The sequence below is a fragment of the Phytoactinopolyspora alkaliphila genome (genome assembly GCF_010550695.1).
Classification (GTDB): Bacteria; Actinomycetota; Actinomycetes; order Jiangellales; family Jiangellaceae; genus Phytoactinopolyspora; species Phytoactinopolyspora alkaliphila.
On sequence record NZ_JAAGOB010000008.1, the window covers coordinates 112,739 to 170,409 of the forward strand.

Sequence of the window (57,671 nt, forward strand, 5' to 3'; positions counted from 1 at the left end):
AGAGAGAAACAATGAAGAAAAATATAGACCTTTGGCCCATGTCTGAACAGAGAAAATGGAGATCGCGGCGGCATGCAGAGTCTTCGAACGCGCCGCCGTTGCCGCACGGCGGCTCTGCCCTCACATCCGGCTGAGCGCGTTCTCAAAGGCCACCAGGGTCGCGTCGACGTCGTCATCGGTGTGCGCGGCCGACAGGAACCACAGGCCTCGGGGAACCATGTTGATCCCCTCGTCCAGGAGCAGCCCGTGCAGCCGGGCCATCGCCGGTCTGCCCGCCGCGGCGAACTCCCGGTAGTTCCGCACGTCCGGCGCGTCGGTCAGATAGGTCTGGAACAGATGCCCGGTGCCCTGGACGAGCATCGGGACGCCGAGTCGTGCGGCGATTCCCGACATCCCGTCCATCAGCCGTCTGCCCAGGCGCTCCATCTCCGGATAGATATCGTCGCGTTTCTCGTCGAGGATCTCGAGCACGGCACGGGCACCGGCCATCGCCACGGGGTGGGAGTTGAAGGTGCCGGCGTGCGACACCTTCCCCGAGACGATCGACTCCATCACCTCGGCCTTACCGGCCAGTGCGGACACCTGCATCCCCCCGGCCATCGCCTTGCCGAAGACACCGATGTCTGGGGTGATGCGCAGCCGCTCCTGCGCGCCGCCGGGCGCCACCCGGAAGCCGGTGATCACCTCGTCGAAGATCAGCAGGATTCCTTCGTCGTCACAGATCTGCCGGACCGCCGCGAGGTAGGCGTCGTCCGGGGTGATGGCGCCCGAGTTACACAGCACCGGCTCCATCACCACGGCGGCGATCTCACCGCGGTGCTGGGCGATGGCGGCGGTGAACGCCTCCAGGTCGTTCCACGGCGCCAGCACCAGGTCGGCGGCCTGCTCCGGAAGCTGTCCGCCAGAACCCGGGACAAGGACCGGACGCTCCGCCGGTCCCGCCTGGTCGAGCGGCGGATGCACACTGAACAGCACGGGATCGAACCAGCCGTGGTAGTGGCCCTCGAACTTGACGACCTTGGGGCGCCCGGTGTGGCCTCGCGCTAGCCGGAGCGCCGCATGCGCGGCCTCGGACCCGACGGAGTTGAAGCGGACCAGCTCGGCACATGGGACCATCGACTGGAGCCGCTCGGCCACCTCGATCTCGGTCAGATGCTGCGCCGAGTAGGTGACGCCGCGGCGCATCTGCGCCGCCACCGCGTCTGCCAGCGCTGCTGGACTGTGTCCGAGGATGGCCGGCCCCTGACCGAGCACGTAGTCGATGTAGGAGTTGCCGTCCACGTCCCACAACCGGCTCCCGCTGGCGTGGTCGACATAGAGCGGCGTACCGGGCAGGCGACGTGCGTCGCTCGACACTCCGCCCGCGATCACCGCGCGGGCTCGCGCATACAGCGCGTCGCTGTGTTCCAAACTCCGAGCCACCTCTTGGCCTCCAACCTCTCCGCCGGGGTGCTATGTAGCGAACACTAGGCAGGCGATCTCGGTCCGCGTCAACCAATGCCGCATCAACGGTGCACCGTTCGCATCGGCATGTTCTTGCCCGTCCCGTCCTGCCGTGCTGGGCTGGTGTTCGCGTATCCCGAAGCCGTGGGCCAGGCCTGCGGCTTTCCTCCCCGATCGAGAGAAGGAATCCGCATGCACCTCGGACGCATCCGCCGATCTCCAGGCGAGCCGGTGGAGCTCGCCGCGTGGCACGCCGAGCACGGTTTGGTGTCGTTGCGGCGGCTGGCTCCGGACGTCGACGGTGATCCGCTGGCCCTGCTGAGCCGCTACGGCACCGACGCGGCCGCTGAGCTCGTGCGCGCTGCCCAGGAGCAGGCGGCCGGCGACGACGTCCTCGATGAGGACGCGGTGATCTTCGAGCCTCCGGTGGCGCGCTGCGGCAAGGTCTGCTGCATGGCGCTCAATTACCGCGCGCACGCCGAAGAGAGCGGCCTGGAGGTGCCGCCGGACCCCGTCCTGTTCTTCAAGCCGTCGTCGGCCCTGACCGGGCATCGGGCCGACATCCGGCCGCCGGCCCGCACCAAGCACGTGGAGCACGAGGTCGAGCTCGCCGTCGTGATCGGCACCCGGTGCCGGGACGTTCCCGCCGACGAGTGGCGCAGCGTCGTGGCCGGCTACACCATCGTCAACGACCTGACCGCCCGGGACCTGCAGCTGATCAATCACGAGCGCAACGTCCCCTGGGACCAGTCCAAGGGCTTCGACGGCTTCGCGCCGCTCGGCCCGTATCTGGTCACCGCCGACGCGGTGCCCGACCCGAGCCGCCTCGAGATGACCTTGACCATCGACGGTGAGGTGCGGCAGCAGGCGCACACCTCCCAGATGGTCTTCGGTCTCCCGAGGCTGATCGAGGACCTGACGGACGGCATGACGCTGGAACCGGGTGACGTCATCGCCACCGGAACGACCGCCGGTATCGCTCCGGTGGCGGACGGCGACGTGATGCACGCGACCATCACGGGCTTCGGCACGCTTTCCAACCGCGTTGTGATCGCTAGCGAGGCTTGATGCCGAGTTCAGTAAGGGCGTCTGCCAGTCGCGACGCCGGCTTCCACCAGAATGCCTGCCAGCCTTGGCTCCGGGCGACCTCGACATTCTGGGCGCTGTCGTCGATCAGGCAGTGCTCAGCAGGCTGGAGCCTTGTCCGCGACTCGACGACGCGGTAGAAGGCGGCCTCGGACTTCAGGGCGCCGACGTCCGCCGCATAGTGCATGGCAGCGAAGTGGTCCACCAGGCCGAGCGTCTCCCACAGGTAGCGCGCCCGGTGGTGTTCCTGGACGGTGGCCAGGTGCAGTTCAAGCCCACGTGCCCTTGCCTCGGCGAGGTCGGTGAGCAGTTGGTAGTCGAGTATGGCGTCCTGCCTGAACCAGTAGTCGACCAGTTCGCGCGAGGACACGTTGCCGAGCTGAGGCAGTACCGCATCGAGGCGATCGAACAGCTCGGCCCGGCCGGTCACGACCTCGTCGAAATGCACTCGGAAGAACGCCGCTTGGAGCAGGGCCGGGTCGATCCCGAGGTCGGTCGCGAGGTCCGCATGCCACGGCCGCCCGTCCGGCCGGTGGACCAACACGCCGTCGACATCGACCATCAGCACGCGCACAGCCATGGTCACAGACGCTACCCGAGACGCCGGCACCAAGATCCGTGCCCAGTCAATGGTGGTTCCTCGGTTGACGCCCCTTCAGGGGGTGAGGATGATCTTACCCCGGAGACGGCCCGCCTCCGAGTCCCGGTGCACCGATGCCAGATCCGCGAGGTCGAGGGTCGCGGCCACGTCGATGCGCACGTTGCCGGCGTCCAGGAGCCCGACAAGCTCGGCGAGCTGCGTCGTGTCGTTGCGCGCCACGAAGCGCACGGTCCGCACCGAAGGATCAGGCGACTCGATGGGGACGGTGACGGAGACCACGATGCCGCCGGCCCGGACCAGGGTTACCAGGCCGGCGGCCAGTTCAGGCTCGGTCGCCACGAGGTTGAGGACGGCGTCGACCGGTGAATCGAGCGCGTCGTCCAGGGCCGTGACGGTGTAGTCGACGATCTCATCGGCGCCGAGCCGGCGGAGAGTGGCGGCGCTGCGCCGGCTCCCGGTCGCGATGACGTGTGCTCCGGCGTGCTTCGCCAGCTGGACGGCGAATCCCCCGACGCCGCCCCCAGCGCCGTTGATGAACACGCTCTGGCCGGGCGAGATACGGGCATGCTCGAACACCGCCTGCCATGCGGTGAGACCGGCGAGCGGTATGGCGGCAGCCTGAGCGAGGGGTACGGCGACGGGCGCCCGTGTCAGGGTGTCGGTGCGGACAGTGACGTACTCGGCCGCAGCGCCGCCGGTGTCGACCCGGCCGATGACGTGGTCTCCCGCGGCGAACGCGGACACCCCGGTTCCCAGCTCGGTCACCACTCCGGAGGCGTCCCAGCCGAGCGTGTACGGGAACTCCACGGGAATGACGGAGCGCAGGAAACCGGAGCGCAATCCCACCTCCGACGGGTTGAACGAGGTGGCCGCGACGCGGATCAGTGCCTCCTCCGGACCCGGGACCGGACGTGGGACCTCTTCGAGGCGGATGACGGACGCATCGCCGTATTCGTGCATTCGGATAGCTCTCATGTGGTGAACCTATGCTTGGCATCGAAGACGAGCTATACGTGATCGTCGCTATTTTCTACGCATACGTCTCGTGGCACATACTGTGACTATGGACGTGCTCAGCGACGTGATCGCCGTCATGCGAACCGGCCAGCCCCGGTCAGCCCGGGTCACGTGGCACGCGCCTTGGGCGCAGCGGTTCGCATCCGTACCCGGATCGGCCGGCTTCCAGGTGATTCTGCAGGGACCGTGCTGGCTCCTGTCCTCCGATGCCGAGCCGGTGCCCCTGGCTGCCGGGGATGTGGTCCTGATGCCCCATGGCCGCGGACACACCCTGGCCGACAGCCCGTCCACCGCCGTGACCGCGCCGGCCTGCGACCCGACCAGCCCCGAGTTCCTGGAACATCGCACCGGAACCGGCACCGTCGGAGAACCCGGCACCGGCGCCGCGGTCACCGTCACAGTCTGTGGCGCCTATCAACTCGATCACGCCCGCGCTCACCCTCTGCTGAGCGACCTGCCCGATCTCGTCCACCTTCCCGCGCACCTGGGCAGGCATCCGGAGCTGCGTGCCACCGTGGACCTGCTCGCGACCGAATTGGAACGACCTGGCCTCGGCACGGACGCGATCGTTCCCGCACTGCTCGAGACGCTGTTGCTCTACATGCTGCGCACGTGGTTTGATGCTCAGCCGGCCGACGGGGCCGCCACCGGCTGGGCGGCGGCGCTCAAGGATCCCGCCGTCACGGCCGCGCTGCAGACGATGCACCGCGAGCCCGCGCGACCGTGGACGGTGGCGACGCTGGCAGCGCATGCGGGGCTGTCCCGGGCACCGTTCGCCCGCCGGTTCACGGCGGTGGTAGGCCAGCCCCCGCTGAGCTACCTGACATGGTGGCGGATGACCACCGCCGCACGGCTTCTCCAGGAGTCGGACGCACCATTGAACGCCATCGCCGGCCGGGTCGGATATACCTCCGAGTTCGCCTTCGCCAACGCGTTCAAACGCCAATACGGCGCTCCACCAGGACGATACCGGCGAACTGTATAGACACCATTGGACATCGCTTCGGACGTAAAATTGCGATGTTTGGGACGTCCCAAACTGGACAGAATCCGATATGCTGTCCGCATGCGTGCCGAGAGTCTCCAGGATGCCGGGCCCGGGAGTCGCGCAGCGTTTCCGGCCGTCTGTTGCCTTCTGGTCGACGTGGACGGGTTCCTCCCGCGTGCCAGCCGCGCCATGGATGGCTGGGCGGAACGGACCCGGCGCTCACTCAGCCGCATCATCGCCGGTGAGGTACAGCGGGTAAGGGGAGCACGGGTCGAACATCTCCCTCCGGACGAATGGCTGCTGACTCTTTCCTCCCCCACCGTCGACCAGTTGGAGCTGCACGCGGACCAGGTCGCCACGGCGATCCACCGCACGGCGCGCTCCAGCGGCGACATCACGGTCACGGTGGCGGTGGGCCGCGCGGTCACCGGCGCGGACGCTGTCCCCGACGCGATCTCGTCCGCGCGCCGGGTGCACCGGTCGAAACTGGCACTCGGACCGGACCGGGTGATCCAGCATGACCGTCGGGCGCCGCGCGATATCCAGGCACCGCGCGATATCCAGGCACCTCACGACGTCCACCGTGAACTGGCCCGCGCGATCGGCCGCGGCGAATCCGACCGAGCCACCCGCCTGCTCTGCGACTGGTTCGACCGCGCGACCGCCTCCGTGGACGGCGACGACGAGCTGGTGCGCCGCTGGCTGCTCGGGCAGGTCCTGGCCACCACGGCGACCCTGGACGGCCGTCTCGGCGTGGGCACGGCTTCGGACTGGATGGCCGTCTGCGAGGCGGTCCCGTATCCCGCGCTCGCCGACCTCGCCGACCTGCACGAGCCGGCCACCGTCGCCACGTGGGTTGAACGCGTGGTCGACGCGCTCGTCGCCCGCCACCGGAGGAGCTCCACCCGCCCGTCCACGCTTGAACTGGTGCGCCGCCACGTCGACGAGCACTTCACCGACCCGGCACTGCGCCTGAAGACCGTGGCGACCGCGGTGGGAGTGAGCCCTTTCCACATCTCCCACCTGTTCCGCGCCGAACTGGGCACCACGTTCCGCGACTACGTCACCCAGCGCCGGATCCGGCACGCGCAGCGGCTGCTCCGGCAGACCCGGCTCGGCATGGCTCAGGTCGCGCGCTGCAGCGGCTTCGGCACCCCGGTCCAGTTGCGCCGGGTCCTGGTCCGCGAGACCGGCGCCACCCCGTCCGCGGTCCGGCAGTCCGTCCGGGCGCGAAACTGAGAAGCCCCCCGAGGAGTTGTCCGGCGCAACGCTGGAAGGTTCCCGTCAGCAGTGGAAGAGTCCGTGGGCCAGGGGCCATACAAGCTTCCACCGCTGACGGAACCTTCCACCGTTGAGTCAGCGGGGCTCCAGTGTTATCTCGCAGGACATCGGTGACGAATCTGTGTCGGGACATCGGTGACACTTCATGTCTCAAGACATCGGTGACACTTGCGGGGATTGGTCGATGTCTGGCACGCGTCACGGACCGTCCGCTCCGCGGCATGCGCGGACGCGTTGCCCTTGCGAAAACCATTGGTGACCGACTTGCTCCGCTGATGTACTGATGGCCACCGTGAGTCTGCCGCGTGACGGAGGTAGTAGTTGTGAGTGGCTATGACGCGCTTGCCGAGGTGTACGAGTGGCTCATCTCCGATGCAAAGCTGGCTCCGGCCGAGTTCGCTGCGTCGTTCGATGACGTCCTCAGTCTCCTGCCGTCGAACGCTCACGTCCTCGATTGTTCGTGCGGGACCGGACAGTTGGCGGTTGGCCTCGCCGGTCTTGGCATGCACGTTGTCGCAACTGACGCCAGCGAAGCGATGGTTCGTCGGACTGCGGAGTTGTCTGAGGAGTTCAGGGCATCTGTCCGGACAGTGCGGGCGGACTGGCAAGAGCTGCCCGACCGCTTCGACGACGCCACTTTCGACATGGTGTTCTGCGTGGGCAACTCGCTGCACCATGCCGTGGGCGCGAGAGGCAGAGTTGTTGCTCTGGAGTCGATGTCACGGCTTCTGCGCCGTGGCGGGCGCTTGGTACTCACCTCCCGCACGTGGGAACTCGTGAGGGCCAGAGGTTCCCGGCTGGACATCAGTGATCGACTCGTCCGCCGGAACGGTCGCGCTGCCGTCGTGGTCTACCGCTGGGAGATTGCGCCGCATTGGGAGGAGGAGCACCACATCGAGATTGCGGTCGCGCAAGTTGATGCAGCTGGGTCGGTTCTTGTCCACTCGGAACTGCTGTCGTGCTGGCCCTACCGATACGACGAACTCGAAGTCGAGTTGCACCGGGTCGGACTCCAGACGGAAATGAGCACGTTCAACCTTGAGGCCGAGAACTACATGGTGGTGGCGAGCAAGGTATAGACAACGGGCTCTCAGTCCGTGGCCGGATCGCGCGGTTGCAACCAGGAGGCTTGCGCCCCTCTCATCGCCATGAGAGGACGTTCATGCGCGTCCGGACTCTCGTCCGCCAGGGCCGGGGAAGTGTCACCACGAAGTAGCCCCGACGTGTCACTGATGTCCTGAGACATGACATCAGCGGGGCTCCAGCCGCTGGACGAGCAGCCGGAAACGCTGCCGTGGCCGCCCGCCTCCGGGCGACGGGGCCGGCGGCATCGTCCATGCCAGACCGGCTGCCACCAGGCTGTTCAGAATGCGCCTCCCGCTGCGCAGCGTGATCGACAGTGCCTCGGCGACTCTCGCGGCGTCCACGATCAGCGGCTCGGGCTCCGTGTCCGGCAGCGCCATGATGATCCGCCGCAGCAGCTCACGCTCGTGCGAGTACTTGTCGTCGGCGATAACGCGCTCCCGTCGGCGCGACCGGGGCGGCAGTCCGACCACGGCTCCGTCCGCACCCACCACCTGTGCCGGGTGTCCGGCGTGACTCTGCGCCAGCCCCAGCGCCCGCTGGGCGTTCGCGTCGGCCTCCTGCACGGTGCGCCCGCTGCCGATGCCGACGAAGGCCCGGAGACCCAGGGCGGCCTGGAGCCGGTCCACGAACGGCGCCGTGTGAAGGTTGTCCGTGAGCTGGCGAAGCGCCCCCGCCGTGGCGGTGATGCCGAACGTCATGCCCTCGTAGGCGAGCAGCGCCGCGCCGGCGGCTTCCACCTCCTCCAGCAGCAACTGGTGCACGGCCAGCCGGGCGCCCTGCAACCGGTAGTTGCTCCAGCCCCAGTGCCCGGAGCCCTCCGGCGAGGTCACGTGGACGGTCATCAGGACCAGTTGAGCTTCCTCCAGCAGTGACCCGGTCCCCATCAGCGCGCTGGTCACCACCGCGTTTCGCAGGTTGGCCGTGGTCGGCGCCATCCGCACGGCCGGGATCCCCTCCGCCTCCAGCCTGTTCGCCACCGATTTGACCGTCGTGAACGCCGCCGTCGTCGCGCCCGACCAGTACAGCTCGGCGTGAAACCGGCCGAAACCGTCCACCGACGCCGGACCGTCGTACGGAGCGATGTGCAGCTCGCTGGAATCGCGGCCGATGTCGGCGTACGCCTCACGTACCTCCGCTACCGAGATGGAGTCGATGCTGATTCGTTCCATCTCGATGTCTGGCCGGGCCGTTCCGCGGATCAGCGCCGAGAACAGCGACGTACCGCTGATCGGCACGAACGTCGACGGAATCGGCAGCTGGTCGGCCGCCAGGTCGTACTGCAGCGGGCCGGTGAACAGGATGATGTCAGCCTGCTCGCTCACAGTGAGTGCCCGCGCGAGCAACTCGGAGTCGGCGTGATGGGCCGCTCCGACCAGCCGGACGTTGCCCCCGGCGGCGGTGTCCAGGCTGAGAATGCTCTGCACCACGTCCGGTGGTCCGACGACGCCGATTGTCACCGGGGCACGGACCTGGGCCAGGTGCTCGCCGGCCGAGGCGGAGCGTGCGGGGAGCTCAGCTGGCGGGGAGGCGTCGTCGTTCACGGTTGCCAGTGTGCCGGATCTTTCTCGAGACGGTCGAGGAGGGCGGCGCCCGAGTGCCCGCCGGCCAGGACGCCCGCCATGGTGCCGCCGAGCACAGCCTCCCGGTCCGCGGGGCCGAGCTCGGCGAACAGCACCCGGCCCAAGGACATGCGCAGGTCGATGAACGGGAAGTCGGAGCCGAACACCACCTGGGCCGCGCCGACCGCTCGCACCATCTCGGCGATCGCCCGGCCGTGGTTGTGCGAACCGCACAACTCCAGCAACACCCCCGGATGCCGTCGCGCCAGCTCGATCGCACGACCGAAGGAACTCGGCGCCACACCTGAGTGACCGGCCAGGATCCTGGCCCGCGGGTGATCGGTGGCGACCCGGTCGACGTGCGACAAGTCGTCGAACTGCGAACCGGCCCACGTGTGGGTGAGCACCGGTCGGCCGGTCCGTTCCGCGAACTCCCACACCGGCCGGTAGCGGAGCCCGTCGAGCGGATACTCGTGCAGGTCAGGGTGGAGCTTGACGCCCACGAAGGACTGGTGCCCGCTCCACCGCTCCAGCTCCGCTTCCGGATCCTGCCATGGATTGATCACGACGTAGCCGGCGAACCGGGACGGGTGTGCCTCGCACAGCGCCGCCGTCTCGGCGTTGCCGGCCTCGGTGTCCAGCTCGACCGCCAGCATGCTCGAGACGATCGCGCCGGAGACACCGCACCGGTCCATCACCCGCAGCATGGCCTCGCCGCTCGGATCGGCGACGAAGAACCTGTTGTACGGCCCGAGATGGGCATGGGCGTCCAGGATCGGGGCCCCGCTCCAGGGTTCGCGGCTCAGCACCGATCCGGCAGGGGCACGGCTGTTCATCCCACCTCCAGAACAGGTCGGGACGCGGCGAGCAATTGCCGCATCGTGTCTCCGCCGATGGCTCGCACGGCGTCGTCGTCGAGCTCGGACCAGAGCAGCCGGAGCACTGCCTCGCCCGGGTCGCGCACCGGCTGCCCGGTGCCGAACACCAGCCGGTGCGCTCCGAACCGGTCCACCAGAAACTCCAGCGCCAAGTGCCCGGAGAGATTGGCCGTGCAGAGCAGCACCCGCGGACGCCTCTCCAGCAGGCCGCACAGGCGCCTCAGCTCCCGGTAGCCCACCTCGGTGAGGATCAGCCAGAGCTCCGGATGAGCGGTGGCCACCTGTTCCACCGACCGCCAGTCCGTCTCGGCGGCGTCGATCAGCAACGGCAGCCCGTGCCCGGCCGCCGCTTCCAGCAGCGGCGCCATGTCAGGTCCGGCCAGCTCGAAGCCGTGCGATCCGGGCCGGGTGGTCAGCAGCCCGACACCACTGGCCCGCGCTTGCGCGACCAGCTCCGGCCCGGCCGGGAACTCGCCGCAGGTCGGTGGCAGGGCGGTCCAGCACGGCCGTAACCGAGGCTGGTCCGCGACGTCGGCGAGCAGCCGCGCATTGCCGGTCACGGGGTCGTGGTGGGTCGCCAGCGTGTGGGCGACCACGGCTTCGGAGATGCCGTAGCGATCGAGCCCGGAGACCGTGGCGCCCGGCGTACCGGTGCCGACGTCATGGGCGGGGTGCCGGCCGAGTGATGCCGAGGCGTCGAGCAACCTCAGCGGCTCGGCCGGCACGGTCGCCGAACGGTCAACCATGCGTTCCCTGCCATTCGATCTGAACCGACCAGGTGCCCGCGGACGGTAGCGTGATCCTGCTCGGACCAGCCGCCGCCTCGCCCACCACCACACCGTTGACCACGATCTGTCCGCCTCCGGGGTCGCCGAGAGGTGGGTCCACCGTGACGGTCGCATGGCGGTCCGTGACCAGCTCGGCGGTGAGAACACCGTCGCCGGTCCGGCACCACCACGCGCACAGTCCGCGGCCGCCGATGGCGGGCATCGTCTCGCCACCCTGGCGTGTCTCCGGCTCGGGTTCTTCCGGATCGAGATCCCACCGCGCCAGCTCCACCCGCCCGTCGGCGTAGGCACGTGTCCAGTGTCCGGACCCGAACTCGTCGACGGCGCCCGCGATCCGGACGACGAGCAACTCGCCGCCGGTGGCCTCGGCCTCGACCTCGGGGGCCTGGTAGCCGAACGGGACCAGCACCGTTCGCAGCCGGGCGCACTCGTAGGAGAGGTGCAGACCGTGGATGGTGCCGTACTCGTCCGGCCGGGACCGCCGCGTGCGCAGCGCCAGGTCACGCTCACCGTCACCCTCGCCGTCGGAGGCGAGCGCCACCTGACTCGCCGGCAGACGGGCGGGTCCGGTACCGTGCTCGACGCCGCTCGGGCGGTCCACCGGCACCACGACGAGCCCCGGCGCGGCCTCGGAGACGAAACGGCGCCGGCCGTCGTCGTTCCACGGCGAGCGCCCGTGAATCGTCCAGGTGGATTCGACCGGCTCGTCCCCGAAGTCGTCGACCACCAGCCAGTACGCCGGATCGGAGCGCACGAAGACCATCCGTCGCCGGTGCCTTCGGACGAACGCGTCATGCCGTCCGGCCACCACGTCGACACCGTGCCGCTGATGCCGAGGTGAATTGCCTCCCAGCGTCCAGAACGAGTCCACCACGGTGTTCCGCTCGGACGAGTTCGGTTCGCCGTCGAGCACGACGCTGTTGTGCCCGCGACCGGCCTGGTACCACGTGTAGTAGCCGGGGTCGTCGTAGCTGGGTGGTCCGCCGGCCTCCCAGGCAAGCGCCTCCCCCCAGCCGGAGATGACGAAGTCCAGGGCGGCGTGGTGCGAATGCGGCTCCAGCTCATGCCCGATGTACGGGCCCGCGTTCACGACCGCCGTGAGATCGTCCACCGCCCAGCCTTGCCGGAGCATCGCGTATCCGCTCGGCCGGAGGAGCTCGCTTCGGCCGCTCGGCTCGATGCTCGGTGCGTTGAGGAAGAACTCGACCGGGTCGGTGCCGTCGGGGCGCGGCCCCAGCCAATCCAGCCGGTCGACGATGTGATCGGGGTCCATCCAGCGCTCGACCAGCCACTTCCACTCCGGCACGCCGTAGAGATGGTGACCGATCAGCAGCATCTCCGCCGGTCGGACGAGGTGCGAATCTTGCAGGTGAGGCAGCCAGCCGGCCGGATGCGCCATGTCGGCCAGCCACGCGTGGGCGGCGCGCAGCCGTGGGTGGTCGGCCAGCGGCCACTGTTCCGGGTCCGCCGAGAGCGCCGCGACGTGCAGCGCCTCCATGCACATCGTGTGGTAGGACGGCGAGCGCTCGTAGTGGCAGCCGTCGGCGTAGAAATCCAGCTCCAGGTGGTCCTCGATCCGGCGCCGGGCGACCTCGTTCCAGGTTCCGTGCTCCGCGAACTCCGGATACAGCGAGGCGACGTGTGCCAACTCGCAGACCGACACCAGCTGCCAGTTGCCGTTGCGGAACGTCACGTGCTCCTCAGCGGCCCAGCGAGCGCCACCGAGCAGGGACTTCATGGTCCGCCGCCACTGCTCGTCGGTGAACGCCGGCTCCGCGGAGAGCAGCGAGATCGCCTGGTTGTACATGCCGCTGCGGGCTCTGAGCCCGAGCGAGTACCAGACGACGTCCAGCCCCGGCCAGTCGCCTATCACCTGATCCCGGGCGTCGTACCACTGCGAGAACAGCTCACCGTAACGGGCGGCGTACCGCGCGTCCCCGGTCAGCGCATAAGCCTCGAGCAACGGCCGCATCCAGTACAGGTAGTGGAATCCGTAGAAACTGGACCGGCCGCGGCTGGAATCGACGAAATCGACGTCCTCGTTGAGCAACACCTCGGCGGCCTCGAGAAACCCGACTCGTCCGCCGCGGATGCCGAAGACGTGCCGGACCACTCGAGCGCTGCGCAGCGCGTCGTCGGCCGGCGGCGCCGACGGCCGCGACCGGCGCCTCTGTACCCAGCGCCGGATGTCGGCCACCGGGGACGGCGCCGCGCCACTCGCGCGATAGGCACGCCACTCGCGCAGCGCGCGGTCCGTGTCGTCCGCGGCCCTGGCTACCGTCTCCAGGCCCGGAAGCGTCAGATCGAGCGAGTCCACCAGGTGCCGGTCGGTGATGTGCCGCATCCGGGTCTCGTCGATGTGCGGAGGGCTCTCTACCCATCGGGTCATCCCGCCACCTGTTCCGCCACCGCTACCGGCGCTCCCGTCGCGATCGACGTGTGGGCGGCCGCCAGGACGGCAGTCACGTGACGTGAGCTCTCCACCGTGATCAGCGGCTCCACTCCGCGTATCGTGCAATCGACGAAGTGCGCGATCGCGTCCCGGTACGCGCCCGCGTGCACGCCGTGGACAGTGCGCTGCAACATGTTCCGTGGAAAGGCGACGCCCTCAGCCGTCGCCATCACGATGTTCTCCTTCTGGCGGTCCAGCTGGATCACGCCGTCGTCACAGATCAGCGAGACGTAACTGTCGACCATGGTCGGGAAGGTATTGGGGTAGATCCAGGCCGACTCGAATGTCGCTACCGCGCCGCGGGTGAACCGAGCCTGGATCTGGACGCCGTCCGGGGTGTCGATGCCCATCGAGCGAAGCTTGCCGTAGCGGGCGGTCGCGTACACCTGCTCGACTTCGTCGTCGAAGAGCCAGGTGATCAGGTCGATGTCGTGGCTGGAGAGGAACCAGGCGCAGGTGGTGTCCTGCGCCCAGCTGAGCATTTCGGTCGGCACATAGATGGTGTCGTCCTTGCGGGCGTACCCGACGGCCGGACTTCCCAGCCCGGCGATCAGGTCCTTGGCTTGCGCATACGCCGGCACCCAGCGGTGATTGAAGATGCACATCGCGGTCACGCCGGCCGCACGGACCGCGCGGACACACCGGTCGGCATCCTCCACCGACGTGGTGAACGGCTTCTCCACGAGGACGTGCAACCCTGCCGCGGCGGCCTTCACGACCACGTCGGCATGCAGATGGTCGGGTGTGGCCACCACCACCGCGTTCACGGTGCCGGATTCGATCAACTGGTCGTAGTCGTCGAACACGGCGGGCCGGCCGCCGAACTCGCCGGCGAGTTTCTCCGCTCCTTCACGGGTCCCACTGGCGATAGCCGTCACCTCGGACTCCGCCAGGGAGTCGATCACCCTGGCGTTGCCCGTCCCCATGATTCCAGCGCCGACGATGCCGACTCTGAGTTGCTCTGGCATTACTGAAGCTCCGCATTCCATTGCTGCTCGGCATTGTCAAGGGCGGTCTGAGCGTCGATGTCGCCTTGCAGGAAGGCCCGGATCTGCTCGCTGAAGAGTTCACCGAGCTGGGTGTCCTTGGACGTTCCCAACGCTCCGTCTTCCAGGTCCGGCAGCGTCTCGACGATGATGTTGCGAGCCACGTCGGTGGGCTCGTCGCCCTCGCTCTCGAAGAACGGGTCCTCGAGGGTCGCCTTGGTGGACGGGAAGATCGCCACGATCTTGCAGAACTCCAGCTGGTTCTCCGCGTTCGTGACGAACTTGAGCCAATCCGCGGCCGTCCCCTTGTTGTCCGAGCCCGACGGGATCGCGAACGTCTGCTGACCTTGCAGGCGCAGCTTCCCGTCCGGGGTGCGCACGCCCGGGGTCACCACGAGGTCCTCGTACACCTCCGGCGCGTTGTTCTCCGTATTGACAAGCTGGGCGGCCGGTACATTGACGACCATGCCGACGCGGCGGTTCTCCAGGTTCTCCGGCAGGTTCCGGGTGTCCTTGGAGATGGCGCCCGGGGCGATGGCCCCGGAGTCGTAGGCCGCCTTCCATTCCTCAAGGATCTCGAGAGTCTCCGGCGTGTTGAAGGCGGCCTGCGTCCGGTCCTCGTTCAGCATCTCCACGCCATAATGCGGCAGCACCAGGTGGTTCGGGATCGAGTTCATGCCGAAGACTCCGGCGTCCTCCTCCACCTCGGCGGCGAGGTCGAGGACCTCGTCGAACGTGGCCGGCGGAGCGTCGGGGTCGAAGCTCGTGCCTTCTATGGCCTCCTGCCGGTAGATGGCCACCGGCGACCCGCCGTTGTACCAGGGCAACGCGGTCTGTGCGCCGTCCCTCTGCAACGGTTCGTACAGCGACTCCTGGTACGCACCGAGTTCCTCGGCGGAGAAGTAGGCGTTCAGGTCGGTCAGCGACTCCTGGAACTGCCCGAGATCCGGGGAGCCGATATTGACTAGATCCGGTGGATCCCCTGCGGCCATAGCGGCCAGCAGTTTCGTGGCGAGGTCCGCGCCTGGGACATCCACCCAGTCGATGGTGGTGCCGGGGTTCTGCTCCTCATAGGCGTCGATCATGCCCTGGATGTAGTCGGCATAGTTGGCCTGAAGGTTGATGGTCCACCATTCGACCTCCCCGCCGAGTTCGGTCTCTTCGGCTTGCTCAGGCTCTTCTTCCGTGTCGGCGCCGCCGCTGATGCAGCCCGACGTAAGCAACGCCAGCGCGATCGCGGGCGCGGCCAGCGCGGCCAGCGCGGCCCGTCGTCGTATCGGCCGGACGGATGTGGGATCGGTTCGCATGGTCTCTCCTGAACGCAAAGGGTGGAATGGAAGCCATGGCGCGGCGCCGTTCGATGATGCGGACCAGTTTCGGACACGACGACACACAAGTCAATAGGCAAAGACTGAACACGTCGGCACTGCTGGCCATTCGCTTGCCCTCGGATCACGAAGTGCCTTGTCACATGGTTGACACAATTCTCGAGGGTTCAGGGGTAGACGGCATGGGGAGGCTCTGCTTATAGTCGCTGCGATGTTTAGGACGCATGATGAACCATTTCTCTACGACCTAATCTGAACTCAGGTCACAGCCGGAGGTGAGATGCCACAGCAGCCCGGAAGCGACGTACCAGAGCTGACGCCGGTGGTCGATCCGACCAGTCCGCATCCACCTTCTCAACGGGTGGACGCGCGGCTGTCACGACGCCGCCGAGCCAGCGCCCGGCCGCCGGGAGCATCGCGCTGGCGCGCACAGTCGAACCACCCCGCCATATGGACCCCGTGGCTGTACATGCTGCCCGGGCTGGCACTGTTCGCCATCTTCTTCGTCTGGCCGGCCGCGCAGGCCATGCAGCTCGCCTTCTACAAGTACAACGGCATCTCCGCCCCGGTCATGATCGGCACGGAGAACTTCGAGCGGATGTTCAACGATCCGCGCTTCTCCGAAGCCCTCGTCAACTCGTTCCTGTTCCTGGCCGGGATGATCCCGCTCGCGGTCGCCGTGCCCCTGCTGCTCGCCGTCCTGGTCAACCAGAAGATCCCCGGCATCCAGGCCTTCCGCCTCGCCATCGTGATGCCCGTGGTCGTCTCCATGGTCGCTGTCGCGGTCACCTGGAAATACGTTCTCGATGCCCAGGGCATTCTGAGCTGGATCGTCACCAGCGTCGGCATCGCGGACGAGCCGACCGCGTGGCTGCTGAGCAGTGACTGGGCGCTTCCCTGCCTGATCATCATCGAGGGCTGGAAGAGCATGGGGATCTACATGATGATCTACCTGGCCGGCCTGCAGGCGATCCCCGCCGACCTCTATGAGGCAGCGCAGATCGACGGCGCCGGCATCCGGCACCGGCTGATGAAGATCACCGTGCCGCTGATGATCCCGTACGTGGCCGTCACCTCCACCATGGCCATGCTCGACGCCATGCAGGTATTCACTTCGGTCTACGTGATGACCAGGGGTGGGCCGCAGGACAGCACGATGACCCTTGGCTATTACGTCTGGTCCAAGGCGTTCGAGGACTACGAGTTCGGCTACGCCAACGCGATCGCGCTGGTTCTCTGGGCCATCATGATCATCCTGGCCGTGGTCAACTACCAGATCACGAAGGAGCGCCGATGACGGTCGGAACCCGCCGACGCCGCGCGTCGACCCTCGCGGGCAACTATGTCTTGCTGCTCATCCTGGCGGCTATCTTCGTCGGTCCGTTCATCGTGCTGCTGGCGTCGTCGCTGAAGCCCGCCACGCAGGACGTCTTCTCCTTCCCGCCGGACCTCATCCCGCGTCCGCCGGTCGCGGATTGGTTCGTCCGGGCGTGGACGGTGATCGACTTCCCCCGCTACCTCCTCAATTCGGCGATCTACGTCGGGGTGATGGTTCCGGCATATCTGGCGATCTCAGCCTTGACGGCCTACCCGCTGGCGAGGATGAGGTTCCCGTTCCGCACGGTGATCTTCTTCCTCTTCCTGTCCACGATGTTCCTACCGGGCGAGCTGATGCTGATCCCGCGCTTCCTGGTGATCTCCGAGCTCGGGCTGGCCGATACCTACGCCGGTGTCATGTTGCCCGGCCTGCTCTCCGCGATCGGCATCTTCCTGCTGCGCCAGACCTTCGCCGGCGTCCCGCAGGAGCTCGACGACGCCGCACGCATCGACGGGTGCAAGGAGTGGGGGGTCTTCTGGCACGTCATGCTGCCCGCGGCCAAGCCGGCGCTCGCTGTCCTGGCCATCTTCGGCTTCATCTCGGTATGGAACAGCTTCATCTGGCCGCTGGTGGTCCTCAAGGACACCAGCAAGTACCCGATCGCGCTCGGAATCTCCTACCTCACCGGTGTGACCGGTACCGACGTCCGTTCGCTCGCGGCCGGCACGGTGATCTCGCTGATCCCGGTCCTGGTCTTCTTCATCATCATGCAGCGCCACATCCTCGAAGGCATGAAGGGCGCGGTGAAGGGCTGAGCGGCACCCCGCGCTCTCCCTTCCCGCACTCCACTCCCCTGAGCATTTCCTACCGTCCCCCTTCCCCTCACCCCCGGAGGAACGACGATGACCAGCTATCCCACCATCGGACGCCGACGGCTGCTCCAGGCCGGTGCTGCGCTCGGACTCGGCGTCGCAGGCGGCCTGGCGGGCGCCGTACCCGCCCGTGCCGCAACCCGCGACTACGCACTCAGGGCCACCTACGACTGGGCGGAGGCGTATTTCACCGAGCACGGCGAGGCTCAGCCCGACGTTCCCAACGAGAACCGCGGCTCGCTCGCCTGGGGCCAGTCGTACATTCTGCGCTCTTATCTCGCGATGTACGACGCCTTCGGTGACACCCGGTATCTGGACCTGATGTGCCGGAACGTGGACGCCATCATGGAGATCCGAGACAGCGAACGCGGCGTGACCGACTGGCGCGGCGAGTCACTCCCGGTGTGGCGAGGAGGGGCACCCTATACCGGCGGCGAGGTCGACGTCCCAGGTGCGAACGGCACTCCGGTGCTGCGCCTGCGCACCGCACAGGCCTACGCCGACGGCGTCACCGCGGAGGTGAGCCACGAGTCCGCCGACCGGTTCACCGTGGTCATCACCGACACCAGGATCGATCGGTCTGACACGTTCACCAACCTGACCATGGACGCCACCAGCCCGGACTTCGCCGTGTCCCGGATCCGGGCCGCCAGCCCCTCAGTGACCCGCGCCACCGCGGTAGACCTGCGATCGGACAACTCGCCGGCCATGCCGCAGGGCGGGACGTACACCATGACGTCCCACTACGTGACGTTCTCCGTGCACACCGGCATGGTCGTCGCCCCCATCGCCGAGTTCTGCCGGCTCGTCCGGAAGAACCCGAAGCTGATGCCTCGCTACGGCTCCAAGGCCGCCAAGTACCTACGCGCGATCCGTGCCGCCGTCGCATGCCACGATCACGAGTGGCGACAGAACAGCGAGGGCGAAGGCTGGTACGTCTGGGAGAAGGGCACGCCCCTCGCTTTCGACGGCTGCGAGATGCCGCACAACCAGTTCCTGGCGCTGGCCACGGCACAGGCCCACCTGGCCACTTTGGTCGACGACGGTCCCTACCACGACCGGGCGGTCCGGATGCTCACCGCGTTCCGCAACGACCTCGAGGTCCGCGGCAACAGTTACGTGTGGAAGTACTGGTGGACCAAGGGGCACGTCTACAACGGCTATACCCAGGCGGACGACGTCTCGGAGTGGACACCGGCGTACAACGGCGCTCGCCAGGTCGAGGATGGCTCGCACGCCGCGATCAGCGTCGAGGCAGTGCTCGCCGGTTTCCGGACCGGAATGGTGTTCGACGAGACCGACGTCCGCCGCATGGCCGCCACGTACACGGACGGACTCATGCACTACGACGAGGACGGCGAGGCACACGTGTGGTACCGGGTCGACGGCACCGCGAACCTCGGCCTGCAGGACCTGCAGGCCCCGCGCTGGGTCAACCTGGCCGCCTGGGACGAGCGGATCTTCACCCACGCCCGGGAGATCTTCAACCGGGAGCAGCCCGAGCCGGTCTTAGGCTCCTACCTGCTGAGCACGGCCTTCCTGGCGGCGCACAACGGTAGATAGATCATGACGCCGGTCGTCTGACGAGTGGATCAGATGGCGAAGAGGCATTCGCAGGCGCCGTTGTGTCACCTGATCGATTCGCGTCCACAATCTGAGATGTGATCAGGTGACACAAACGGGCCTCAACCACGGTGTTGGGCTCCTGATCAGCACCACAGTGGTGAATCAGACGACATATCGACGATCAGGTGACACAAACGGTGGGCGAAAACGGGTCTTGACCGCTCGAATGTTATCGCTCACAATGGTCGCCACGTACGCGAGCTCGCTCTGACGAAAATCCCCAGTGAAAACGGCCGGGCACTGTAGCCGGTTGTCGAACCGGTTCGACAACCCGCGCACACGACCGGCAACCGGAGAGGAGAAGCACGCCACCACCGTGGGAACGAAGCGTCAGACCAACGCCAGCGACAAGTCAGGAGCAGCAACGATGTTGCCAAACAAGCCAGGACGACTACGGGTGGGGACTGTGTCAGCAGTGGTGGCCGCCGCGCTCAGCGCCAGCTTGGTGTCCGCGGGATCTGCCCAGCCGGCACCCGAGGCGGCCGAGCCCCCACAGCCTGCCGTGCACTACGAGTTCGACGACGATGACGCCACCAGCAGCACCATCACCGATACGTCCGGACACGGGCGCCACGGCGCGCTCGTCAACGGCTCCACTGCCTCGTTCGTGGACGGCGCCGACGCAGGGCGCGCCCTGAAACTGCCTGGCGGCGCCCAGAGCTCCGGTGGCGCCTATGTCGACCTGCCTCGGGACGTCCTGAGCGGCGCCTCCGATCTGACCGTCTCTACCCGGATCAGGTGGGACGGCGGCAACGCGCCCTGGCAATGGATCTATGCGCTGGGCACCAACACCACCCGTTACCTGTTCAGCACGCCGTCGAACAACGACGGCCGGCTGCGCACCGCCGTCACCGTGTCCGGCGGTGGCGGCGAGGCACAGGTCACCGGTTCCGCGGCGCTCCCCGCCGACGCGTGGAAGACGCTCACCGTAACGCTCGATTCGAACGCGGGCCTCGTCACCACCTATCTCGACGGTGCGGCCGTCGGCACCGCCACGACCTCGATCAGCGCCGGCGAGCTCCTCACGGGTTCGGCGAGCCGGGCCGGCTACATCGGCCGCTCTTTCTACCCCGATCCCCTGTTCGCCGGAGCCATCGACGACTTCCGGGTCTATCACTCCGCGCTGTCGGCTGAGCAGGTGGCCGGTATCGTCGGCGAGGTGCCCGAGCCCGTCGCCCTCGAGCAGGACAGCTTCGACGTCCGGACAGAGGTCGGCGTCGCGCCGCCCCTGCCCGAGGCCGCACCGGCCACCTACTCCGACGGCTACGATCGCCCGCTCGCCATCTCGTGGCCGGACGTCGACCCCGGCGATTACGCACAGCCAGGGGCGTTCAGCGTGGCCGGCAGCGCGGGCGAATGGCCGGTGACCGCGGAGGTCACCGTGGTTCGTCCCGGGCAGATCAGCATCGACCTGGCCACGAACACCGGAGACTTCCACGGCGGTGCATCAGGCAGCCTCTACGGCCTGTACGGACCCGGGCTGCCTACGGACAACGTCATCGAAGGCATGAATGTCCGCACGGTGGCGACCAAGGCGCAGGACGGCGCGCAGCATCCCGGCTCCGACGCCCTCGAGGTGGTCAGATCCCTGGCCGACACCACCGGGGGCGACATCTACGTCCGCACTACCGACTACTACCGCGGCTTCCCGTATCAGTGGCCGGGTGACACACCCGAAGCGAAGCTCTCCGGCTATATGGAGCTAATGGAACGGCAGCTCGACCAGATCGCACAGCTCGACCCCGAGTACCTGGATCACATCGTCATCGAGCCGTTCAACGAGCCCGAGGGCAACATGTTCGGCACCGGTCAGTGGAGCTACAACCGGATCAGCTGGCTCAACGACCCCACCGACTACTTCCGCGCCTGGGACGACGCCTACGCGCTGATCAAGGAGAAGCTGCCTGACGTCAGGATCTCCGGCCCGAACACCAGCATCCTCTACAGCCAGGTCAAAGGATTCATGGAGCACGCGGTGGAATCCGGGACGGTGCCGGACATCATCACCTGGCACGAGCTCAGCCATCCGGAGCAGATCCGCGGCTCCGTGCGCACGTACCGGCAGTGGGAGCGGGAGGTCTTCGCCGGAACCGTGCACGAGGGCACCGAGCTGCCGATCAACATCAACGAGTACGCGTTCAACTACCACACGTCGGTACCCGGCCAGATGATCCAGTGGATCTCAGCGATCGAGGAGTCGAAGGTCGACGCGATGATCGCCTTCTGGAACATGAACGGCAACCTGTCCGACACGGCTGTGCAGGCCAACCGCGGCAACGGCCAGTGGTGGCTGTTCAACGCCTACGGCCGCATGACCGGGCACACGGTCGAGGTGGTTTCGCCGTTCCCCGGACAGAACTACACGCTTCAGGGCGTCGCCACCCTCGACGAGGAGAAGGCGCGGGCGACGACCATCTTCGGCGGCTCGGACGGGCCGGCGTGGGTCGAGTTCCAGAACGTTCCGGACGACGTGTTCGGTGACGCCGTGCGGGCGTGGATCAGGGAGATCCCGTGGACCGGCCAGATCGGTGACTCCGCGCCGCCCGCGCTCATCGCCGAGCAGGTCGTCGAGGTCAAGGACGGCGCGGTGGTGTTCAATCTTGGCGGTGACGGCCTGCCGGAGCTCAAAGAGTCGTCGGCCTACGAGATCGTGTTCACACCTGCCGGTGATGCCGAGCCGACCGCCACACCGCCGAAGCTCTGGGAAGGGTCATTCGAGGCCGAGGACGCCGCGTACACGGGCAGCGGCTACAGCCGCAACGGACCGGAAGGCTCACCGTCGGACGTGTCGAAGTTCTACACCTCCGGCCGCTACAACGTCGGCGGTCTGCGCACCGGCTCGGACGGCGTGCTCGATTTCACCGTCGACGTGCCCCAGAGCGGAACCTACGATCTGCGGGTCTTCGCAAACTCGCTCAACACGTACAGTCTGGTTCAGGAGCAGGGCCCGACCAACGTGTTCCTGCGGGTCAACGGCGAAGCCGAGCAGGAGATCTTCCTGCCCCTCGGCTACAAGTGGGTGGTCTGGGACTACACGGAGACGACGGTCGAGCTGACCGAAGGCGAGAACGTCATCTCTCTCGCGGCGCAGAGCCTGGACGGATCCGGGGTCACCAAGGGCGACGCGCTCGTCGACCGCATCACCCTGTCGCTGCCGAACCCGGACGCCTCCACCGCGGTCTACGAGGCGGAGCTGGCACAGCTGGACGGCGCCCAGCCGGTCTACGATCATGCGGAGATCCGCCGCCGGGGGGCGTCCGGCTCGGGCGTCGTGGAGCTCGGCAAGGGTGATTCCGCGACCTTCTGGGTGTATTCAGCCCGGGACGCGGAGTCGACCGTCCGGGCGTCGACACTGGGCGGAGGCCAGGCACAGCTGACCGTGAACGGCGTCGACGTGGCGCGAGCCGGCCCCGCGTCGTCGGCGGTGGCCGTGTCCCTGTCCGGCGGCATCAACAAGATCACGGTCACCGGCCACTCTCGGTCCACCCTGCTCGACCGGATCGAGGTGGCGGAGTCGACCGGGAATCTTCCCGAAGCGGTGTACCCGGCCGAGGATGCACGTATCAGTGGAACAGCCGCCGTTCAGGCTCTCCCTCGCGCCAGCGGCGGGTCGGCCGTCGGCGGCATCGGCGGGGAGCCCGGCAACGCGAACACCCTCACGTTCGAGGTGCAGGCGGAGAAGAAGGGCCTGCATGCCGTCCGAATCCGCTACTCCAACCTGGAGCAGTCGCCGGCGACACACTACAACCCGAACCCGATGGCCCGCCGCGCCGACATCTCGATCAACGGCGCGGCACCCGTGGAGGTGCTGTTCCCCAGCACGTTCCACGAGAACAACTTCTGGGTGCTCACCGTGCCCATGGAGTTGAAGAAGGGCTCGAACACCATCGAGTTCTCGTCCGAGGAGAAGCCGAACATCGACGGCGAGAGCTATGCGTCGGACACCTGGCCGGGCATCCTGCTCCGGTCCCAGTTCGCACCGGTGATCGACGAACTCACCGTCACTCCGTACAGCAGCGCCCGACTGGGCCGGTGACGGTGGCTGCCTGACGGCGAGGGAGTTCGGTGTGCCGGGCACGAGTTTCCGGCACACCGAGCACCTCCCGGCTAGGCTCCGTGTCGAATCGGTTCGATCCAGACAGATGGAGGACACGTGGTTACCATCGGCGACGTCGCCCGGGCAGCGGGCGTGTCCCGCAGCACCGCGTCGTACGCGCTCTCGGGCAAGCGGACGATCTCCATGGAGGTCCGCGAACGGGTGAACGACGCCGTGCGCGAGCTGGGCTATACGCCCAACGCGGGCGCCCGGGCCCTGGCCACGTCGCAGACGATGGTCATCGGCCTTCTCGCCCAGTTCCTGGAAGACGAGTTCGCCCCGGCCATGCTGCAGTACATGCTCGGAGTCTCGGACACCGCTCGTGAGCTCGGCTATGACATTCTGCTGGTCACCGAGGCAGACGGTGCCCGTGCGCTACGGCGGATCACCGATTCGCAGATGGTGGACGGCGTCGTACTCCTCAACGTGGCTCAGGATGACGTCAGGCTGCCGATCCTGCGTGCCGCCCCCCAGCCCGGCGCGCTGGTGGGCCTTCCCGGCGACTGCTCCGGCCTGGACGTCTTCGATCTGGACTTCGAAGAGGCTGGCCGAATCATGGTCAATCACATGCACCGTCTGGGGCACCGGGAACTCATCCTGGTCTCGCAGCCGGAGCACGTGGTGGAACGGGGCGGCGCGTACGTGTGGCGTCTTCAGGACGCCGCGCTGCAGCAGGCCCGCGTCCGCGGCATCCGCCTGCACACCGCGTTCGGAGAGTCCCGCCAGCCCGCGGTCGGCCGGACGCTGCACGCCTTGCTGGATTCGCATCCGTCGGCAACCGGGCTCCTGCTCAACAACGAAGCCGCGGCGGCGGCCCTCCCCACGGTCCTCCACGAGCGCGGGCTCACCGTTCCAGCGGATCTGTCGGTGATCGGCCGGTACTCCGACGAGTTCGCCCGGACATTCTCGCTGTCGTTCTCGTCCATCGAGAGCGCGCCCGACCGCCTGGGCCGGATGGCAGTGCGCCAGCTCGTACGTCGCATCGAGTCATCGGATACGGCGGCCGAACCGTACGTCGTGCGGTTCATCTCACCTGAACTGGTCGACCGGGGTAGCACGGCGGCGCCAGGAAGCCGCCGTGACGGCTCGCACTCCCGGCGTCCGCAATGAACGTCACGGAACATACCGCCGATGCCCACAGCCGTGGGCCCGCGCTTGCCAACAAGAGAGGAATGCCATGAAGCGTCCAGAGAGTCCACTGCGTACGGCAGCCACGTTCGCCGCGGTTGCCGTCTGCGCCGCCACCGCCGCATGTTCGTCGTCGTCCGACGACGCCGGCACTACCGAATCGAGCGACACCTACACCTGGTGGGACCCCTACCCCCAGCACGACGACACCTCCGAATGGGCCCAACGGGTCGCGGCATGCGGCGACGAGGCGGGGGTCACGATCGAGCGCACCGCGTACGACACCACGGCGCTGACGAACCAGGCGCTGCTGTCCGCCCAGGAAGGCACCGCACCTGACATCATCCTGCTGGACAATCCCGCTGTCTCCACGCTGGCCGACACCGGGATGCTCACCACGATGGACGAGTTCGGCCTCGACACGACGGCAATGGACGAGAACCTGCTCGCGGCCGGCGTCGTCGACGGCGAGGCGTACGGGGTTCCGATCGGCGCGAACACCCTGGCGATCTACTACAACCAGGACATCCTCGCCGACGCCGGGGTGGACCCAGCCGCGATCACCGACTGGGCGTCTTTGACGGCAGCGTTGGAATCCGTCACTGCCGCCGGCCACAAGGGCATCACCTTCGCCGGGATCGGCACCGAGGAGGGGTCCTTCCAGTTCCTGCCCTGGTTCTGGGGCGCCGGCGCGGACCTGCGTCAGCTCGACTCGCCCGAGGCGGTCGAGGCATTGGAGCTGTGGACCGGCTGGCTGGATGAGGAGTACGCGCCCAACTCGGTGATCACCAACTCGCAGAACACCGTCTGGGAGGAGTTCCTCACCGGAACCTTCGCCTTCGCGGAGAACGGCACCTGGCAGGTGAACAGCGCCGCGGAGGCCGACTTCCCCACCGGCGTCATCGCCTTGCCTGCCCGGGACGGCGGCGTCGCTCCGACACCCACGGGTGGTGAGTTCATCACGGCGCCCGTCCAGAACGACACGGGCCGCTACGAGGTCACCACGCAGATCGTCGAGTGCATGACGACGCCCGAAGGCCTCGTCGAAACCGCCACCACGTTCGCGTACTACATTCCGCCCACCCAGGAAGGACAGGAGGCGCTCGTCGCGGATCAGGCCGAGCTCGAGCCCTGGGTCGACGCTGTCCGCAATGCCAAGGGCCGCACCAGCGACGACCTCGGCACCGACTATCCCCTGATCTCCGAAGCTCTCTGGACCGCGGTGCAGAACGCGCTCAGCGGCGCCATGAGCGCCGACGAGGCGCTACAGCAGGCTCAGGCCGACGCCGACGCGGCGACGAGCTGAGCCCTCCGAACACCCGGGCACGACGTCACAAGGACAGCACGTCATGAGACCGACGCTTCAGAACGCCGGGTCGCCGGCCGGCACATCAGTGCCGGCCACGACCGCGTCTCCCCGCGGCCCGCGGGGGGACGCGGTGTCCCGGAGACCTTCGACCGCACATCGCTGGGCCGCGCTGGCGTTCATCGCTCCCCTGCTCGCCTACCTGGTCATCTTCTACGCGTATCCCCTCTACCGGAACGTCGAGCTGAGTTTGCACGACTACACGCCGCGCGCGTTCGTGCAAGGCAACGCGGACTTCGTCGGGTTCACCAACTTCCTCGACGTCGTCTCGTCGCAGGCGTTCGGTCTGGCGATCCGGAACACCCTCGTCTTCACCCTTGTCTCGATCCTCGCGCAGTACACCATCGGGCTGGCGCTCGCGGTGTTCTTCTACCGGAACTTCCGGTTGTCCGGGGTACTTCGGGCGATGTTCCTCATTCCCTGGTTGCTGCCGCTGATCGTCTCGGCGTCCACCTGGTCGTGGATGCTCAACAGCGACAGCGGCATCGTCAACTCGGTGCTGGGTGCTTTCGGGATCGGCCAGATCAACTGGCTGACGTCGCCGCAGTGGGCGCTGACCTCCGTGATCATCGCCAACATCTGGCTGGGCATCCCGTTCAACCTGGTGATCCTCTACGCCGGGCTGCAGAACATCCCCGCCGAGCTTTACGAGGCGGCCTCCCTGGACGGCGCGGATGCCTGGCAGCAGTTCCGGCGTATTACCCTCCCGCTGCTCCGGCCGGTCTCGGCCATCACGATTCTGCTGGGGCTGATCTACACGCTGAAGGTCGTGGACGTCGTCTGGATCATGACGTCCGGCGGACCCGGCAACGCCTCGACCACACTGGCGATCTGGTCCTATCGCCGCGCCTTCGGCACCGGCCAGCCGGACTTCTCGCAAGCGGCAGCGGTGGGCAACCTGCTCATCGTGATTGCGCTGGTCTTCGGCTTCGTGTACCTCCATCTCCAACGACGCCAGGAGCGGTCATGACCCGACGTCGTCGCACCTGGTGGAAGACCGCGCTGGGAGTGTTCCTGACCGCGGTGATGCTCTTCCCCGTCTACTGGATGTTCAACGTCTCGCTGACCAAGACCAGCGACATGCGGGCCGACCCGCCACATTGGTTCCCGTGGGACCCGACGTTCGATGGCTACCTCGACGTGTTCCGGCAGCAGCTGCCGAACCTGATCACCAGCTTGCTCGTCGGCCTCGGCTGCGTGGCGCTCACCCTGGTGATCTCAGCCCCCGCGGGGTACGCCCTGGCCAAGCTGCGCACGCCGGGACGCGGGACGATCGGATTCCTCCTGCTGGTGGCACAGATGATCCCGAGCGTGGTGATGGCGATGGGGTTCTACGCCATCTACGTCCGCCTCGGCTGGCTCAACACGGTGTGGGGTCTGATCATCGCCGATTCGACCATCGCAGTCCCGTTCGGCGTCCTGCTGTTCACCGCGTTCATGTCCGGCATTCCGCGTGAGCTCATGCAGGCGGCCACGGTGGACGGCGCGAACGTGTGGCGCACGTTCCGTTCCGTGGTGTTGCCGGTGAGCCGCAACTCGATACTCACGGTTTCGCTGTTCGCCTTCCTCTGGGCGTGGTCGGACTTCATTTTCGCCTCGACGCTGAGCCGCAACGGCGACATGATCCCGATCACGCTGGGCATCTACGCGTACATCGGCAACAACACCACGCAGTGGAACTCCATCATGGCGACCGCCGTCGTCGCCTCGATACCCGCGGCGATCCTGTTGATCGTCGCGCAACGCTACGTCGCCGGCGGAGTCACCGCCGGCGCGGTCAAGGACTGAGCCCGGCACCGCCGCCGTGGCCACGGCCTCGATCGAAAGAACCGAACCACCGAACCTGATCACGAGGAGCACGTGTGACCGTCCACGAGGTACCGACCACGACCGACCCGAAAGGCGGACGGCCGGTCATTCCCTCCCGGAGCCAGGTGCGCCCTCTCGGACTCCACGAGATCACCCTGGCACGCGGCTTCTGGGCGCGGCTGCAGGCCACGAACGCCTCGGGCACGCTGGAGCACTGCGAGCACTGGATGGAACGGCTGGGCTGGCTGGCCAACTTCGACCGGGTGGCCGAGGGGCGCACCGGCCCTGACCGGCCCGGATGGTGCTTCTCCGACTCCGAGGCGTACAAACTCCTGGAGGCGCTCGCCTGGGAGTACGGCCGCACCGGGGAGCCGGAGGTGGACGCCGCCGTGCGTCGCCTGACGGCACGCATTGCGCGCGCGCAGGACGACGACGGGTACCTCAACACCTGTTACGGGCACCCGAACCAGCCCCCGCGCTACAGCGACCTCGAAGCCGGCCACGAGCTCTACTGCACGGGGCATCTGCTCCAGGCGGCCGTCGCCCGTCTGCGCACGAGCGGCCAGGACGAGCTGACCGAGATTGCCCGGCGGGCCGCCGACCACGTCTGCGACACCTTCGGGCCGGACGGGTCGCACGGCATCTGCGGCCATCCGGAGATCGAGCTCGGTTTGGTCGAGCTGGGACGCGCGCTCGGTGAGGACCGGTACATCGAGCAGGCGAAGCTGTTCCTCGACCGCCGCGGCCACGGGTCGTTGAAGGACATCCCGCTGGGCCGTGCCTATTTCCAAGATGACATCCCGATTCGAGAGGCCCTCGTGTGGCGCGGACACGCGGTGCGGGCCCTGTACCTGTCCGCCGCAGCCGTGGACGTGGCGGTCGAGCGCGACGACGACGACCTGCTCGCTGCGATCCAGCGGCAGTGGGCGCATTCGGTGGCCCGGCGCACCTACATCACCGGCGGCATGGGCTCGCGTCACCAGGACGAGGGTTTCGGCGAGGACTGGGAGCTGCCCGCGGATCGCGCCTACTGTGAGACCTGCGCCGGGGTCGCATCGATCATGGTGTCCTGGCGGCTCTATCTGGCCACCGGGGATCCCCGCTATGCGGACCTGATCGAGCGCACGTTCTTCAATGTGGTGGCGACCTCGCCGAGCAGCGACGGGCAGGCATTCTTCTACGCCAATCCGCTGCACCAGCGGGTCGCCGACTCGGTGCCGTCCGACGACGCCGTCAGCCTGCGCGCCGAGAGCACGGCGCGGGCACCGTGGTTCGACGTTTCGTGCTGCCCGACGAACGTCGCACGCACGCTCGCCAGCTGGCAGACCTACGCGGCCAGCGCCGCGGAGGGCGAACTCACCGTTCTCCAGTACGCGGGTATGCGGATCGCCGCCGACGTGGGAGGCGGGCGCACTCTCGGCCTCGATGTCGAGACCGGTTATCCACGCGACGGCCGCGTGACCGTGCGAGTGACCGAGGCACCCGGCGGGGTGGCGACACTGCGCCTGCGCGTGCCGGACTGGGCCGACGGAGCGGTGCTCGAGGAAGGGGGCCGGCAGCGGAGCGTCGAGCCAGGACTGGCCGTCGTCGAACGCGAGTTCCACGCGGGCGAGGCGATCACCCTTCACCTGCCGATGGCGGCGCGCTTTACGCGCCCCGACGCCCGGATCGACGCCGTACGCGGCTGCGTCGCCGTGGAACGGGGTCCGCTGGTGTACTGCGCGGAATCGGTGGATCTTCCGGCAGGCGTCGCACTGGACGGCATCGCGATCGATCCCGGCGTGGTGCCCACGGAGTTCGGCGAGCTTCCGCACCTTCGGTGCGCGGCGATCGTCGTCACGCCTCATTCGCAGCAGAGCTGGCCGTACCTGTCAGCCGCGACCACCGGCTCCCCCGCCGCGGACCGCGACACCCCAGCCCGACCCAACAGCGAGACCCCAGCCCCGGCGCGGACAGTCCAGCTGGTCCTCAGCCCCTATCACCAGTGGGCCGAGCGCGGTCCCACCACCATGCGCGTCTGGTTACCCACAGTCACGTCCCCCTGACCATTCTCAACCCCTGGCATGGGTTGAGGTCGTAATCGTGCCCGAAATGTCTGATTCTAGCGACCCTAACCCATGCCAGGGGTTGGAACAGGGCGGAGGGTGGTAACGGAGGGTGAGGGCGGACAGGGTCACGGGGTGGGGTCGTCGCCGTGCACGGCGGCATACGTCTGGCGCAGCGCATCGATCGACTGGCCGTACGAGGCCTGAGCCACCCCGGTGAACAAGCAGTCGATCACCATCAGCTGGGCGATCCGGCTGCCGAGCGCGCCGGGTCGCAGGCGGGTCTCCCGGGCGGCCGTGGTGAGGGCGATGTCGGCGGCCTCCGCCACCGGCGCGCCGGCGTGGTTGGAGATCGCGACGGTGGTCGCGCCCGCCGCCGCGGCGAGTGAAAGGAACCGGAGGGTGTCGGCGGTCTGCCCGGTGTGCGAGATTCCGATCGCCACACAGCCCGAGTCCAGCAGCGTGGCCGACGTCCACGCCGAGTGCGAATCCGGCCAGGTCAGCGCCGTGCGACCGATCCGGATCAGCTTCTGCTGCAGGTCCAGGCCGACGAATGCGCTGGCCCCGACGCCGAACACGTCGATCCGGCGAGCGGCCGATACCGCGGCGACCGCCCGCCCCAGAGCGTCCACGTCGAGGGCTGAAGCTGTGTCGGAGATGGCCAGGGCCTCGTTGCGAGCCACCTTGGCGACGATGTCGGTGAGCGTGTCCTCCTGGTCGATGTCGCCGGACACCGCGGACGGGGCAGCGCTCACTAGTGTCTCGCGCGCGCTCTCCCTGGTGAGGTCGAGGCGAAGGTCCTGGTGGCGGGTGTAGCCGAGCCGGCGGCAGAGCCGGACGACGGAGGTCGTGGACGTATCGCAGAATGCGGCGAGCCGAGTGACCGGCCATCCGGCCACGGCCACCGGGTCGGCGAGAATCGCCTGCGCGATGCGTCGCTCCGCGGGCGGAAGTGACGGCAGCACAGACCTGATGTGGACCAGCACCATGCGCGCGGTGGGGCGGGCGCCGTCGTCTGTCGTCACCCGGACATGGTAGCTTCCTTTGCGTACATAAATTACGCCAAGATCGCCCAACGCGTACCTTTCATACCTAGCGCCGGGCAACGCCCTTGCCCCGAGGACCACACGTCTTCGCCCACCCACCATCCAGGAGGAACCCGACATGTCGGATCGTCTCCGCCGCACGCGTTCCGGGCCGGCGCTCGTCGGCGCCGTCGCGGCCGCTGCCCTCGTCCTCGCCGCGTGCTCCGACGCGAACACCGGCGACGGTGACACCAGCAACACCGAGCCCGGCTCGGCCGATCTCCAGCCGGGTGGCGACCTCGTCATCGGCGTCACCTCGGACCCGGACACCCTGTTCCCGTGGCGCGCCACGCAGTTCCAGGCCGTGCACATGCTGGGCAACGTCTACGGCACCCTCACCGAGCTGGACCAGAACCTCGACGTCGTCCCCGGGCTCGCCGAAACCTGGGACGTGTCCGAGGACGGGCTCACGGTCACGTTCACTCTCCGTGACGGCGTCACCTTCGCCGACGGCAGCTCATTCGGCTCCGAGGACGTGGTGCACTCGCTGGAGAGTATCCGCGACGAGGAGACGGCAGCGGTCGCCAGCAGCTCGCTGGCCCGGGTGGACGAGGTCACGGCACCCGACGAGAGCACCGTGGTGCTGACTCTCGCCTCCCCCGACGCGGGCCTGTTCGCCAACCTGGCCAGCGTCAACCTGGCCATGCTGTCCTCCGACGACACCGAGGACGCCCTCAACACCACGCCCAACGGCACCGGCCCGTTCACCTTCGAGACGCGGGTGCCCAACCAGTCCGTCACTCTGGCCAGGAACGACGCCTACTGGGGCGAGCCGGCACTACTGGACACCGTCGAGTTCCGCGTGATCCCCGACGAGTCGTCGATCGTGTCGTCGCTGCAGTCCGGCAACGTGCAGATGGCCGTCTTCGACGACCCGCTCGTCGCCGACACCGCCACCGGCTCGAACGTGAACGTCACGGAGACCCCGCAGCTGAGCTACCACGTCCTCCAGCTCAACGCCCGCCGCGGGCCGCTCGCCGACCTCAACGTCCGGCTGGCGATCCAGTGCGGCATCGACCGGCAGCAAGTACTCGACACGGCGGCTCTCGGCGAGGGCGAGGTCACCGGCCCCATCACCTCGCCGGCCTACCGTTCCGACCCGAACGCCCGGCCCTGCCCAGAGCGCGACGTCGAGCGGGCGAAGGACTATCTCGCCGAGGCCGACGTCGACGGTCCCGTGGTCCTGGAGACCATCGTCTCGCAGGGTGAGTACGCCACGTCGGTCAACGAGGCGCAAAACCTGAAGGCGCAGCTCGACGAGGTGGGCATCGAGCTGAAGATCGAGCCGCTGGAGTCCGGCGCCTACGTGGACCGCTGGGTCGCGGCAGACTTCGACGCCGCGGTGGCGCTCAACGGCGGCCGCCCCGAGCCCGACGGCATGTACGGCCGGTACTTCACCAGCGACGGCAACCTCAACGAGGTCGCCGGCTACAGCTCCCCGGAGCTGGACGAGCTGTTCGCGCAGGGTCTGCTCGCCACGGACGACGACGAGCGCAAGCAGATCTACGACGACGTCTCCCGCCACCTGGAGGACAACGCCGTCTGGGTCTGGCTGTTCACCAGCTACACCTACACGGTCACGGACAGCTCGCTGCAGGGCTTCGTGCCGATGGCCAACGGTTCACTGCAGTATCTGCGGACCGCGGGCTTCGCCGGCTGACGATGCTCGACACCTTCCTTCACAACGGCGTCGTCCAACGCGTTGGGCAGGCCGTCTTCACCCTGTTCGGGGTGGCCGTGTTCGTCTTCGTCATGCTCCGGGCCATCCCGGGTGACCAGATCACGGCCAACCTCGGCACAGAGGCGGCCGCCCTCACGCCGGACCAGCGGGCGTCGCTGGAGGCGTACTACGGGATCGACCAGCCTCTGATCGGTCAGTTCTTCAGCTGGCTGGGCAATGTCATGACCGGCAACCTCGGGTTCTCCTCGCGGGCGCAGACCAGCGTCGCCGATCTGACGCTGCAGGCGCTGCCCATCACCTTCGAGCTCGCGGTGCTGTCGATCGTGCTGGCGCTGGCCATCGGCATCCCGCTGGGCATGCTGTCCGCGTCGCGGCCGAACTCGCCGCGCGACGCGGCGGGTCAGGCCGTGGGGCTGGCCGGCCTGTCGATCCCGGCCTTCCTGCTGGCGACGACGCTCATGTCCGTGCTGGCCGCGCAGTTCGGCTTCAACCCCAACGGCGAGCCGTTCGCGCGGCTGTTCGACGACCCGTTGCTGAACATGCAGCAGATGCTCTTGCCTGCGCTGGTTCTCGGCTTCGGCGTCGCGGCACCGATCATGCGGACCACCCGCACGGCCGTCCTCGAGGTCACCTCCGACGACTTCGTGCGCACCGCGCGGGCCAAGGGTGTGCCGCCGCGTCGGCTGCAGATCCGGCACATCCTGCGCAACGCGCTCGTGCCGATCGCGACGATGACGGGTCTGCAGTTCGGGTATCTGCTCGGCGGTGCCGTGGTGGTGGAGCAGATCTTCTCCATCCCGGGCATCGGGCGGCAGGTCCTGCTGGGCATCCAGCAGAACGAGTACGCCCTGGTCCAGAGCACGGTGCTGGTGATCGCGCTGGCCTTCGTCCTGGTGAACCTTCTGACCGACCTTCTGTATCGGCTCATCGACCCCCGGGTGCGTGCGGCATGACCACAACCGACCAGATTCCCGACGTCGCCCCGCGCCGGGTCAGCGGCCGGGCTCTGATCCGCGCGGTCACCCGTAACCGGAGCACCCTCGTCGGGCTCGGCATCACCGCACTGCTGGCGACGGTGGCGGTCCTGGCGCTGCTCGGCGCGCTCCCGTCGGACCCGCTGGCGCAAGATCCGCCGTCGCGGCTGCTGGCGCCGTCACCCGACCATTGGTTCGGGACCGACCAGTTCGGCCGCGACGTGTTCTCCCGGGTGGCGGCCGGTGTAGCCAACTCGGTGCTGATCGCCGTGGTGGCGGTCGCTTTCGCCACCGTCGTCGGCACCGCCGCCGGCTTGGTGGCGGGGTTCTACCGCGGCTTCTCCGACACGGCCATCGGCGGGGTCACCAACATCCTCTTCGCCTTCCCGCCGCTGCTCCTCGCGCTCGCCATCGCATCGGTGTTCACGCGCACCTGGTTCACCGTCGCGATCGCCATCGCCGTCGTCTACACGCCCATCTTCGTCCGGGTCACCCGCGGCCCCGTGCTCTCACTACGCGAGATCGAGTACGTCAAGGCTGCGGTCAGCACTGGCCAGCACCGATTCATGGTGATGCTCAAGCATGTGCTGCCCAACATCACCTCGATCATCATCGTCCAGGTCACGCTCTCACTGTCGTGGGCGGTGCTCACGGAGGCGTCGCTGAGCTTCCTCGGCCTGGGCACTCCCCCACCGGCCCCGTCACTGGGGTCGATGATCTACGAGGCACGCACCCTCGTCACGGTGGCGCCGTGGACGATGATCGCCCCTGGCGTCGTCGTCGTGCTGCTCGTGGTGGGGCTCAACCTGCTCGGCGACGGGCTCCGCGATACGTACGACCCACGAAAAAGGGGAAGTAGATGACGGGCGTGAACGAGCGGCCCTCGCCGCACCAACCGGTCACCGAGCTGGCCGATCCGAGGTTCGCCCACATCGAGGACGCGCCGGTCGCCGAGCTCACCCGGCTGATGAACGAGGCCGACACCAGCGTGCCCGCAGCGGTGCAGCGCGAGCTTCCCCGCATCAGCACCGCGATCGAGGCGATCACCGCCCGGATGTCACGCGGCGGACGCCTGATCTACATCGGTGCCGGCACCTCCGGCCGGCTCGGTGTCCTTGACGCCTCCGAGTGCGGCCCCACGTTCGACGTCGGACCGGACGAGGTGTTCGCGATCGTCGCCGGCGGGCCGAGCGCACTGGTCAGCCCCTCCGAAGGGGCGGAGGACGACGCGCAGGCCGGCGATCATGCCGTGGTAGAGGCGAATATCGGTGCTGACGACGCCGTCGTCGGGCTCGCATCCAGCGGCCGCACTCCGTTCGTGCTTGGGGCCGTGCGCCGGGCGCGCGAGCGCGGTGCCCTCACGGTGGGCATCTCGTGCAACGCCGGCACCGAACTCAGCGCCCTGGTGGAATGCCCCGTCGAGGTCGTGGTCGGCCCCGAGGTGATCAGCGGCTCCACCCGGCTCAAGGCCGGAACGGCACAGAAGCTGGTGCTGAACATGATCTCCACCATCTCGATGGTGAAGCTCGGCAAGACCTACAACGGCCTGATGGTCGACGTGCGGCCGACGAACGAGAAGCTGCGGGCCCGGGCGGCGCGGATCGTGAGCACGCTCACCGGCGCGCCCGAGACGGAAGCCACCGCCGTGCTGGCCGATTCCGCGTTCGACGTGCGCACGGCCGTGCTACGCATCCAGCTGGGCCTGGATCACGCGGCGGCCACCGCCCGGCTACGGGCCGCCAACGGCCGGCTGCGAGTGGCGCTGGAGGCCGGCGAGTGAGAGTTCTCGGCCTGATCTCCGGCACGTCCCACGACGGTATCGACGCGGCCGTCGTGGAGTTCACCGTGGACGGCGACACCCTGCACGGCACCGTGACCCACACATCGGCGACGCCGTATCCACAAGAGCTGCGCGCCCGCCTCGTCGCCGCCCTGCCGCCGGCCCCGGTCACACTCGCCGAGGTGACGGTGCTCGACACGCTCATCGGCCAGGCCTTCGCCGGCGTGGCGGCACAGGCGATCGAGCAGGACGGCCCGGTGGACCTGATCACCTCGCACGGCCAGACGGTCTTTCACTGGGTCGAGGGGACGACGGCCCGGGGCACCCTTCAGATCGGACAGCCGGCATGGATCGCCGAGCGCACTGGCGCTCCGGTGCTGTCCGACGTCCGCATCCGCGACATCACCGCCGGCGGGCACGGCGCGCCGCTGGTGTCCTTCCTGGACGCACTGCTGCTCGACGGCTTGGGCTCCGTACCCGCGGCACTGAATCTCGGTGGGATCTCCAACGTCACCGTGCTCGCCCCGGACGGACTGCGCGCCTACGACATCGGTCCCGCCAACGCACTGATCGACGCCGTGGTGAGTGAGCATCGGCTGCATCCGTCCGGGTACGACGACGACGGCCGCATCGCGGCGTCCGGAACGGTCGAACCGGGACTCCTCGGCGTCCTACTCGACGAGGACTACTACCGCCTGCCACCGCCGAAGAGCACGGGCAAGGAGCTGTTCCATCCGGGTTACGTGCGCCAGGCCGTCGCGCGCGCCGGCGTCGAGCCGGAGCCCGCCGACCTCGTCGCGACGCTGACGGAGCTCACCGTGCGCACGGTCGCGGATGCGCTGCGCGCCGAGGGAGTCGACGCCATCGTCGTCTCCGGCGGGGGCAGCCGCAACCCGCTGATGCTGGGCGGAATCCGGGACGCCCTCCCGGGCGCGCGCGTGGTCCTGTCCGACGAGCTCGGCGCGCCGGCCGCGGACAAGGAGGCCATCGCGTTCGCCCTGATCGGCTGGTGCAGCGCACATGGCCTGCCCGGGACGGTGCCGGGCGGCACCGGTGCGGCGCAGGCGCGGATACTCGGCACCTTCACCCCGGGCAGTGGGCCGTTGCGACTTCCCGAGCCACGCCCGCACATGCCTGCGGCGCTGCGTCTGCGCACCCGGGACGGTGGGCAGGGATGATCGCGCGGCCGTCTGTCCGTCCGGCAGCGCCGGCACACTGCCGGACCTTAACGAAGGCCGTACCGTGACCGAGGCTAAGACGCCCGGCAGGCGGATCATTTTCCTGGTGTTCGCCGGAATGGGACTGAGCGCGGCGCTCGTGCCGGCGTCACTGCCCCTGGTGGCGGACGAGCTCGGCGTCGCCGTGCCCGACGTGCTCGGCGCCGTTCCCGCCCTGTTCGGCGGTCTGCTCACCGGAGTGATGGGAGCGCCGCTGCTCGTCCGGTCGCGTCCGGTCACGTGGGTCCTATGCGCCGGAGTCCTGGCGCAGGGTACGGGGCTGGCGTGTTTCGCGCTGGCGCCCTCGGCACCCCTGGTCGTCGTCGCCGCCGGCCTGGTAGGGCTCGGTTTCGGCGCCACCGAGGTCACCGCTTCCGCAAGCGCCCGTGCGCTGGCGCGGACCGCCACCACCGCCCTGCTCGGCCGGCTCATGCTGGTGGTCGCCCTCACGGCAGCGAGCGCGCCCCTGGCGGTCCTGGCCGCCGGACACGCGGGAGCCGGACGGCTGGCGCTGCTCGCGGCCACCGGATACCACCTGGCGTGCGCATGGCGTCTCATCCACGACGCCTCGTTCCGCGGCTCGGCCACCCCCGTGCCCACGCCGCACCGGAGCGCGCTGCGCCGTCTGCCCGCCGGTGTCGTCGTCGCGCTTTTCCTCTACGTCGGCGTCGAATCGATACTCGCGGGCTGGTCGGCGGTGACCGTGGAGACCACGCTGGGACTCGACCCGTCGACAGCCGCGATCGGCACCTCGGCGTTCTGGGTGCTCATCAGCATAGGCCGGCTCGCCTCACCGTGGGTTCAAAGACACCTCCGCCCCGCCCGGGCCGTCCAGGTGTGCGCGGCGGTGCAGACCGTCACGCTCGGTGCCGCGATCGTCGCCGGCCCCTCCGGAGTGACCGTCGCCGTCGTGCTGGCGCTCGCCGTCGTCGCCTGCGGACCGTGCTACGCGATCCTGCTGGGCCACGCGCTCACAGTGGTCAGCGACCGCGCCGCGCCTTCCGCCACCGCCGTCCTGATCGGCGTCGGAGCAGCTGGCGGGGCGCTCATCCCACTGGCCGCGACGCTCGCCGCCAGGGCATCCGGCACCCGCGATGCCGGCGCGGAGGGATCGGCCGCCGCCTGGATCGCCCTGGGCGCGGCCGCCCTGCTGCTCGTGGCGTTGGCTCGCACGCGCGAACACGCCGGCCCTCCGGAACCCTCCGAACCAGTCCTGTCCCCACGCCCCGACCCGACGACGGTCTCCCCGACCACGACGAGGCACCCATGACACCCACGCCGCTGTTGTCCATCCGCGACCTTTCGGTCTCCTTCTCCACCCCGGCCGGCCAGGTCACGGCCGTGAACCGGGTCAGCATCGAGCTCGCGGCCGGGCAGACGCTGGCCGTCGTCGGTGAATCCGGGTCCGGCAAGTCCACCACTGCGGCCGCCATCAACCGGTTGCTGCCAGCCAACGGCTCCATCACCTCCGGTTCGATCGTCTTCGCCGGACGTGACCTGGCGACTGCGGACGAGCGCGAGCTCATCCGCATTCGCGGTTCCCAGGTGGGCCTGATTCCGCAGGATCCGATGTCGAACCTCAATCCGATGCAGCGGATAGGAACCCAGATCGCCGAGGCTCTGGAGGTGCACGGCCGCACGTCCGGCAAGGAGACGGACCGCCGCGTCGTCGAACTGCTCGAGATGGTGGGCATCCCGGAGCCGGAGCGACGAGCCACCCAGCACCCGCACGAGTTCTCCGGCGGCATGCGCCAACGGGCGCTGATCGCGATGGGACTGGCCTGCGAGCCCGCGTTGCTCATCGCCGACGAGCCGACCTCCGCGCTGGACGTGACCGTGCAGCGCAAGATCCTCGATCAGCTGGAGCGCCTGACCGCCCGCATGGGTACCGCCGTCTTCCTCATCACCCACGACCTCGGGCTCGCCGCGGAGCGGGCGGACACCGTGGTGGTGATGTACCGGGGCGAGATCGTCGAATCGGGCGAGGCGCGCGAGATCCTGGAGAATCCCCAGCACGAATACACACGGGCGCTGATCGCCGCCGCCCCGAGCCTCACGTCACGCCGCCTGGCCGCGCCCCTGGCGTCGGTCACGGGCGTCGCCGAGGCGCACGCCGGCGCAGGCCCATCGGGATCCGGCCCCGCGCCCCTCGTCGAGGTCGAGAACCTGACCAAGGAGTTCGACGTGCGTGCGGGCCGGAGCGGAAAGCGCAGCCGTTTCACCGCCGTCGACGCTGTCAGTTTCGGCATTCCACGGCAGCAGACCGTGTCGATCGTCGGGGAATCCGGGTCTGGGAAGTCCACGACCGCCAACATGCTGCTCGGCCTCGAACAGGCGACCTCAGGTTCGATCCGCTTCGATGGGGACCAGCTCATCGGGATGCGCCGGCGGCAGCTGCTCGCCTTCAGGCGACGCGTGCAGCCGGTCTTCCAGAACCCGTATTCTTCGCTCGATCCCCGCTACACCGTACGTCGTTCCATCGCGGAGCCCTTGCAGGTCCACGGCATCGGCGACGCGCGGAGCCGCCGGGCCAGGGTGAACGAGCTCCTGGAGCAGGTGGCCCTGCCCCCGGCGATGGCCGAGCGGCTTCCCCATGAGCTCAGCGGGGGCCAGCGGCAGCGGGTGGCGATCGCTCGTGCCCTCGCGCTCTCCCCGGAGCTGGTCATCCTGGACGAGGCGGTTTCCGCGCTGGACGTCATCGTCCAGAACCAGATCCTCGAACTGCTGGCGGGTCTGCAGGAGCGACTCGGCCTGAGCTACCTGCTCATCAGCCACGACCTCGCCGTGGTTCGCATGCTCTCGCACCAGGTCCACGTGATGCAGCGCGGCCGGATCGTGGAGAGCGGGACACCGGACGAGATCTTCGACCGGCCGCAGGAGGATTACACCCGCGAACTGCTCGCCGCCATCCCCGGTGAGCGCCGAGTTGCCTAAGCCCGCGGTTTGTCAAGAGCGAATGCTCGTTTTAACGTGTGGGCATGCCTCGTGTGTCACAGGAGCATCGCGACCAGCGTCGCCAGCAGATCCTCACGGCCGCACGCCGGTGCTTCGTCCGCGAGGGTTTCCACCAGACCTCCATGGCCGACATCCTCGCCGAAGCACACCTCTCAGCAGGCGCTGTGTACGGCCATTTCAACAGCAAGAACGACATCATCGCGGCCATCGCCGAGGACGTCATCGGGCAGATCTCGCAGCTCCTGGAGCCGATCGTCACCCAGGAGCCGACGCCTTCCATCGAGGAGGCCGTCCTCCAGGTGCTGACCGCGACGAACGAGATGGCCTTCGGCGAGGATGCCTTCGCCTCGCTGGCCCCACAGGTCTGGGCGGAGGCGCTGCGCAACGACGCGCTGGGCGAGGTGTTCCGCAGGAAGTACGTCGGCATCCAGCAGTTGATCGCCCAGCTCGTGACCGCCGAACAGAACAACGGCCGAGTAGCCCCCACTGTCGCGCCGGACGAGATCGCCAAGGTGCTCCTCAGCGTGATCATGGGGTATATCCTGCAGCGACTGCTGGTCGGCAATGTGGAACCGGAGTCCTACGCGGCCGGTCTAGCCGCGATAGGCCGACCCGGTTAATGTTGCGCTTGCAGTGGACATATGACAGGTTACGAGAACGAAGGTTCGTTTTGCCTCTAGCCGGGGGCTGACGGGAGTGATCACGTGCGGGTAGTCGCGGACTCGAAGGCCGGCCACCGGCGTTTCACTTCGAAGATCATCGCCGTTCTGCGCTTCGTCGTCCAGAGAATGATGCTCAAGCCGCTGGTGTGGTCCCTCGCCCGCGTCCACGTGCGAACCCACGAGGACGTCAGCCGGATGCCGAAGACGTTCATCGTGGTGTCCAATCACGCGAGCCACCTTGACGCTCCCCTCATCCTCGGCGCGCTCCCCCGCCGCCTCTCCCGCTACCTGGCCGCCGGCGCGGCGGCCGACTACTTCTTCGAAGTCAGATGGCGCAAGTGGATCACCGCGCTGGTCTTCAACGCGTTCCCCGTCGACCGCACCAGGTCCGGCTCGCATTCCGGGGTGTCGAAGAAGCTCCTCCAGCGCGGCGTGCCGCTGCTGATCTTCCCCGAGGGCGGCCGCTCCTCGAACGGCCGGGTCGGCCGGTTCAAGCCCGGAGCCGCCGCCCTGTCGATCGCCTGCGACGTCCCCTGTCTCCCGGTCGCCATCGCCGGAGCTCACGAAGCGATGCCCCGGGGCCAGTGGTGGCCCTCGCGCGGGCGGCCCCGGGTGGCCGTGTCCATCGGCGCGCCCATCTATCCCAAGCCCGCGGAAACCTCTGCCGAGTTCACCGAGCGGCTGTCCCAGGCGGTCCGCCGGCTGCACGACGAGATCGGCGCCGGCCAGCACGTCCAGACCTCAGCCCAGAGGAGGGCCGCATGACCGGCGTGAAGCACATGAAGTGGTGGGGATGGGGAGACGAGGGCATCGCCTTCGACCACCGCGACAAGCCCGAGTTCGCTCCGTTCGTCGAGCGCGCCATCGGTCTGGACGTCTCGACGGCCACCGTCCCAGTCCCGGCCTTCGACGAACTCGACCTGCCGGCCTCCCGGGCCGACGAGGCGTTCCACGCCCAGCTCACCGATATCGTCGGCGGTGAGCACGTGCACACCGACGCGATGGCCAGAGTGGTGCACACGTTCGGCAAGAGCATCCGCGACCTGCTTCGGGTCCGCTCCGGCACACTGAGCCGCACGCCCGACGTCGTCGTCTACCCGGCTGACGAGCAGCAGGTCCAGCGCATCGTCGAGCTGGCCGTCTCCGCCGACGCCGTCGTGATCCCGTTCGGCGGCGGGACCAACATCTCCGGCAGCCTCGAGCCCGCCGTCGACGAGGAGCGCGTCGTCATTTCGCTCGACCTCGGCCGCCTGAACCGCGTCCTGGAGATCGACGAGGTCTCCGGGCTCGCCCGGGTTCAGGCCGGCATCCAGGGCCCCGACCTGGAGCGGGAGCTCAGCCGGCGCGGCTGGACCCTCGGGCATTTCCCGGACAGCTTCACCCACTCGACCCTCGGCGGCTGGATCGCCACCCGCTCGTCGGGAATGCAATCCGACAAGTACGGGGACATCGCCGACATCGTGCGCGGCCTGCGCATGGTGCGCCCGAACGGCGTCGTCGTGGTCCGTCCGGTGCCCAGCGCGTCCACCGGACCCAGCATCAGGGAGATGATCCTCGGCAGCGAGGGCCGGCTCGGCGTCATCACCGAGGCCACGGTGCATGTGCACCGGGTGCCGCCGGTGCGCGTCGTGCTCGGCTACCTGTTTCCCACGTGGGACGCCGGCCTCGCCGCGATGCGGGAGATCGCCGAGAGCGACGCGAGCCCGTCGGTCACCCGGGTCTCCGACGCCCGGGAGACGGCGTTCTCCTTCGCCACCCGCACCCGGAGCAAGGGCATCCAGTCCGTCGGAACCAGCGTCTTGATGAAGGTGCTGCAGCGGCGCGGCTGGGATCTGGACGAGATCTGCCTGTCCTTCATCGGCTACGAGGGCGAAGCCTCACACGTCCGCTACGAGAAGAAGCTCGTCCGGCGCATCGTCCGCCGGCACGGAGGCATCCTCGTCGGCAAGGGGCCGGGTGCGCTCTACGATCGCAAGAAGTTCGACACCCCGTACATTCGCGACTTCCTTCTGGACCGGGGCGCCGCGGGGGACGTGTCGGAGACCGCCGCGCCGTGGTCACGCCTGCGGCAGCTGTACGACACGACGATGGCGGCGGCAGGCAAGGCGTACGAGGACATCGGCGTGCAGGGCTGGATCATGTGCCACCTGTCGCATTCCTACCATTCCGGCGCGTGCCTGTACTTCACCTTCGCCTTCGTCCACGACGATCAGCCGGTGAAGCAGTACGACCAGGTGAAGTCGGCGATCCAACAGGCCTTCGTCGATTCCGGGGGCACCTTGTCCCACCACCACGCCGTCGGCGTCGAGCACTCCGCGTGGCTGGCCCAGGATGTCTCGCCCGAAGGCGTCGAGCTGGTCCGCGCCCTGTTCGACGGCGCCGACCCGAACCGGAACTTCAACCCGGACAAGATCATCCCACCTGCCTAGCGCCGTGCACGGGACGTCTGTCGCCGGATCTGTCGCCCAGGTGATCACCGGGACGATGAAGGTTCGCTGACGCGACGCGCGCTCACACAGGGAGCCTAGGTGACCGGCACGCCGCGGTTGCGCATCGCGTCTTCGACGATGGTCAGACCCTCGAGCCCGGGCATCCGCGCAACGTGGCCGTCGATCTTGCGGATCTCCCGGATGCCGTCCGGGCCGGCGAAGAGGTGGTTCATCACGTGGACGACCTCCTCGTCGGGCAGGACGCCGGAGCCGACCGGCGCCCAGAATTTGCGCAGGGCGAACCGGGCGAACTTCTGTGCCTTCGTACTGCGCTGCAGCCGGTGGCGCGCCTGGCTGGCATAGAAGGCGACATGCTTGGCCTCCTGCTTGGCGATCCGGCGCAGAAGCTCCGCGAGGACCGGGTGCCCCTGCAGTTCAGCGAGTCGTGTGTAGGCCGCGATGGCCGACCACTCATTCACCGCGCCCCAGATCATGTGGACGGCGATGAAGTCCTTCCCCACGAGATTGCCGAGCACCGACTGCTTGACCGGGTCGATGCGGTCCTTCCAGCCGACTTTGAGGCGTCGCGCCTTGAGCCCGTCGAAGTCCACCGTGATGCCGTGCCAGCCGAGGACGTCGGCCAGCGCCTCACCGTGCCAGAACTCCTCGCGGTTCCACATCGTCATGAACGCGGCGACGTCGTCGTCCTTGTGCGACGGCGTGACCAGCATGTCGCGCAGATAGCACACGGTGTGGTACTCGATGTCGCACATGTACCGGAGGCTGCGCAGCGTCTCTGGCGGCAGCGGGTCCGTGCGGAAGTCCTCGAAGGCGAGGTCCTTCCACTGCACGCCCGCGGAGGTCTCGGTGTAGCGGTCGATGTCAAAGGCCACGGGAGCTGCCTTCACCCGGCTCCGGCCGGTTGCCGGTCCACGGCCGCGCCAGCCGGGACAGTCCCGGTAGGCTCGGCCGGCCGGGGCCGGGATCGGCGGTGGGGGTACGCCCCCAGTCCACGATGGTCCACCGGTGCTTGCGCGCATGCCGGTAGAGCCGGTTGTCCGGGTTGACCGCGGCCGGATGCCCGAGCGTCTGCAGCCAGGCGACGTCGGCGTGGCTGTCCCCGTAGCCGTAGGAATGCCGCAGGTCCGCTCCGTGCTCCTCCGCGTACTTGGCCAGCCAGGCCGCGCGCGCCTCGTCGACCAGGGGCGGCGCGTCGAGATATCCGGTCAGCGCGCCGCCGGCCTCGTGCATGCGGCCGGCCACCACGTCGTCGAACATGGGCGCGAGCGGCTCCACCAGCATGTCGATGGAGCCGGTGACCAGAACGGTGCGATGCCCGGCGTTGCGGTGTGCCTGGACACGGGCGATGGCGTCCGGGAGGAGCCGCTGGCGGACCGCGCGCCCGAAGCCGTTGAGAGCGTGCCGGCGGATCTCGTCCGGCGGGAAGCCCTGATAGCGGCGGGCGAACGCACGGATGAACTCACCACGGTCCCGGAGTTCGCTGCGGACGTACCCCGGCATCGACACGGCAAGGCTGCCGATCTCCTTCGGCCACCGAGCCGCCGGCATCACGGCACGGCACAGCCAGAGATACTGCTCGATGAGGTTCCAGTCCAGGACGGTTCCCTCGAGGTCGAACACGGCGAGAGCATCGCCGCGCACCGGGAGCATCCGGTCCGGCCGGGAGGCCGCGGGACGCGACGTGGAGGTCCGGTTCAGGGCGACGATCGCCGGGAAGTGCACCTCTTGCAGGTACTCACTCCAGTCGATCGAGCGGACGTCGAATCCGCGCTCGTCGCGAAGTTCCGGCGGGATGGACTCGAGGAGCTCTCGCGTGCAGGAGTCGTCGAAGACGATCTCCGTTTGCACATAGGGGCGGTACAGATCCGTGAGCTTGCGCAACGACGTGAGGCCCCGCTGGAGCCGGTGTACGCGATCCGCCCATCCGCGCGAGCGGGCCGTCATTGGCAACCGGGTCAGCACCCAGTCGGCGCTGCTCACCATCGCCACCCGTTGCCGGACGGTACGTTCCACCCGCCGGTCGCCGGCCAGCGTCCACTCCGGCACGTCGACCCGGCGGCCGTCGCTGACCAGTGGCGTGCGGACGAAGTACTCGTGCACGTTGCGGTACATCTCGTGGAAGGCGAGCGGGTTGCTCGCACCAGAGCCGACCTGGAGGTAGCGCGTGCTCCGGGCTTCCGGCGGCGTGGCAGCGGCGGCAAGGATGGCGTTGACGACGAAGTCCACCGGAATGATGTCGAGAATGCTGTCCGGAAGGGCGGGGAAGTCTGGGAGCTGCCCGCGCCCGTAGGCCAGGATCAGCGGGTCGGCCACCTTGAACCCGTCGATCCAGCCCGGGTACGGGTGCCGCAGGGCACTCTCGATGATGGTGGGCCGCAGCACCGAGAGGCGCTGCCCCGCAGCGGGCCAGAGGTCTTCCGCGGCCCGCTCGGCGAGCGCCTTGGTGAACGTGTAGACGTCCGTCCAGCCCACGCTCTGCGCACGAAGCCGGCCCTGGTCGACTAGGCGCTCGGTGATCCACTCCTGTCGAGCCAGCTCAGCGGCCCGGGCCACCGCGAGCGGCCCGGCCTTGCCGTGTTCGGCTCGCGCCTTCTCCAGGACCCTCCGCAGGACGTCAGGCTGCCGGGACGCCGACTCGATGCTCTGCCTTGCCTGCCGCGCCGCCTCGTCCTCCGCACGCCAGTCGACGTCGTGGGTCAGCGAGGCCTCGGGCGTGATGCCCTTGCGCAACCCGCCGACATACGCCGTCGACACGTGGATCACGTGGGGCGTGGCACCGGCCTCTTGCAGCGCCCGGTACAGGCCGCGGGCACCACCGACGTTCGTCCCGAACGCCACGTCGATGGGCGAGTCGAACGTGACCGCCGAGGCGCCGTGGATGACCGTGTCGAGGTCTGCCGGAAGGGCGGGTGGAGACTCCAGGTCACCGGAGATCACCGTGACCCGCTCGCTGACGATCCGGTCCGCCTCGGACGCTCCGACGGCATGCCGCCACGGCCGGAAGGCGGGCTTGCGCAGCAGCCGGGTCAGCCGGTCTTCGGCGCTCAGGCTGCCGCGGGGCCGGATGATCAGCGAGATCCTGCAGTCCGGGTGGGTGGAGAGCAGCCGTTCGAGAACGGCTTGCCCCACGAAGCCCGTTGCCCCGGTGAGCAGGATGTGCGTACCGGACAGGCTGCCCCAAGGGGTCGTCATGGTGTCACTCCGGAAGTGGATCGGTGGTGGATTCGACCGGCAGTATCTGGTCGTTCGGGGTGAGCGCCCGGCCGGTCAGGGCGCACGCTTGCCGGACGTGCTCGCGAAGCTGTTCGCCCAGCGCTCCCGTCCGCTCGCGGACCACATGCTGTCGGCGGGGCCACGGAACCGGGTCGGTGGCGATGGGCTCGCCGAAGACGATGTCGATGGAGCTGCGCACCCTCGGCAGGCTCCCGTGGGAGGCAGCCGGGGCGCGGACTCCGAGTGCGGCCACCGGCACGATCGGCGCGCCCGTGCACAACGCCATGTACGCCGCGCCCGGCTTCACCAGAGCGAAGTCTCCGAGCCCGCGGGTTCCCTCGGGATAGACCGCGATCACGCCTCCGCGGTGCAGCACCGCCAGACAGTTCTTTACCGCACGCACGTCGCAGGTGGACCGGTCGACCGGGATCTGGCCGATCCAGCGCAGCGCCGACCCGACCAGTCCGGCGAACATCTCCCGCTTCACCAAGGCGTGGACCGGCCGGCTGGTCACCGAGTACAGCAGCGGACCGTCGAGGATGCCGGTGTGGTTCGACGCGAGAATCACCGGGTCCTCCCGCGGAACCAGGTGGGCGTGATGAACCCGGACGTTCCAGACAGCGCGCATCAGAATCGCACCCACGGGCCGCATCACCCTGGCCCCCACCGACGACGGCCCCGGGACGTCTCGCCAATACGTCGACGCCACGCTGAGTTCCATCAGGTTCCTCTCCGCTGAGGCACGCCCGCCGCGACCGCGGCTGCGGCCAGCGTGATGCCGGCCATGCCGGGAAGCGCCTGGATCCGCCTGTCGAGCTGCTCGACGAGCGCCGGCACCGGGGAGAAGACACGGCCGAAGAAGAACGCGCTCTCGTGCGACGCGTCTCCGGGCGGATTCATCGGCCACAGCGAGCGCCGCAGCCGCCTCCGGGCGAGGAAGCACGCCAAGCTGGAGCGTCGCAACCGCGCACGTGCCTGCGCCTCGAAGAAGCGCAGGTGGCGGGCCTTCACCCCGACGAGAGTCGTGATCATGCGGGTCAGCTCCGGGTGATCCTCGAGCCGGGCGATGCGCAGGTAGGCGGCGCGAGTGATCCACTCGTCCACAGTACCGGCCGCCATGTGGGTGGCGATGACGTCGTCGCCGAGCGTGTTGTCGACCAGCGCGCGCCTGATCGGTGCGAACCGGTCGTGTACACCTCGCCAGATAGCCGCATCGCCGCCTCGGCCGGACCCGGGGCCAGGCGCCTCACGCGCATGGTGCGCGAGCGTGACGTCGAGGGCATCGGCGATCCAGTACTTCTCAAACGCCCACGTGGTGAGGAACGCGGTGATCCGTGCGTCCTTGTGGGTGGGTGTCACCAGCACGTGCCGGAGGTAGCGCATGGTCGAGCGCTCCACGTCTCGCACGAAGCTCAGGCACCGCAGGGTGCCGGGCTCCAACGGCCGCCGCTGGTACTCGTCGAGCCTAAGCTCGTCGCGGTGGCTTCCGACCGCGGTGCGGGCGAATTCGTGAAGGTCGAACTCTGGCGCCTCGTGCTCGTGACGTTCCACCTTGGGAACCGGTCCGCCGAGATCGGTCACCATCACTCTCCACGCCCGTCCAGAGTTAAAACGAATCTTCGTTCTCTTAACTTGCCATAGTAGCGGTTTCCTCCGCAACGACATATACGGCCCGGCGCTTCCCCTCGGCGGCACCGGTATGGTGCTGCCAGTGACGACAGCTCTCATCACCGGCGGAACCTCGGGCATCGGACTTGCTTTCGCGCACCGGCTCGCCCGCGAGGGATACGACCTGGTCCTCGTGGCGCGCGACGCCGAACGCCTGGAGCGGACCGCGCAGCAGCTCCGTGCCGACTCGGGGGTCAGCGTCGAGACCCTGCAGGCGGACCTCGCCGACCGATCCGACGTGGCACGCGTCGCCGAACGCGTCTCGTCCGACGACGACCCGGTGGACATGCTGGTCAACAATGCCGGATTCGGCCTACACGCTCCCCTGGCGTCCACCAACACCTCCGTCCACGAAGTAGCTATCGACGTCATGTGCCGGGCCGTCCTGGTACTGGGTGGGGCGGCGGCGCAAGCCATGGCGTCCCGGCGACACGGGACCATTATCAACCTCTCCAGCACAGCCGGTTACGTCACCTTGGGCGGCTACTCCGCCATCAAGGCGTGGGTCACCGTGTACTCCGAAGGGCTGGCCGTGGAACTGCGTGACACCGGCGTCCAGGTCACCGCACTCTGCCCAGGCTGGGTTCACACCGAATTCCATCAGCGGGCCGGGCTGAGCACGTCGTCGATCCCCTCGCTGCTCTGGACCAACGCCGATCACGTCGTCGACATCTGCCTGCGCGACGTCCGCCGCGGCAAGGTGATCTCGATACCGACGAGGCGATTCCGTTTCCTCATGTGGTGGGCGCGCCATCTGCCGCGCAGCGCTATCCGTGCGGTGTCCGCGCGGCTGGTGTCTCGCCGCCGCTCGCCTCTCCCATGATCACATCGTCAGCCACGCGCCCGGACCGGCGCCAGGTGGTCGCATGGGCGCTATGGGACTGGGGCTCCGCGGCGTTCAACGCGATCATCGTCACCTTCGTGTTCACCGTGTACTTGACCGACGCCGTCGCCGTCGACGCGGACAGCGGTTCTCAAGCGCTCGGCGTCGCGCTCACCATCGCGGGAGTGATCGTCGCGCTCACGGCGCCGGTGACTGGGCTGCGCAGCGACGCCGGCGGGCGGCGCAAGCTGTGGCTCGGAGTGCACACCGCGCTGGTGGTGGCATGCACCGCTGGCCTGTTCTTCGTGCGAGAAGACCCGTCGTACCTCGCGCTGGGTCTCGTGCTGATCGCCGTCGGCACAGTCTTCTCCGAGTTCGCGGGTGTCAACTACAACGCGTTGCTGGTGCGCATCTCCACCAGGGAGACCATCGGCCGAGTCTCCGGGTTCGGCTGGGGCATGGGCTATTTCGGCGGGCTGGTCGCCCTGACGTTCGTGCTGTTCGCGTTCATCCAGCCTGAGATCGGCCTGTTCGGCGTAACCAGCGACGACGGACTGAACATCCGTGTCGTGGCAATCTTCTCCGCCGTGTGGTTCGCGGTGTTCGCCTTGCCGCTGTTCTTCATCGTCCCGGAACCACCTCCGTCCGGAGAGGCTGTTGCCCGGCAGAGCCTCCGGACCAGCTACGCCGTCCTCGGCAGGCGAATCGCGCGCATGTGGCGTGCCGAGCGACGCACGCTGTGGTTCCTCGCCGCGAGCGCCGTCTACCGAGACGGACTGACCGCCGTGTTCACCTTCGGCGGAGTGATCGCCGCAGGCACGTTCGGCTTCAGCAACACCCAAGTCGTGATCTTCGCCATCGCCGCGAACCTCACTGCCGGCATCGGCGCCGTCCTCGGCGGACGGCTGGATGATCGTCTCGGCCCCAAGACCGTGATCATCGTTTCACTGGCCGCGCTCGTCGTCGTCGGGACGGCCATCACGATGTTCAGCGGCGCCGCGACGTTCTGGGTGTGTGGGCTCGTTCTGGCGTGCTTCGTCGGGCCTGCTCAGTCAGCCAGCCGAACATTCCTCGCGCGCATCGTCACACCGGAGCGAGAAGCCGAGGCTTTTGGCCTCTACGCGACGACGGGCCGTGCGGTCAGCTTCCTGGGACCCCTGGCATTCAGCGGCTTCATCGCGATCTTCGGCAGCCAGCGCGCCGGCATGGCCGGCATCGTCCTGGTTCTCCTTCTTGGCTTGCTCGCGATCCTCCCGGTCAGAGCGCCGGAAAAGCAGCCGTGAGGTCACCCTCAGCGGCGCCCGCGAGGAGCTCGAGCTGGATGGTCGAGAACGAGTGAGGGAAGATCGACGACGAGCGAGTCCCCATCACGGTGGAAATCCCCGAAACTCGCGGGGCACGACGGCGGCCGGATCCTCGACCGTGTTGTGACTCAATATACGGCCGCTCACCAACCCCGTGATGATGTGGCGCCGCATAGTGAAGACGATCACCACGGGATAAGGACGATCACACGGTCAGGAAGCCAGACATCCCCGGGCACCACCGGGCGCCCGGGCAGGTAAGGTTGTGTCGCTGCCGGGGCGGTAGCTCAGCCGGTTAGAGCAGGGGACTCATAATCCCTTGGCCGTGGGTTCGAGTCCCACCCGCCCCACCATAGCTGAACTGCTCGAATGGCCGAGGAGTTATCCACGGGCGACCGTTCGTGGCATGGCCCATGGCATGAGTTGCGCGCTACTGTTCGTTCATGGCACGAGCGGACGGCCGCACTCGCGGCAACATCGAAGAGCTGCCGAGCGGCGGCTACCGCGTGCGGGTCTACGCCGGATTAGACCCCTTGACCAAGCGGCCTCACTATCTCCGCGAGACAGTGCCGGCCGGCCCCCGAGCCCGCCGAGAAGCGGAAAGGTCTCGGACACGATTACTTGCCCAGATCGACGAACGCAAGAACCCCCGCACCAATGCCACCATCAACCAGCTGATGGATCACTGGTTGGATGTGCTTGACGTAGACACGTCGACCAAACGCGGCTACGTCAACAAGATCAACAAGCACATCCGGCCAAACCTCGGCAACATTGCCGTCGGCAAGGTCGATGTCGAACTGCTGGACTTGTTCTACGCGCAGCTCAAGAAATGCCGCGACCATTGCCACGGGCGACGCTATGTTCAACATCGCACGGCGCACAACCACGTGTGCGACGAACATGTGGACTCACGTTGTGAACCGCCGCAACCGGGCAGATGCCGTGCCTGCAAGAGAGCCTGTCGCGAGCACCGATGCAAGGGCCTGGCGGATTCGACTGTTCGGCAGATCCATTGGATCCTCAGTGGAGCACTCAGTCGAGCGGTTCGCTGGGGCTGGATCGGCGTCAACCCGGCCGACCATGCTGAGCCGCCATCTTTGCCTCACCCCGATCCGCAGCCGCCGTCGCCCACCGAAGCCGCGAGAATCGTCAACGACTCTTGGGCGCACGACCCCGAATGGGGCGCACTGATCTGGATCACCATGACCAGCGGTGCCCGACGAGCCGAGATGTGCGCTCTACGGATACGGCACTTTGACGACGAGAACGGAGTCTTGACCCTTGGGCGCGCCATCTACAAGGACGACAACGGCGAACTCCAAGAGAAGGACACCAAGACTCATCAGCAGCGCCGTGTCGTGCTGGACCCGGAGAGCTGCGATGTTCTCCGCGAGCACATCAACCGCCTTCGAGCGCGCGTGAAGAAGCTAGACATCGACCTATCTCCCGACGCCTACCTCTTCTCGCCCGCACCAGATTGCCGCGTGGCGCGAAACCCCGACGCCATCACCCGGCGGTACGACCGGATGGCCGAGCGCCTCGGCATTAAGACCACGTTCCACCGTCTCCGCCACTACTCGGCGACCGAACTCATCCTCGCAGGCGTCAATGTCAGAGCCGTTGCTGGCCGCCTCGGCCACGGGGGCGGCGGAGCCACAACGCTCCGTGTCTACGCCGCATGGACCTCTGAAGCCGATCAACGCGCGGCAGCAGCGCTTTCGGCCCGCATGCCTCCGCGTCCGGATTCGAAGAGCGGGAAGCCGCCCGAAACTATCGACAAGTCGAACGCTGAGCCGGCGGATTAAAGGCCGCAGAACCACACCTCAAACAGCTTCTACCACCAACAACAGTAACGCTAAGGCCCACACCACGCACCAAAAACCACACCCGTTGACTCCATTTGGCACCACGAATGACACCACGCAGCGCCGACCAGACGAGCCGTGATCAAGCTGAGCCACTTGCCATCCTGCGGGCAAGGCTCATGGTCCAGACCGGCCCGCTGCCCGACCCGGTCCCGCCCCCCGCCTACAGCAGGCGCGTGGCTGTGGAGTGACGGATCGGGTGTGGGGTGACGATGGTCTTGTGAAGCTCTGCCCGCTCGGCCTCCTTGCTTGCCACACTCATTGCGACATTCTCCCATCATGTGCCGACGAAATCCCGAATTCTCGGGCCGCGCGCCGGGTCGATCAACTCGCCGAGGCGTCGGTGGATTCGATGCTGGCGGCTCCAACTGCCTCGAGCACGCGCACGGAGCGCCATGCCGCGGCGGTGTCCGGCGTCATCCGGTAGTGCCAGCGGCCGTCGTACTCGATGAACTCGATCGGCGGGTTCGATCGCTCGAAGTCGTTGTAGATCTTGCTGGCCATCGCGCCAGTTACCTCGGCGACCTGTTCAGGGCTCAAGCCGACGACCGCGAAGTCTGGCCCGGTGAGCAGTTCGTCGGGTCGTTCGGCGGCCACGTGGTCGAGCAGCCGCAGGGTGAGTTCAGCCGTGCCGGCGGCATAGTCGGCGAGATCTTCCTCGTTCCACTCGATTCGAGGCAGCGCAGCCGTCCAGTGCGCGTCTTTGGGCTTCTCGCCGCGGAAGGCCGCACGAACATCGATCAACCGACGGCCGTCAGGAAGGCTCCAGAAGGTCCAACCGTTCGTCACGCTGCCCTTGACGTGACGGCCAGCCCCAGATGGTGACCCGAACAGCTGCCCGTCTACCTCGAGCATGCCGTCGTCACGCACCAGGGCTTGCTTCGACGTCCAACTTCCCTGCCGCGGGGTGAGCAGTGTGCCGGGTTCGAGGAGTCCGGCCGCCACGAGGTCCTTGACCTCGACCCAGTCGTGGCCCTTGTCCCGCGGATCGACAACGTGGCCGGTGTGCCCCTCTGGCACCGGCCACACGCTCAAGAGCACGTCGATGAGCTGGCCACTCCGGGCGTCGATCGTGTCCTCGGTCCACCCGCCGTCGGCCGCCTGGCTGAGCAACCGGCTGTTCAACAGCAATGTGTCGTGATCGCGCAGCGCCTCCCGCTTCACGTTCCAGGCCGAATTCGACACTTTCGAGTTCAACGAGCTCGTCAGCAGGGTCAGGTTGCCGAGGCGATGGACGTGGGCACCGCGCTCGATCTCGGCCTCGAGCCCGTCAACGGGCCAGTTGTCCTGCCACTTCTGCGGGAGAACGTGCTCGATCGGGTAGCCACGTCGGGGGACCTGCGGCTGATTTGTGCCGCGGCGGAACTCGTTCTCTACCGCCTCAAGGAAGAGCCGGAGTCGCGCCACCTTGAACCGTCGATAGGCGGCCTCGTCGGTGAGCGCGGCGCGGATCTCGTCGTCACCCGGCCAGTAGGTGCTGGACACGTTGAGTCGGGCGAGATGACCGCGGACCCGATCAACCAACTCCGACGCGGGAGCGTCCCCATGGATCCTGATGATCTCGGCAACGACGCGGCCCAGGTCCGACGTCGTCAGCCGGAGGAACATCCGGCGCATGATCCAGCTCTCTGCCACCGCCACCACGTCGTTGATGACGTCGCTGGGGAGGGTGCGCTCTGGCTCGTGAAGCCAGATCAGCAAGGGCTTCAGCAGCTCCAGCTCGCTGGCCTTCATCCGGTAGATGGACATTTCGACGCCAGTAAGCTGCCGATCCTTGTCGTCGGCAGCCACAGTCCACGACTCGTAGAGGTCGGCCTGTCGCTTGATCGTCGGGAGCAGATCACCCATCTTCTGTCCGGCGTCGAGCTCGACGTAGGCCTTGAACCGAGTGAAGGTCTGTTGCGGGCTGATCTCCTCGCCAAGACGCGAGGCAAGCCACTGGTTGAGGAAGAGCGAGCTACGGCTTACGCGGTAGCGACCAACGCTGACTTCCGTCTCCCAGAACTTCGTGTCGAATGGCCAGTCCTCGGCGTATGCGCGACGAGTGTCGGCACCGTCTGCGGCCAGACGCTGGAAGACGAAGTTCTTGATCAGGTCGGCCGCGGTGAGAGGCGTGCCGCGAGCGTTGAGCGTCTCGAAGATCTCTTGCGAGTTCTCAGTAGCTGTCAGGTTGATCGCGACCAGCTGCAGCCCGCTCGTGAGCACGGCAACAAGCGCGTTGGCTCGGGCGGGGTAGGCGTCATCTTCCAAGTCACCTAGCCACGTAGCGACGGCGTCGGTGAAGTATGCATGAGCTCGAGCGATCCTCGAGGACGCGTGCTTCAGCTCGTCGTGATCGACAGGCGGTTGAGCATCCATCACCTCGTCGAATGCCGCGTGGTCGCGGTTGGTGTGGCGGATCTTGAGGCGTGACTCGCCACGGGGCACGAAGGTGGCCTGGTTGTGCGTCAGGCTTTCGAGCTGGCCAGCGAGCGTGTCGAGCCCTGCCGACTCGAGAACGGATGCTGCGGCATCCATCACAACCTGCAGAGTGGTGAGCCGCTGCTGCCCGTCGATGATGTTGCTGGCCTGCATGTTGCCGAGCTGCCCGTCGTGGGCCTGGACGACCACCGCCCCGAGGAAATGAGTCGCCGACGAGAAGGGTTCGCGGAGCCGCACTTCAGTCAGACGCCGGATGTCGCTCCATAGTGGTGCCCACTGCTCCTCTTGCTCCCACACGTATGGCCGCTGGAAGAGCGGCACGACGAGTTGTTGCGGAAGGCTGAAGATCTGCATCGGCGTACGGACATTGGTCTCCACGGATGCCATCCTGCCCTACGGCCCCGACAATTGGGCTGTGGAATGACTATCGGTGGACCCGTCGAGCAGTCACGAATAGGTATGCGGCCTCACGCCGGACGTTACCCACACTCCGAGGAACGGAGTGACGCTCGGTGTTGTCCGCAAGACCTAGCCCGAACGGCTTGCTGTCAAGCTGCACGTGCGTACTGCCCTCAACCGCGACAGACCCCCTTCAGCGTCTCTTGCCAAGGCCAAGCAACCACCTCCGTCTCCGTCTAGGCAGTCCGAGTCTCGGGGCTCATCCGACTCAGCGGGCGCTGTCGAGGGCGGTAGCTGAGTCGTGGAAACCGGATGCCGAGATCGAATGTACGCCCGGCCGACACGGCGCACCATCCTGCCGCGAAAGCTCCCCGGCAACAGTCCTGAACTGCGACGAAACACGAACCGTCGCACTTGTTTGAACTCACAAGTCCGCGATACGAGGCGTTTGGCGGGTTAGAACCGCGCGGCGTTGTCAGGACCTCGCATCGTGCTCATTGAGCCAGTGCACACGCCCACGTCGGTACAGACGCTGAGCTATGATCACTTCGTCTGATGATCATCACACGGGCTCTGGGTGGCGGCGTGGTTACGGTGGCGACATTCAACGTAGAGAACCTGTTCGCGCGGCCGAAGGCCTTCGACCCGCTCGACTGGTCGGCCGGCGAGCCTATCCTCCGCGCGTACGGCGAGTTCAACACCCTGATAGCCAACAACACCTACACGGATGCTGATCGCGAGCGGATGCGCGACCTGCTCGTCGAGCTCGGCGTGTACTACCGCAACACGCACGGCGCGATCCGGCGCCGCCCGAGCCAGACTCCGGCGTGGGCGTGGTTGCGTAAGAACCGAGGCTCGTTCGACCGGGAACCACGCGACGCCACCGAGAGTGTCGAGATTATCGCGGCTGGGCGTGATGACTGGATTGGCTGGCTTGAGTTGGCGACCGAGCCGACCGATGAGATCGGCACCCGAATGACCGCCAACGTCATTAGCGACGTGGACGCGGACATCATCGCCGTGATCGAGGCCGAAGACCGCCCAGCCCTCGCGCGGTTCAACCACGAGATGCTCGACAGGACGTACCGGCATGTCATGCTCGTGGACGGCAACGATGAACGCGGCATCGACGTCGGCGTCATGACCAAGCCAGGCTTCCCCATCGGTGCGATCCGGTCCAACGTCGACACCGAAGACGCCACCGGAACGGTCTTCAGCCGTGACTGCCCGCAGTACGAGATCACCACGCCAGCCGGGACCGTCATCCACGTGCTGATCAACCACTTCAAATCCCAGTCCGGCGGAGGAGGAGAGAAACGCAAACGCCAGGCCGATGCGGTTCGCGGCATCGTCGACGAGCTTGTCGGCGACGGCGAGCACGTGATCGTGCTCGGTGACCTGAACGAGGGACAACCCAAGATCGACGAGCCGCCAATCAACCTCGCGAACCTCTTCGACTCCGACGGGCCGCTGATCTCCTGCTACGACCTTGACGGCTTCGACACCGGTGACCGGCCCGGCACCTTCGACACCTGCAGCATTCGTAGCCGGCTGGACTACATCCTCATCTCCCACAGTCTCCAACCGGCCTTCCGCTCCGGGCACGTGTTCCGCAAAGGACTCTGGGGCATCCGCAAGACCCGCCCCACCGCGTGGGACACCTACCCCGAGATGACCGCGGCGATCCATCAGGCATCCGACCACGCCGCCGTCGTCATCGACCTCGATACCTGACCCGGCTAGCGCCGCCGAGCACACACCAGATGTGCCTCATCACGCAAGCAAGGCTGATCGTTGGCATTTCAAAAGCACCGGTGGCGCCATCGCAGGGACCGACCACGACGCCCGAGGACGCGATCAGCCGGTCGGTAGCGGCCGGACACGGATGTCAGCCGTTGAGAAGACCACGATGGCGCCCAAGCCAGGTCAGATTGAAGTCGCGACCTGGCGATCAAGGGAACTATTGTTCTATCTTCGCCTTATGGTCAGCACAGAGATCCACGCGCCACTCAATGAGCACTGGCCTGCCGACCCGAGCCGAGTCCCCGGTCACGAGCCAGCCCTACCGGTACGAGTGCGCCTTATGTGCGAGCGGCACGGCCAAGAGTTCGTAGACGGCACCGCCAAGCGCTGGGACACCCAGCACGTACACGTCACCTTGGACGGCGGACAAACGTGCTGGCTAAAGCCAGTGGACGTATATCGGCGCTCACCAACCCCGTCACCGAGGACCTGACGTGATCCCGGGCCACCACCGGAGCTAGGCCCCTCTTCTCCTACCGGATTAGTCGAAGGTGTCCCGTTGGCCGCGAGATCCGGCACGTGGGCCGCCTTGTTGCTGGCTGGGCCGGTTCTTGTGCCACGCACGGATGGTGTCGGCGTGCCAGACGGATCCGCCGGCTAGCCGCATGTCAGGGGGAGGCATCTCACCGCGACTGACGTAGGTGCGCACCGTGGACCTGGCGACGCCCAGGTACTCCGCCACCGTGCGGGTATCCCATAGCTCGTCTGGCACAGGAGCAAAACTACAGTGCAGCGCATACGCCACGCGGCGTTTGCACTACGTAGCGCACGCGTTGTACCGTCAAATCAAACGGCCCCGCCCAGAGCTTGCACCTCCGGACGGGGCCTACGACGAGACCTACAGGGAGGTCTAGCCGATGGTGTCCAATTTACCGATCGCTGAGCGAGCTGTGCTGCTCCAGAGAGCGTCATCTCTGCCGAATGGGCAGATGTGGCACCTCAAGTTCCTCGACGGCAGCGGCGGTGAGACCAGCACACCGGTCATCAGCATCACTGAAGACACGGACGCGCTCGATGTCGCGGCCTTGCCGAGTGCGCTGCGCGGCCTCGCGGAAAACGACCGGCCCGCCTGCGTCGGGTCGCTTGGGGGTAGAGCGTCGTGAACGACATCTTGCTTCCCTTGTTCTTCGAGGTGGAGAAGACGCTCGAGCGTGTGTCCCGGCCTCTCACCGGGTGGGAGCATGGCCCTGACCCCGACGTTGCCAAAGCCCTCATCGGCCATATCGATGACGCTGCTGCCGGTCTTGCTTTGATCCGCGAACGACTCCTCGCTGGAAGCGACGCCGCCGCGCGAGTCCGGCTCTTGCACCGCCGGGCAGATCAGTGGCTGTTCGCTCACTGCTGTGACTGCGAGGACAAGACCGTCCATCGCACCGCCATGGATCGCTGGGAGAACCCGGTCTGCGTCGAGCCACAGTCACACCAAGGTGTGGCGTGCACGCACTGCCGTGACTTCGACGAACCCGAAGACTGGCCGTGCGCCACCATCCGCGCCCTCAACGGTGACAATGGCGAACCTGCCGCGTCGGCCATCGCCGGTGGTGATCAGCGGTGAACCGAACCGAGGCAAATCGTCGCAGTGTACGAACCGCTCCAGGCCCCGTGGATCGCCCCA

At 67.7% G+C, this 57,671-nt stretch carries 45 protein-coding genes and 1 tRNA gene; 30 read left to right on the forward strand and 16 right to left on the reverse strand.

Translation table 11 applies throughout. The annotated features are described in order from the left end of the window. Positions 1–120 precede the first annotated feature (120 nt). Positions 121–1,410 carry an aspartate aminotransferase family protein gene (locus tag G1H11_RS15825; protein WP_163819556.1) on the reverse strand — a complete coding sequence of 430 codons (1,290 nt, stop codon included), beginning with the start codon at positions 1,408–1,410 and terminating at the stop codon, positions 121–123. Positions 1,411–1,635: 225 nt separating this feature from the next. Between G1H11_RS15825 and G1H11_RS15830 the strand changes: the two genes are divergently transcribed. After that, on the forward strand, positions 1,636–2,511 hold the full coding sequence (locus G1H11_RS15830; protein WP_216843807.1) for a fumarylacetoacetate hydrolase family protein: 876 nt from the start codon (positions 1,636–1,638) through the stop codon (positions 2,509–2,511). On the opposite strand, the gene G1H11_RS15835 is transcribed toward G1H11_RS15830, so the two are convergent. Together G1H11_RS15835 and G1H11_RS15840 are read right to left on the reverse strand one after the other, a co-directional pair. Further along, a complete protein-coding gene (locus G1H11_RS15835) occupies positions 2,498–3,109 on the reverse strand; it encodes an HAD family hydrolase (RefSeq protein WP_163819557.1) in 612 nt (203 codons plus the stop codon). The genes G1H11_RS15830 and G1H11_RS15835 overlap by 14 nt on opposite strands. A 75-nt stretch (positions 3,110–3,184) precedes the next feature. Continuing rightward, positions 3,185–4,105, reverse strand: coding sequence for an NADP-dependent oxidoreductase (locus G1H11_RS15840; RefSeq protein ID WP_163819558.1), 921 nt, complete (start codon positions 4,103–4,105; stop codon positions 3,185–3,187). A gap of 88 nt (positions 4,106–4,193) precedes the next feature. Between G1H11_RS15840 and G1H11_RS15845 the strand changes: the two genes are divergently transcribed. The 3 genes from G1H11_RS15845 to G1H11_RS15855 all read left to right on the forward strand — a co-directional run bounded on the left by G1H11_RS15845 (position 4,194) and on the right by G1H11_RS15855 (position 7,495). After that, entirely contained in the window at positions 4,194–5,132 is a 939-nt protein-coding gene (locus tag G1H11_RS15845) for an AraC family transcriptional regulator (RefSeq protein ID WP_163819559.1), read from the forward strand. An 81-nt stretch (positions 5,133–5,213) separates the two neighbouring features. After that, the gene (locus tag G1H11_RS15850) at positions 5,214–6,374 is read left to right on the forward strand and encodes a helix-turn-helix domain-containing protein (protein WP_163819560.1); all 1,161 of its coding nucleotides are present in this window, start codon (positions 5,214–5,216) and stop codon (positions 6,372–6,374) included. Between the two features lie 365 nt (positions 6,375–6,739). After that, the gene (locus G1H11_RS15855; RefSeq protein ID WP_163819715.1) at positions 6,740–7,495 is read left to right on the forward strand and encodes a methyltransferase domain-containing protein; all 756 of its coding nucleotides are present in this window, start codon (positions 6,740–6,742) and stop codon (positions 7,493–7,495) included. Between the two features lie 171 nt (positions 7,496–7,666). Here G1H11_RS15855 and G1H11_RS15860 read toward each other — a convergent pair whose 3' ends face one another. From G1H11_RS15860 to G1H11_RS15885, 6 genes are read right to left on the reverse strand one after another with little or no spacing between them, the layout of a single operon-like run. Further along, positions 7,667–9,043, reverse strand: coding sequence for a hypothetical protein (locus G1H11_RS15860; protein WP_163819562.1), 1,377 nt, complete (start codon positions 9,041–9,043; stop codon positions 7,667–7,669). Next, positions 9,040–9,897, reverse strand: a complete 858-nt coding sequence (locus tag G1H11_RS15865; RefSeq protein WP_163819564.1) for an amidohydrolase family protein — start codon at positions 9,895–9,897, stop codon at positions 9,040–9,042. The genes G1H11_RS15860 and G1H11_RS15865 overlap by 4 nt, the downstream gene beginning before the upstream one ends. Then, on the reverse strand, positions 9,894–10,685 hold the full coding sequence (locus G1H11_RS15870; protein WP_163819565.1) for an amidohydrolase family protein: 792 nt from the start codon (positions 10,683–10,685) through the stop codon (positions 9,894–9,896). The genes G1H11_RS15865 and G1H11_RS15870 overlap by 4 nt, the downstream gene beginning before the upstream one ends. Then, positions 10,678–13,116, reverse strand: a complete 2,439-nt coding sequence (locus tag G1H11_RS15875; RefSeq protein WP_163819566.1) for a heparinase II/III family protein — start codon at positions 13,114–13,116, stop codon at positions 10,678–10,680. Before G1H11_RS15875 ends, G1H11_RS15870 begins: the two co-directional genes overlap by 8 nt. Beyond that, entirely contained in the window at positions 13,113–14,147 is a 1,035-nt protein-coding gene (locus G1H11_RS15880) for a Gfo/Idh/MocA family protein (protein ID WP_163819567.1), read from the reverse strand. The genes G1H11_RS15875 and G1H11_RS15880 overlap by 4 nt, the downstream gene beginning before the upstream one ends. Beyond that, on the reverse strand, positions 14,147–15,472 hold the full coding sequence (locus G1H11_RS15885) for an ABC transporter substrate-binding protein (RefSeq protein ID WP_163819568.1): 1,326 nt from the start codon (positions 15,470–15,472) through the stop codon (positions 14,147–14,149). Before G1H11_RS15885 ends, G1H11_RS15880 begins: the two co-directional genes overlap by 1 nt. A 301-nt stretch (positions 15,473–15,773) precedes the next feature. On the opposite strand from G1H11_RS15885, the gene G1H11_RS15890 reads away from it, so the two are divergent. The 9 genes from G1H11_RS15890 (at position 15,774) to G1H11_RS15930 (ending at position 29,753) form a co-directional block, all read left to right on the forward strand. After that, positions 15,774–16,790 (forward strand): carbohydrate ABC transporter permease, encoded by a 1,017-nt coding sequence (locus G1H11_RS15890; RefSeq protein WP_163819569.1) that lies wholly within the window; start codon positions 15,774–15,776, stop codon positions 16,788–16,790. Next, positions 16,787–17,626: a carbohydrate ABC transporter permease gene (locus G1H11_RS15895; RefSeq protein WP_163819570.1), complete on the forward strand. Its 840-nt coding sequence runs from the start codon at positions 16,787–16,789 to the stop codon at positions 17,624–17,626. The genes G1H11_RS15890 and G1H11_RS15895 overlap by 4 nt, the downstream gene beginning before the upstream one ends. An 87-nt stretch (positions 17,627–17,713) precedes the next feature. Further along, positions 17,714–19,246: a hypothetical protein gene (locus G1H11_RS15900; RefSeq protein WP_163819571.1), complete on the forward strand. Its 1,533-nt coding sequence runs from the start codon at positions 17,714–17,716 to the stop codon at positions 19,244–19,246. A 460-nt stretch (positions 19,247–19,706) separates the two neighbouring features. Then, positions 19,707–23,345, forward strand: coding sequence for a LamG-like jellyroll fold domain-containing protein (locus G1H11_RS15905; RefSeq protein ID WP_216843810.1), 3,639 nt, complete (start codon positions 19,707–19,709; stop codon positions 23,343–23,345). A 117-nt stretch (positions 23,346–23,462) separates the two neighbouring features. Next, positions 23,463–24,515, forward strand: coding sequence for a substrate-binding domain-containing protein (locus G1H11_RS27115; RefSeq protein ID WP_163819573.1), 1,053 nt, complete (start codon positions 23,463–23,465; stop codon positions 24,513–24,515). Between the two features lie 67 nt (positions 24,516–24,582). Next, the gene (locus tag G1H11_RS15915; RefSeq protein ID WP_163819574.1) at positions 24,583–25,839 is read left to right on the forward strand and encodes a sugar ABC transporter substrate-binding protein; all 1,257 of its coding nucleotides are present in this window, start codon (positions 24,583–24,585) and stop codon (positions 25,837–25,839) included. 43 nt (positions 25,840–25,882) lie between these two features. After that, a complete protein-coding gene (locus G1H11_RS15920) occupies positions 25,883–26,869 on the forward strand; it encodes a carbohydrate ABC transporter permease (RefSeq protein ID WP_163819575.1) in 987 nt (328 codons plus the stop codon). Beyond that, entirely contained in the window at positions 26,866–27,687 is an 822-nt protein-coding gene (locus G1H11_RS15925; protein WP_163819576.1) for a carbohydrate ABC transporter permease, read from the forward strand. Before G1H11_RS15920 ends, G1H11_RS15925 begins: the two co-directional genes overlap by 4 nt. Positions 27,688–27,761: 74 nt before the next feature. Then, positions 27,762–29,753 carry a beta-L-arabinofuranosidase domain-containing protein gene (locus G1H11_RS15930; protein ID WP_163819577.1) on the forward strand — a complete coding sequence of 664 codons (1,992 nt, stop codon included), beginning with the start codon at positions 27,762–27,764 and terminating at the stop codon, positions 29,751–29,753. 128 nt (positions 29,754–29,881) lie between these two features. Here G1H11_RS15930 and G1H11_RS15935 read toward each other — a convergent pair whose 3' ends face one another. Then, on the reverse strand, positions 29,882–30,778 hold the full coding sequence (locus G1H11_RS15935; protein ID WP_216843811.1) for a MurR/RpiR family transcriptional regulator: 897 nt from the start codon (positions 30,776–30,778) through the stop codon (positions 29,882–29,884). Positions 30,779–30,917: 139 nt separating this feature from the next. Here G1H11_RS15935 and G1H11_RS15940 point away from each other — a divergent pair, with 139 nt between their 5' ends. The 10 genes from G1H11_RS15940 (at position 30,918) to G1H11_RS15985 (ending at position 42,536) form a co-directional block, all read left to right on the forward strand. Then, positions 30,918–32,498 (forward strand): ABC transporter substrate-binding protein, encoded by a 1,581-nt coding sequence (locus tag G1H11_RS15940; protein WP_163819578.1) that lies wholly within the window; start codon positions 30,918–30,920, stop codon positions 32,496–32,498. Between the two features lie 2 nt (positions 32,499–32,500). Continuing rightward, positions 32,501–33,472: an ABC transporter permease gene (locus G1H11_RS15945; RefSeq protein WP_163819579.1), complete on the forward strand. Its 972-nt coding sequence runs from the start codon at positions 32,501–32,503 to the stop codon at positions 33,470–33,472. Further along, positions 33,469–34,356, forward strand: a complete 888-nt coding sequence (locus G1H11_RS15950; RefSeq protein ID WP_163819580.1) for an ABC transporter permease — start codon at positions 33,469–33,471, stop codon at positions 34,354–34,356. Before G1H11_RS15945 ends, G1H11_RS15950 begins: the two co-directional genes overlap by 4 nt. Continuing rightward, positions 34,353–35,273, forward strand: coding sequence for an N-acetylmuramic acid 6-phosphate etherase (murQ, locus tag G1H11_RS15955; RefSeq protein ID WP_163819581.1), 921 nt, complete (start codon positions 34,353–34,355; stop codon positions 35,271–35,273). Before G1H11_RS15950 ends, murQ begins: the two co-directional genes overlap by 4 nt. Continuing rightward, complete coding sequence (locus G1H11_RS15960) at positions 35,270–36,451, forward strand: anhydro-N-acetylmuramic acid kinase (RefSeq protein WP_163819582.1); 1,182 nt, start codon at positions 35,270–35,272, stop codon at positions 36,449–36,451. The genes murQ and G1H11_RS15960 overlap by 4 nt, the downstream gene beginning before the upstream one ends. A gap of 64 nt (positions 36,452–36,515) precedes the next feature. Continuing rightward, positions 36,516–37,760, forward strand: coding sequence for an MFS transporter (locus G1H11_RS15965; protein ID WP_163819583.1), 1,245 nt, complete (start codon positions 36,516–36,518; stop codon positions 37,758–37,760). Beyond that, positions 37,757–39,424, forward strand: coding sequence for an ABC transporter ATP-binding protein (locus G1H11_RS15970; RefSeq protein WP_163819584.1), 1,668 nt, complete (start codon positions 37,757–37,759; stop codon positions 39,422–39,424). The genes G1H11_RS15965 and G1H11_RS15970 overlap by 4 nt, the downstream gene beginning before the upstream one ends. Before the next feature lie 44 nt (positions 39,425–39,468). Next, entirely contained in the window at positions 39,469–40,065 is a 597-nt protein-coding gene (locus G1H11_RS15975; RefSeq protein WP_163819585.1) for a TetR/AcrR family transcriptional regulator, read from the forward strand. An 84-nt stretch (positions 40,066–40,149) separates the two neighbouring features. Then, positions 40,150–40,872 (forward strand): lysophospholipid acyltransferase family protein, encoded by a 723-nt coding sequence (locus tag G1H11_RS15980; protein WP_216843812.1) that lies wholly within the window; start codon positions 40,150–40,152, stop codon positions 40,870–40,872. After that, on the forward strand, positions 40,869–42,536 hold the full coding sequence (locus tag G1H11_RS15985) for an FAD-binding oxidoreductase (RefSeq protein ID WP_163819586.1): 1,668 nt from the start codon (positions 40,869–40,871) through the stop codon (positions 42,534–42,536). Before G1H11_RS15980 ends, G1H11_RS15985 begins: the two co-directional genes overlap by 4 nt. A 95-nt stretch (positions 42,537–42,631) precedes the next feature. On the opposite strand, the gene G1H11_RS15990 is transcribed toward G1H11_RS15985, so the two are convergent. Genes G1H11_RS15990 through G1H11_RS16005 form a run of 4 tightly spaced genes read right to left on the reverse strand, consistent with a single transcriptional unit; the run spans position 42,632 to position 47,354 of the window. Further along, positions 42,632–43,429 (reverse strand): ferritin family protein, encoded by a 798-nt coding sequence (locus G1H11_RS15990; protein ID WP_163819587.1) that lies wholly within the window; start codon positions 43,427–43,429, stop codon positions 42,632–42,634. After that, positions 43,419–45,749 (reverse strand): SDR family oxidoreductase, encoded by a 2,331-nt coding sequence (locus G1H11_RS15995; RefSeq protein WP_163819588.1) that lies wholly within the window; start codon positions 45,747–45,749, stop codon positions 43,419–43,421. Before G1H11_RS15995 ends, G1H11_RS15990 begins: the two co-directional genes overlap by 11 nt. A gap of 4 nt (positions 45,750–45,753) precedes the next feature. After that, on the reverse strand, positions 45,754–46,491 hold the full coding sequence (locus tag G1H11_RS16000) for a lysophospholipid acyltransferase family protein (protein WP_163819589.1): 738 nt from the start codon (positions 46,489–46,491) through the stop codon (positions 45,754–45,756). Further along, positions 46,491–47,354 (reverse strand): hypothetical protein, encoded by an 864-nt coding sequence (locus G1H11_RS16005; RefSeq protein ID WP_163819590.1) that lies wholly within the window; start codon positions 47,352–47,354, stop codon positions 46,491–46,493. The genes G1H11_RS16000 and G1H11_RS16005 overlap by 1 nt, the downstream gene beginning before the upstream one ends. 127 nt (positions 47,355–47,481) lie before the next feature. Here G1H11_RS16005 and G1H11_RS16010 point away from each other — a divergent pair, with 127 nt between their 5' ends. From G1H11_RS16010 to G1H11_RS26570, 4 genes are all read left to right on the forward strand, one after another. Beyond that, the gene (locus G1H11_RS16010; protein WP_163819591.1) at positions 47,482–48,261 is read left to right on the forward strand and encodes an SDR family NAD(P)-dependent oxidoreductase; all 780 of its coding nucleotides are present in this window, start codon (positions 47,482–47,484) and stop codon (positions 48,259–48,261) included. Next, the gene (locus tag G1H11_RS16015) at positions 48,258–49,544 is read left to right on the forward strand and encodes an MFS transporter (RefSeq protein ID WP_163819592.1); all 1,287 of its coding nucleotides are present in this window, start codon (positions 48,258–48,260) and stop codon (positions 49,542–49,544) included. The genes G1H11_RS16010 and G1H11_RS16015 overlap by 4 nt, the downstream gene beginning before the upstream one ends. 297 nt (positions 49,545–49,841) lie before the next feature. Beyond that, a tRNA-Ile gene (locus G1H11_RS16020) sits at positions 49,842–49,918 on the forward strand. Positions 49,919–50,008: 90 nt separating this feature from the next. Then, positions 50,009–51,373 (forward strand): tyrosine-type recombinase/integrase, encoded by a 1,365-nt coding sequence (locus G1H11_RS26570; RefSeq protein WP_163819593.1) that lies wholly within the window; start codon positions 50,009–50,011, stop codon positions 51,371–51,373. Between the two features lie 384 nt (positions 51,374–51,757). Here the strand turns inward: G1H11_RS26570 and G1H11_RS16030 are convergent, their stop codons facing one another. Next, complete coding sequence (locus G1H11_RS16030; RefSeq protein WP_216843815.1) at positions 51,758–54,232, reverse strand: GmrSD restriction endonuclease domain-containing protein; 2,475 nt, start codon at positions 54,230–54,232, stop codon at positions 51,758–51,760. Positions 54,233–54,808: 576 nt separating this feature from the next. Between G1H11_RS16030 and G1H11_RS16035 the strand changes: the two genes are divergently transcribed. Further along, complete coding sequence (locus G1H11_RS16035) at positions 54,809–55,987, forward strand: endonuclease/exonuclease/phosphatase family protein (protein ID WP_163819595.1); 1,179 nt, start codon at positions 54,809–54,811, stop codon at positions 55,985–55,987. Positions 55,988–56,537: 550 nt separating this feature from the next. Here G1H11_RS16035 and G1H11_RS16040 read toward each other — a convergent pair. Beyond that, complete coding sequence (locus tag G1H11_RS16040; protein WP_216843816.1) at positions 56,538–56,768, reverse strand: helix-turn-helix transcriptional regulator; 231 nt, start codon at positions 56,766–56,768, stop codon at positions 56,538–56,540. A gap of 217 nt (positions 56,769–56,985) precedes the next feature. Here G1H11_RS16040 and G1H11_RS16045 point away from each other — a divergent pair, with 217 nt between their 5' ends. Together G1H11_RS16045 and G1H11_RS16050 are read left to right on the forward strand one after the other, a co-directional pair. Continuing rightward, a complete protein-coding gene (locus G1H11_RS16045; RefSeq protein ID WP_163819596.1) occupies positions 56,986–57,159 on the forward strand; it encodes a hypothetical protein in 174 nt (57 codons plus the stop codon). Further along, on the forward strand, positions 57,156–57,611 hold the full coding sequence (locus G1H11_RS16050) for a hypothetical protein (protein ID WP_163819597.1): 456 nt from the start codon (positions 57,156–57,158) through the stop codon (positions 57,609–57,611). Before G1H11_RS16045 ends, G1H11_RS16050 begins: the two co-directional genes overlap by 4 nt. Positions 57,612–57,671: the final 60 nt, after the last annotated feature.

Bases quoted from the DNA above. Each gene is read 5' to 3' on its own strand.
- G1H11_RS15940 (WP_163819578.1), top strand. From the start codon at position 30,918: ATGTCGGATCGTCTCCGCCGCACGCGTTCCGGGCCGGCGCTCGTCGGC.
- G1H11_RS16005 (WP_163819590.1), bottom strand. From the start codon at position 47,354: ATGGTGACCGATCTCGGCGGACCGGTTCCCAAGGTGGAACGTCACGAG.
- G1H11_RS15835 (WP_163819557.1), bottom strand. From the start codon at position 3,109: ATGGCTGTGCGCGTGCTGATGGTCGATGTCGACGGCGTGTTGGTCCAC.
- G1H11_RS26570 (WP_163819593.1), top strand. From the start codon at position 50,009: ATGGCACGAGCGGACGGCCGCACTCGCGGCAACATCGAAGAGCTGCCG.
- G1H11_RS15895 (WP_163819570.1), top strand. From the start codon at position 16,787: ATGACGGTCGGAACCCGCCGACGCCGCGCGTCGACCCTCGCGGGCAAC.
- G1H11_RS16045 (WP_163819596.1), top strand. From the start codon at position 56,986: ATGTGGCACCTCAAGTTCCTCGACGGCAGCGGCGGTGAGACCAGCACA.
- G1H11_RS15915 (WP_163819574.1), top strand. From the start codon at position 24,583: ATGAAGCGTCCAGAGAGTCCACTGCGTACGGCAGCCACGTTCGCCGCG.
- G1H11_RS15950 (WP_163819580.1), top strand. From the start codon at position 33,469: ATGACCACAACCGACCAGATTCCCGACGTCGCCCCGCGCCGGGTCAGC.
- G1H11_RS16015 (WP_163819592.1), top strand. From the start codon at position 48,258: ATGATCACATCGTCAGCCACGCGCCCGGACCGGCGCCAGGTGGTCGCA.
- G1H11_RS15925 (WP_163819576.1), top strand. From the start codon at position 26,866: ATGACCCGACGTCGTCGCACCTGGTGGAAGACCGCGCTGGGAGTGTTC.
- G1H11_RS15920 (WP_163819575.1), top strand. From the start codon at position 25,883: ATGAGACCGACGCTTCAGAACGCCGGGTCGCCGGCCGGCACATCAGTG.
- G1H11_RS15870 (WP_163819565.1), bottom strand. From the start codon at position 10,685: ATGGTTGACCGTTCGGCGACCGTGCCGGCCGAGCCGCTGAGGTTGCTC.
- G1H11_RS15890 (WP_163819569.1), top strand. From the start codon at position 15,774: ATGCCACAGCAGCCCGGAAGCGACGTACCAGAGCTGACGCCGGTGGTC.
- murQ (WP_163819581.1), top strand. From the start codon at position 34,353: ATGACGGGCGTGAACGAGCGGCCCTCGCCGCACCAACCGGTCACCGAG.
- G1H11_RS16035 (WP_163819595.1), top strand. From the start codon at position 54,809: ATGATCATCACACGGGCTCTGGGTGGCGGCGTGGTTACGGTGGCGACA.
- G1H11_RS15945 (WP_163819579.1), top strand. From the start codon at position 32,501: ATGCTCGACACCTTCCTTCACAACGGCGTCGTCCAACGCGTTGGGCAG.
- G1H11_RS15875 (WP_163819566.1), bottom strand. From the start codon at position 13,116: ATGACCCGATGGGTAGAGAGCCCTCCGCACATCGACGAGACCCGGATG.
- G1H11_RS15970 (WP_163819584.1), top strand. From the start codon at position 37,757: ATGACACCCACGCCGCTGTTGTCCATCCGCGACCTTTCGGTCTCCTTC.
- G1H11_RS15985 (WP_163819586.1), top strand. From the start codon at position 40,869: ATGACCGGCGTGAAGCACATGAAGTGGTGGGGATGGGGAGACGAGGGC.
- G1H11_RS15865 (WP_163819564.1), bottom strand. From the start codon at position 9,897: ATGAACAGCCGTGCCCCTGCCGGATCGGTGCTGAGCCGCGAACCCTGG.
- G1H11_RS15830 (WP_216843807.1), top strand. From the start codon at position 1,636: ATGCACCTCGGACGCATCCGCCGATCTCCAGGCGAGCCGGTGGAGCTC.
- G1H11_RS15975 (WP_163819585.1), top strand. From the start codon at position 39,469: ATGCCTCGTGTGTCACAGGAGCATCGCGACCAGCGTCGCCAGCAGATC.
- G1H11_RS15995 (WP_163819588.1), bottom strand. From the start codon at position 45,749: ATGACGACCCCTTGGGGCAGCCTGTCCGGTACGCACATCCTGCTCACC.
- G1H11_RS15840 (WP_163819558.1), bottom strand. From the start codon at position 4,105: ATGAGAGCTATCCGAATGCACGAATACGGCGATGCGTCCGTCATCCGC.
- G1H11_RS15880 (WP_163819567.1), bottom strand. From the start codon at position 14,147: ATGCCAGAGCAACTCAGAGTCGGCATCGTCGGCGCTGGAATCATGGGG.
- G1H11_RS15850 (WP_163819560.1), top strand. From the start codon at position 5,214: ATGCGTGCCGAGAGTCTCCAGGATGCCGGGCCCGGGAGTCGCGCAGCG.
- G1H11_RS15885 (WP_163819568.1), bottom strand. From the start codon at position 15,472: ATGCGAACCGATCCCACATCCGTCCGGCCGATACGACGACGGGCCGCG.
- G1H11_RS15845 (WP_163819559.1), top strand. From the start codon at position 4,194: ATGGACGTGCTCAGCGACGTGATCGCCGTCATGCGAACCGGCCAGCCC.
- G1H11_RS15900 (WP_163819571.1), top strand. From the start codon at position 17,714: ATGACCAGCTATCCCACCATCGGACGCCGACGGCTGCTCCAGGCCGGT.
- G1H11_RS16000 (WP_163819589.1), bottom strand. From the start codon at position 46,491: ATGGAACTCAGCGTGGCGTCGACGTATTGGCGAGACGTCCCGGGGCCG.